Here is a 56,818-nt window from a genome sequence, read left to right as displayed (position 1 = left end):
CAGTCCGGGCCACAGGCCCGCGCGGGCGCCGTCCTCCCCGTAGGCGTAGAAGCCGGCGCCGCCGCTGCGGCCGGTGCGGCCGAACTCGTCGACCATCCGGTCGATGACCGCCTCGGCGGGGTGCGCGTCCCAGGTGCCGCCGGCCTCCTGCACAGCCCGCTTCGACTCGTTGCGGATCTTGCGGGGCAGGGTGAGCGTCAGCTCGTCCATCAGGGACAGCACCTTGGCCGGGTAGCCGGCCTGGGCTGCCGCCTGCTCGATGGACGCGGGCTCGATGCCCTCGCCGACCATCGCCACGCCCTCGTTGATGAAGTGGCCGATCACCCGCGAGGTGAAGAACCCGCGCGAGTCGTTGACGACGATCGGCGTCTTCTTGATCTGCCGGACCAGGTCGAAGGCGCGGGCGAGTGCCTCCTCGCCGGTGCGCTCGCCCTTGATGATCTCGACGAGCGGCATCTTGTCGACGGGCGAGAAGAAGTGCAGCCCGATGAAGTCACCCTGACGCTCGACGCCTTCCGCGAGGGCGGTGATGGGCAGGGTGGAGGTGTTGGAGCAGAGCAGGGCGTCGGGCTCGACGATGTGCTCGATCTCCTGGAACACCTTGTGCTTGAGCGACGTGTCCTCGAAGACGGCCTCGATGACCGCGTCACAGCCCGCGAGATCCTGCGGGTCGGCGGTGGCGGTGATGCGGGCGAGCAGCTCGTCCGCCTTCTCCTGGGTGCTTCGGCCCCGGGCGACCGCCTTGGCGCACAGCTTCTCGGAGTAGGCCTTGCCCTTGGCGGCGGCCTCCGGCGAGACGTCCTTGAGGACGACGTCGATGCCCGCGCGGGCGCACGAGTAGGCGATGCCCGCGCCCATCATTCCGGCGCCGAGGACGGCCACCTTGCGGACCTTGCGGGACTCGACGCCCTTGGGGCGGTTGGCGCCGGAGTTGACGGCCTGGAGGTCGAAGAAGAAGGCCTGGATCATGTTCTTCGAGGTCTGGCCGGCGGCCAGCTCCACGAAGTAGCGGGCCTCGATGACCTGGGCGGTCTCGAAGTCGACCTGGGCACCCTCGACGGCGGCCGCGAGGATGTTGCGCGGGGCCGGGTAGGGGGCGCCGTTGGTCTGCTTGCGCAGGCTGGCCGGGAAGGCGGGCAGGTTCGCCGCGAACTTCGGGTTGGCCGGGGTGCCGCCGGGGATCCGGTAGCCGGGCTTGTCCCAGGGCTGCTGCGACTCGGGGTTGGCCTCGATGAAGGCGTGGGCCTTGGCCAGCAGATCCTCGGGGGTGGCGGCCACCTCGTGCACGAGGCCGTTGTCCAGGGCGCGCTGCGGGTTGTACTGGGTGCCCTGGAGCAGCACCTTCAGCAGGGCGTCGGCGATGCCGAGCAGGCGCACGGTGCGGACGACGCCGCCGCCTCCGGGGAGCAGGCCGAGGGTGACCTCGGGGCAGCCGATCTTGGAGCCGGGGGCGTCGAGGGCGACGCGGTGGTGGCAGGCGAGCGCGAGTTCGTAGCCGCCGCCGAGGGCCGCGCCGTTGATCGCCGCGACGACCGGCTTGCCGAGGGTCTCGATGCGGCGCAGGTTCCGCTTGATCTCGAGGCCGCCGTCGAGGAGCTCCTGGGCGGTGTCGGGCGTGACCCGGATCAGGTCGCGCAGGTCGCCGCCCGCGAAGAAGGTCTTCTTGGCGGAGGTGATGATGACGCCCCGGATGGAGTCCTTCTCGGCCTCCAGCCGGTCGGCGGTCACGGCGAGCGACTCGCGGAACGCCTGGTTCATGGTGTTGGCGGACTGGTTCGGGTCGTCGAGGACGAGGGTGACGACGCCGGTGCGGTCCTGTTCCCAGCGGATGGTGGTGCTCTCGGTCATGACTGGTGTCTCCGTAGAAGTCTGGGGTTCCGCCGGGAAGTTAGAGGCGCTCGATGACGGTGGCGATGCCCATGCCGCCGCCCACGCAGAGTGTGGCGAGGCCGTACCGCTTGTCCTGGCGCTCCAGTTCGTCGACGAGGGTGCCCAGGATCATCGCGCCGGTGGCGCCGAGCGGGTGGCCGAGCGCGATCGCGCCGCCGTTGACGTTGACCTTGTCCAGGGACAGGCCCATGTCCTTCACGAAGCGCAGGACGACCGCCGCGAAGGCCTCGTTGATCTCGACGAGGTCGATGTCGTCGATGGTCAGGCCGGCCTTGGCGAGGGCCTTGCGGGTGGCGGGCGCGGGCCCGGTGAGCATGATGGTCGGCTCGGAGCCGGAGACGGCCGCCGAGATGATCCGCGCGCGCGGGGTGAGTCCGTACCGCTCGCCGACCTCCTTCGAGCCGATCGCGACGAGCGAGGCGCCGTCCACGATGCCGGAGGAGTTGCCCGCGTGGTGGACATGGTCGATCTTCTCGACCCAGTGGTACTTCTGCAGGGCCACCGCGTCGAAGCCGCCCAGCTCGCCGATGTCGGCGAACGACGGCTTCAGCTTGGCGAGCGAGTCGGCGGTGGTGCCGGGGCGCGGGAACTCGTCGCGGTCGAGGACGACGAGTCCGCTGCGGTCCTTGACGGGCACGACGGAGCGCTCGAAGCGGCCGTCCTTCATGGCGTTGGCCGCCCGCTCCTGCGAGAGGGCGGCGTACTCGTCGACATCGCGCCGCGAGAAGCCCTCGACGGTCGCGATCAGGTCGGCGCCGATGCCCTGCGGCACGAAGTTGGTGGCGAGGTTGGTCATCGGGTCGTTGAACCAGGCGCCGCCGTCGGAGGCCATCGGCACCCGGGACATCGACTCGACGCCACCGGCGAGGACGAGGTCCTCCCAGCCCGACCGCACCTTGGCGGCGGCCATGTTGACGGCCTCCAGGCCCGAGGCACAGAAGCGGTTCTCCTGGACGCCTGCGACCGAGTCCGGCAGTCCGGCGGCGACGGCGGCGATCCGGGCGATGTCGGAACCCTGGTCGCCGACGGGGCCGACGACACCGAGGACGATGTCGTCGATCGCGGCCGGGTCGAGACCCGGGAAGCGGTCGCGGATCTCGTGGATGAGTCCGACGACCAGGTCGATGGGCTTCGTGCCGTGCAGGGCCCCACTGGCCTTGCCGCGCCCACGCGGGGTGCGGATCGCGTCGTACACGTACGCTTCGGTGCTCACTGACAAGCCTTTCAACGAGGGTTTCTGCCGAGGGGTATCGGGGGGCGTTCGGAGCCGTGGTTCATCAGGCGCCGTCCGCCAGGAGTGCGGGTATCTCCCAGTCGCGGGCCACGTCCGCCGTGTCGGCGCCCGGTTGCGCGGGGCCGGTGCGGACGGCCGTGGGCGTCGCGGAGAATCGGGGTGCGGGGGCCGGCTGGGTGATGCCGCCGTGGTCGGTGAAGGTGCCGCGGGCGGCCAGGTGCGGGTGGTGCGGGGCCTCGCGCAGCGACAGGACGGGAGCCACGCACGCGTCGGAGCCTTCGAAGACGGCCGTCCACTCCTCCCGGGTCCGGGTCAGGAAGCGGGCCGCGACGGCCTCGCGCAGCGCGCCCCAGCGGGTCCAGTCCTTGCGGGCCGGGCCGAAGTCCGTCAAGCCCACGAGGTCCAGGAACTCGTCGTAGAACTGCTGCTCCAGGGCGCCGACCGCCATGTGCTTCCCGTCGGCGGTCTCGTACGTGCCGTAGTACGGGCAGCCGCCGTCGAGGAGGTTGACTCCCCGGCGGTCCTGCCAGCCGCCCGCGGCGACCATGCCGTGGATCATCGCGGCCAGGTGGGAGGCTCCGTCGACGATGGCGGCGTCGACGACCTGCCCGGTGCCGCTCACGCGCGCGTGGTGCAGGGCGGCGAGGACGCCGACGACGAGGTAGAGGGAGCCGCCCGCGTAGTCGCCGACCAGGTTGGCGGGCACGGTCGGCGGCTCGTCGGGATCACCGATCATGCCCAGGGTGCCGGTGAGCGCGATGTACGCGATGTCGTGCCCGGCGCGGTGGGCGAGGGGGCCCTGCTGGCCCCAGCCGGTCATCCGGCCGTAGACCAGCCGCGGGTTGCGGTCGTGGCAGTCCTGCGGGCCGACCCCGAGGCGCTCGGCGACACCCGGGCGGTAGCCCTCGATGAGGATGTCCGCGCGGGTGGCGAGGTCCAGGACGCGGGCGGGGCCGTCCGCCGCCTTCAGGTCGACGATCACGGAGCGTTTGTTCCGGTTGGTGATGTCGTAGGCCGGGTCGACGGCGAGTCCGGTGCCGCCGGGGCGGTCCACCCGGACGACGTCGGCGCCCAGGTCGGCCAGGAGCATGGCGGCGAACGGGCCGGGCCCGATTCCCGCGAGCTCGACCACGCGCACCCCGGAGAGCGGGCCGCTCTCCGCCGTCGTTGCCGTTGTCATCCAGCCCCCTGAAGCCGTGACCGTGACACTAGTGATGTAACACCGACGATGCTAAGAACACGTTCTACGCAACACAAGACCTGGACGAGCAAGCGCTTAGTCAAGTATGGACGACACCTCATGGGTCCGCCGCGCGGCGGCACCCCCGGGGGTACCGCGCTCGCCCGTCCGGCTGCTCCGCCGCCGCCGGCCCCCGGGGGCCGGCGGCGGGATCCGCACCGGGTCGAAAGCGGGTAGGCAGCGGCAAGGGCGACTCCACGGAAACCTCCGCCGACAAGGGCGAACCGTGCTTTATCCCACTTCCTCCGGGTGTTCCCGGACACGGCCACCTGCCACCTCCGGGCTCCTCGTCGCGCTCCGCACTCCTCACGCTAGCCTCAGCCACCGACAGCGGCACGGCCGCACGAGGCTAGGGGTGTCATGAGCAGGCTGAACAGGACCGACCGTCCGTACGACATCGTGCTCTTCGGGGCCACCGGCTTCGTCGGCACGCTCACCGCCGAGTATCTCGCCGCCCACGCGCCCGAGGGGCTGCGCTGGGCGATCGCCGGCCGCGACGAGCGCAGGCTCGAGGAGCTGCGCGACCGGCTGCCGGGCGGCAAGGACGTCGGGCTGCTGCGGGCGGACGTCTCCGACCCGGCCTCGCTGCGCGCACTCGCCGAACAGGCGCGCGTGGTGGCCACGACCGTCGGCCCGTACATCAGCTACGGCGAGGAGCTCGTCGCCGCCTGCGCGCAGACCGGCGCGGACTACCTCGACCTCACGGGTGAGCCGGAGTTCGTGGACCTCGTCTACGTCCGCCACGACGCACGCGCGCGTGAGACCGGTGCGCGGCTGGTGCACGCGTGCGGTTTCGACTCGGTCCCGCACGACCTGGGCGCGCTCTTCACGGTGCGCCGGCTGCCCGAGGGCGTGCCGCTGACAGTGGACGGCTTCGTGACGGCGGACGCCACCTTCTCCGGCGGCACGTTCGCCTCGGCGCTGAACCAGTTCGCGCGCGGGCCGCAGATGGTGGCCGCCGCACGGGACCGCGCGCGGCACGAGCCGCGGCTCGTGGGCCGACGGACCTCCGCTCCCCTGGGCGGGCCCCGGTTCGCCGGGGAGATCGGCGCCTGGGCGCTGCCGCTGCCGACCATCGACGCACAGATCGTGCGGCGTTCGGCGAAGGCGCTGGAACGCTACGGCCCCGATTTCCGCTACCGGCACTACGCGGCCGTACGGCACCTGCCCGTCGCGGTGGGCGGTGTCGCCGCCGTGGGCGCGCTGGCCGCGGCCGCCCAGCTCCCGCCCGCACGGCGCTGGCTGTCCGGTCTGCTCAAGCCGGGGGACGGGCCGAGCCCGCAGAAGCGGGCGAAGAGCTGGTTCTCGGTGCGCTTCGTCGGCGAGGGCGGTGGCCGTCGGGTGTTCACCGAAGTCGCGGGCGGAGACCCCGGGTACGACGAGACGGCGAAGATGTTCGCGGAGTCGGCGCTCGCCCTGGCCTTCGACGACCTCCCGCCGACGGCCGGACAGGTCACCACGGCGGTGGCGATGGGCGACGCCCTGACGGAGCGGCTGCGCCGGGCGGGGATCACCTTCCGGGTGGCGGCCACCCGCTGAGAGAGCGCACGTCCCGCAGCGGCGGCTCGCTCACACGGCGCACGTCCCGCAGCGGCCGCCCACTCGCGCGGCGCACGTCCCGCAGCGGCGGGCCGCCCAGGCAGCGCGTGCCCTCCGGTGGGCGCCCGCTCGCGCGGCGCCGGTCCTACAGCGGCCACACCGCCACGGTGTAGATCATCCCGCCGATCCAGGCCAGCCCCGCCAGCACGGCGAGGATCAGAGCGGCCGTCAGGGCGCGCTCGACGGGCCGGTCGGGGTCGGCGAGAGGCTTCGGGGAACGGTGCGTCGTCATGCGGCCCAGCCTGCCGGTCACGCGGGCCGGGCCACATCCGTACAGGTACTCAGAACCGGTACTCAGGGCGGAGGCACGGCCACGACGCTCGTGCCCCGCGCCGCGACCTGCTCGCCCCTCGCCGCGACTCGCCCGCGCCCTGCTCCCTGCACCCTGCACCCGGTTTGAGACTTTCTCGGTACCCACGTGGCATGGCACGCGACTGCCTCCGGGAAAGTCTCAACGGGGAGTTGAATGAAACAATTGAAGCCTGGCCGAAGGAGCCATAGAGGGCACAAAGGGCGCGGAAAGCGAGGACAGACGTGAAGTTCCTGCTCGAAGTCACGGTGGACGACGGAGCGTCGGCGAAGGACTCGGCGGCCGAGCTGGGGCGGATCCTGCGGTACTGGGGCGGAAACCTGCACCACTACGCCTTGGAACCGGGCGACGGATCGGCCGTCTACGACTCCGAGTACCGCGAGGTGGGCGCCTGGCGCGTCGTCGCCTCCTGAAGCGCCCGCCGGCACAGCGCGTCCGCCCGGCGGGTGGTCTCGGGGAGCCGGTAGGCGGGGGTGAGGGCCAGCGTGTGGGCGCAGGCGTTGTCCAGGCTCGCCCGGTGGCCCACGGAGACGAAGACCGGTTTGACGGCGTCCCTGGTGCGCAGGGCGCGGCCGACCTCCTCGGCGCCCGCGACGAGTGGCGCGCTGGATCCGCGCCGGGTGCCGGGATCGTCGTACGTGAAGGTGAACGGGTTCTTCGCGACGCCGATGGTGGGCAGGCCGGTGAGGACGCCGAGGTGGCTGGCGAGACCGAAGCGGCGAGGGTGGGCGAGACCGTAGCCGTCGCAGACGACCAGGCCCGGCGGGCAGGGCAGGGCGTCGAGGGCGGCGCGCACGGTGGGGATCTCACGGAACGCGAGCAGACCGGGCACGTACGGGAAGGAGATCCGTCCGACCGCGGTGGCCTCGGCGACGACATCGAGGCTCGCCGCGTCCAGGACCACGGCGGCCGCCGCGACGACGTCCCGCTCGTCGTCGTAGGCGACGTCGACGCCGGTCACGTGTCCCGTCCCGGGCGGCGGTCCCGGCTCGTCCCGGACCACCCGCCCGCGCAACTCGTCCTGGACGGCGCGGGCCTGCTCCTCGGTCGCGGGCCAGCCCGCGGGGATGCGTACGGTCGTCATGGTGGGGACGAGCGTACGGCTCCCGGCGCGACGGCCGCGCGGGCGGGCGTCACGCCGGGTCCATGAGCACGGTCAGCCGTCGCGGCCGAGGGCGCGCCGCAGATCGGCCTTGTTCATGTCCGAACGGCCGTGGATGTTGCGGCGCTTGGCCTCTTCGTAGAGCTGGTCGTAGGTGGGGCCCTGGGCGCCCTTGCCGGACCGCAGGCCGCCCCTCCGGCCGGACGAGATGTCCTGGACGGAGGTGCGGCTGGCGGTCTTGGCCTCGCCGGACCGGGCGCGTTCCTTGTTGACCGTGCGTGCGGCGATCTCCGCGGCGCGCTCGGGGCTCTCGCCCCGCTCCCGCGCGCTCTCCTTGATGTGCTCGTACTGGCGTTCCCGTTTGGGGCTCGATCCGCGTGGCATGTCGGGTCGCTCCTTCCGTCCCTTCGTGGCTTCGCGCCTTCGCGCCTGTCACGACTGCGGGCCGGGTACCCCGTTCGCGCGCCGGGCAGCGGCCCCGAGCCGGATCAGCTCTCCAGGCGGGCCACGCGCCCCTGCTCGCCCGCGGCCCAGCAGCCGAGATCGGAAGCGCAGTCCACGGTGTCGTACGAGCCCGTGTCGACCGTCCGCCAGGAGCGGCCGCCGTCCGTCGTCAGGTCCGTGCCGGTGGGTCCGACCGCGAGGGCGGCCGTACGGCTGTGCGGGAGCCAGGTGACGCCGGAGCGGTAGGCGGGCGGCGGCGCGGCCGCGGCCCGCCAGCCGCGGCCGGCGTCGGAGGTGCGCGCCGCCGCCTGCGGGGAGAGCTGGTCGGCGCGGTAGTCGCCGCCGACTGCGAGACCGTGCGTCCGGTCGCGGAAGGCGAGCGCGAACACACCGCGGGCCGGGTCGCCGGCGGGGATCGGGGTGTCGGCGGCCGTCCAGGTCAGGCCGCGGTCCGCCGAGTGCAGTACACGCGCGCGTGCACCCCCGCCGGTGGCCAGCCAGACGTCCCGCGGCCCGGACGTGACGAGACACTGGCCGCTCGCGGCGAAGCCCGCCTCGCCGTCCAGGGCGGCCGGCATGCCGTCGCTCGGCAGGACCTTCCAGGTGCGGCCGCCGTCGCCGGTGGACAGGATGCGGAACCTGCCGTCCACCGGGTCGCTCATCGCCAGGCCATGGCGCTGGTCGAAGAAGGTGAGGCAGTCGTAGAAGGCCTTGGCGTCGGTGTTGCGGAATGACTCCGTCCAGGTCGCACCGCCGTCGGCGGTGCGGTACACACGCGACGCCTCGCCCTCGCCGATGGCCAGCACCACGGCGCGCCGCGCGTCGAACGCCTCGACGTCCCGGAACTGGAGGTCGCCGGCGCCCGGCGGCGAGACGTTCCGCCAGCTCGCCCCGCCGTCGGTGGTGCGCAGCACCGTGCCGCCGGTCCCGGCCACCCAGGCGGTGTCACGGCTGACGGCGGAGAGTCCGCGGAAGCGCGCCTCGGGAGCGCCGCTGTCCTTCGGCGCCCAGTGCGGGGGCCGGTGCGGTGTTCGGTGCGGTGTCCGGTGCGCCGGAGCGTGCGCCTCGGCCGGTACGGCGGCGAGCGCGGTCAGCGCGACTCCGCACACCCCCAGGGCCAGCAGCCGCTGCGTCCGGCTCGTACGTCTCGTCTTCCTCAAGTGCCCCGAGCGTCTCATGGCGGGCGAAGCTAGCCCACTCCCCCGGCCGCGTCCAGAGTGCCTGCGGTCGCCACAACTGCCCTTCCCGGCACGGGAGAAGCTCCCCGTCACTCCAGCGAATGAACGCGGTGACCGAGGTCACTCGGAATCCGGGTGCACGGATCAGTCGCTTCAGACGTCTCTACCAGTGTCCGGTCTCGTCCGCCCCGAGTCCGCCCGCCGTCCGTCCGTTGTCCGCCCGGCCGTCACCGTCCGGCCGGCCGTCCTAGGGAGCAAGGCGTTGCCCACCGTCATCGACCAGCCCGTAGAGGCCCGTCTCGTCGCCGCCGCGCCGCGGATGTCGAGCATTCCCGCCACGCTGCACTACGACCGGCTCGACCCGTTCGCGGTCCGCATGGCCTTCCCGGCCCCGGCCACCCTCGAGGGCGTCGACGTCTGCTGGACCTTCTCGCGCGAACTGCTCGCGGCCGGCCTCCACGGCGCCGAGGGACACGGCGACGTGCGCGTCCGGCCGTACGGGTACGACCGCACCGTCCTGGAGTTCCACGCGCCCGAGGGCACCGCCGTCGTGCACGTCCACTCCGCGGAGATACGCCGCTTCCTGCGGGCCACGAGTGAGCTGGTCGCCATCGGCACGGAGCACCTCCACATCGACCTGGACCACGACCTGGCCGAGTTGATGCGCGACGCCCGCTGAGCCCTGCGTCCCGACGGACCACGGCGTGCGCGGTGCGGACGGTGCGTGATGCGGGCAGCGCGCGGTACGGACGGCGCGCGCGGTAATTCGGTTGACGCCCCCCGAGGGCGTTCGTACGGTGTAGAGCGTTCCTGTTGCCGTCGATTGGAGAAGGACGTTGCTCGTCTGAGGTCCTGAGACACCGCTGCACACACCCGAGAGGTGTGTCTGCTGTGCGACCTCGGCGTCCGAGCCGTCCTCCGGAACTCCAGAACTCCGGCGCAGGCTTTCGACCGGTTGCCCCGCGGTGTCTCGACACGCGCTTGCCCAGACCGCATCAAGCAACCGCGAGGCCTGTATGTCCGCATCCCTCACCTGTACCTCCCTCTCCTACGCCTGGCCCGACGGCACCCCCGTCTTCGACGGCCTGGACGCCGCCTTCGGCCCCGGCAGAACCGGCCTCGTCGGTGTCAACGGGTCGGGCAAGTCGACCCTGCTGAAGCTGATCGCCGGGGAGCTCGTCCCAGCCGGGGGCACCGTCCGGGTCTCGGGCGAGGTCGGCTATCTCCCGCAGACCGTCACGCTCGACACCACCCTGCGCGTCGACGAGGCGCTCGGCATCGCCGCCCGGCGGGCCGCCCTGCACGCCATCGAGGCGGGCGACGCGTCCGACGAGCACTTCGACGTCGTCGGCGACGACTGGGACGTGGAAGAACGCGCGCTCGCCACCCTCGGTGAACTCGGCCTCGGTGACATTGGTCTGGACCGCACGATCGGCGAGGTCTCCGGGGGCGAGTCCGTGCTCCTGCGGCTGGCCGCGCTCCTGCTGCGCCGGCCCGACGTCCTCCTTCTGGACGAGCCCACCAACAACCTCGACCTGTACGCGCGCCGACGGCTGTACACCGCCGTCTCCGCCTGGTCGGGGGTGATGGTCGTGGTCAGCCACGACCGCGAACTCCTCGAAGTGGTCGACCAGATCGCGGATCTGCGCTCCGGGGAGATCGTCTGGTACGGCGGCAACTTCTCGGCGTACGAGGAGGTGCTCACCACCGAACAGGACGCGGCCGAGCGCATGGTGCGGGTCGCCGAGGCCGACCTGCGCAAGCAGAAGCGCGAACTGGCCGACGCGCAGGTCAAGCTGGCGCGTCGCAAGCGGTACGGCCAGAAGATGTTCGAGCAGAAGCGCGAGCCGAAGATCGTCATGGGGGCGCGCAGACGCGCGGCCCAGGAGTCCGCGGGCAAGCACCGCATCATGCACGAGGAGAGGCTCGCCGAGGCGCGCGAACGACTCGACGACGCGGTGGAGGCCGTACGGGACGACGACGAGATCCGCGTCGACCTGCCGTACACGGCCGTACCGCCGGGCCGGACCGTCCTCACCCTCCAGGACCTGGAGCTCGCGTACGGCGCGCGCGTGGCGGGCGGCCTGGACCTGCGCGGTCCGGAGCGGGTCGCGCTGATCGGGCGCAACGGCGCGGGCAAGACGACGCTGCTGCGGACGATCGCCGGGGAGCTGGCACCGGTCGCGGGTGAGGCGACGGCGCACGTTCCGCTGCGCTTCCTGCCGCAGCGGCTCGACGTCCTCGACGGCGAGCTGACGGTCGCCGAGAACGTGGCCCGGTTCGCGCCGGGCGCCACGAACAACCGGATCCGGGCCCGCCTGGCCCGCTTCCTGTTCCGCGGCGCCCGCGCCGACCAGAAGGCGGCGACGCTCTCCGGCGGCGAACGCTTCCGGGCGGCCCTGGCCGCTCTGATGCTGGCCGAACCCGCACCGCAGCTGCTGCTGCTCGACGAGCCGACGAACAACCTCGACATGGCGAGCGTCAGACAGCTCACGACCGCTCTGGAGTCCTACGAGGGCGCGCTGGTCGTGGCCGGTCACGACCTGCCCTTCCTGGAGTCCCTGGGCATCACGCGCTGGCTGCTGCTGGACGGCGAGCTGCGGGAGACCACGCCGGAGGAGATCGGATAGATCGGACAGGCCGAAGGGAACCGGACAGCCGCTGTGGCCCTCCCACCGTGTTTCAGGAGGGCCACAGCCTGCCCTAGGGGGGTTCTGTCCGCGGCGACCGGCACTGCATGATGGCGGACCGGCGCCGCATCATCAGTGCCGCGTACACACAGCCGACCACGGAGTTCCCTCGTGCCCAGCAAGAAGGCCCTCGTCCGCCGCCCCAGCCCGCGCCTCGCCGAAGGCCTGGTGACACACATCGAGCGGGAGAAGGTCGACGTCGACCTCGCGGTCGAGCAGTGGGAGGGGTACGTGGCCGCCCTGCGTACGCACGGCTGGGAGACGATCGAGGTGGACCCGGCCGACGACTGCCCCGACTCCGTGTTCGTGGAGGACACGGTGGTCATGTACAAGAACGTGGCCGTGATCACCCGGCCCGGTGCCGAGTCCCGGCGCGAGGAGACGATCGGCGTCGAGGAGGCCGTGGCCCGGCTGGGCTGTTCGGTGAACTGGATCTGGGAACCGGGCACCCTGGACGGCGGCGACGTCCTGAAGGTCGGCGACACGGTCTACGTGGGCCGGGGCGGGCGCACCAACGCCGCCGGTGTGCAGCAGCTGCGGGCCGCCTTCGAGCCGCTCGGGGCGCGGGTCGTGGCGGTGCCCGTGAGCAAGGTGCTGCACCTGAAGTCGGCGGTCGCCGCGCTGCCCGACGGGACGGTCGTCGGGCACATCCCGAAGGTGGACCGGCCGTCGCTGTTCCCACGTTTCCTCTCCGTACCAGAGGAGTCCGGCTCGCACGTGGTGCTGCTCGGCGGTGACAAGCTGCTGATGGCCGCGAGCGCGCCGAAGACGACGGAGCTGCTCACCGACCTCGGCCACGAGGTGGTCGTGGTCGACATCAGCGAGTTCGAGAAGCTGGAAGGCTGTGTGACGTGCCTTTCGGTACGTTTGCGGGACCTGTACGCCTGAACGGGTGACTCCACCCCTCGTTCGGCCCTGGGACCTGCGGGTTGCGGAGCTGCCTCGCGGGCCGGGCGCGACGGCTCCGACGACCCGGGCAGGCGGGCTGATCAGCAGGCTTTACGCGGTACTTAACCTACGGCAACGTAACCTACGGTTTCGTAGCCTACGATTCCGTAAGTTCCGGTACCGCTCGCCGGACGGTTCCACCATGTATCGCGTCCCCCTGGAGTTCTCGTGACGATCACTTCCTCTCACCTCGGCAGCCCGGCCGTGTGGACCGACGCCAAGCTGTTGTACGCGCTCGAGGAAGTGGTCGAGACGGAGCTCAACCGTCACCTGAAGGTCGCCAAGGACTGGATGCCGCACGAGTACGTGCCGTTCGGCGACGGCCGTAACTTCCCCGGTATTTTCGAGGACGGCGAGGCCTGGGGCAAGGAGCAGTCCAAGGTCACGGAGATCGGCCGGATCGCCCTGGTGGTGAACCTCCTCACCGAGGACAACCTGCCCAGTTACCACCACGAGATCGCCTCCCTGTTCGGCCGGGACGGCGCCTGGGGCACCTGGGTGCACCGCTGGACGGCCGAGGAGGGCCGGCACGGCATCGTGATGCGGGACTACCTGCTGACCTCGCGCGCGGTCGACCCGGACAAGCTCGAACAGTTCCGGATGGCGCACATGAGCGAGGGCTTCGAGTCGGACAACCGCCACTCGATGCTGCACTCGGTGGCCTACGTCGCCTTCCAGGAGCTGGCGACCCGTATCTCGCACCGCAACACCGGCCACCAGTCGGGCGACCCGGTCTGCGACCGGATGCTGGCGCGCATCGCGACCGACGAGAACCTGCACATGGTCTTCTACCGGAACCTGCTGAAGGCCGCCTTCGAACTGGCCCCCGACCTGACCATGCAGGCGGTGCGGGACGTCGTGGTCGACTTCCGCATGCCCGGCCACGGCATGCCCGGCTTCGAGCGGGCCGCCGCGCAGATGGCGATCGGCGAGGTCTACAACCTGCGCATCCACCACGACGACGTCATCCAGCCCGTCCTGCGGCACCTGAAGGTCCTGGACATCGACGGGCTCGGCCCCGAGGGTCTCCAGGCCCAGGAGGAGCTCGGCCTGTTCATGGGCGGCCTCGACGCGGAGGCCTCGAAGTTCGACGAGAAGCTCGCCGCCCGCAAAGCGCGGATGGCGGCGCGGGCCGCGGTCTGACCGCACACCCGCGCGCGGTGGGCCGATTTCCCGGTGCGGCCCGCCGCGGGCCTGCGGCATCATGCCGCCATGCGTGACAACAGCGGCTCGGAGCAGGCGGTCGGCTTTCTACTGGAGCTGGTCGGGGAAGAGACGGCCGAGCGGGTCCGCCGGCGGATCGGCCTGGCCCCACCCGAGCGGTCCCCGGTGGTGCAGCGCCGCCTGATGTCCTCGTGGGCGCGGCAGCACGTGCCGTCGTCCCTGCTGCTGTGGATCCTGGAAGAGGACGACCCGGGACTGAACGCCGTGGTGTGGCGGCACCCCGGCACGGACGAGGCCATCCGCCGGGCCATCGTGCGCGGTGTGCCGTTCGGACCGGGGCGTACCGGGCGGGTGCCCGTGGATCCCACGCTGGCCGACCAGGCACCACCGGTGCCCGAGAGCTTCACCCGCCACGGCCTCGTCGGCGCGCTGCGCACGGCCGGCTCCATGGGCGAGGGACGCGCGGCCGCCTCCATGGTCGTGGAGCGCGCCGAATGGCGGGTGGTCGCCGAGGCGGACCGCGAACGCCCGCTGCCCGGCTACGCCCGCTGGGCCCTGTCCATACGCGCGGACTGTCCGCCCGCGCTGCGCGCGCAGTTCGGCTCGCACCGCAAGTTCAGCCACCGGGTACGGCAGGCCGGAGTACTGGAGGGCGGCCCGGCCGAGTACGCGACGGCCCACGGCCCCGCCGCGCAGGTGCTGAAGGTGCTGTCCCTGGGCCACCTGATGTTCCCGGCGCGCGTGCGTGCGGCCGAGAACGCCCTGCGTCCGCTGGTGCGCGACCACTTGGGCGACCGCGAGGAGGCCTGGGCGGTGCTGGCGCAGCTGATCGACACGTTCCACGGGAACGCCCCGGAGCTGGTGGTGACCGCGGGCGCCGTCGCCTGAACCTCCGCCGTCGACGTGCCGCTCTCCGGGGCAGGGGCTCCATCGGGGCAGCGGGCGGGCTCCCCGCGCCGTTCGATGTCCGCTACGTCACAATTGCGCTATCACCCGGTTCGCGCGTGACCCGCAGCCGGCGGTCGGGGGTCCGCCGGCGACGCCCTGTCCGGAGTCACGACCGAACGGGGCATCCGTCACGGGAGGTCACCCATGAGCACCCCGCAGCCACAGCAGGACGACGCCACGGGCGCGGCCGACGCGCCCACCATGGACATGAAGCTGGAGGTGGTCGTCCTGCCGGTGGCCGACGTCGACCGGGCCCTGCGCTTCTACCGGGGCCTGGGCTGGCGGCTCGACGCGGACATCGAGGCCGGACCGGACTTTCGGGTCGTACAGCTGACGCCACCGGGGTCGCAGTGCTCCGTCCACGTCGGCCGGGGGCTGACCCCGGCGTCGCCGGGCACCGTCCAGAACACCTATCTCGTGGTCACGGACATCGAACAGGCCCGCGCCGACCTGGTCGGCAGGGGCGTCGAGGTCAGCGAGGTCTTCCACGCCGTCTTCGAGGACGAGGCCAGAAACCAGGTCGACGGCCCCGATCCCGACCGCAACAGCTACGCCTCGTACGCCACGTTCAGCGACCCGGACGGCAACGGGTGGCTGCTGCAGGAGATCCGGGAGCGACTGCCCGGACGGTGAACAACCCACCGGGACCGAGGAGATACCGCCATGGACACCGCCACGCTGGCAGACCTTCTGCGCGAGACCGAGGCACGCCACGGCACGTACGAGGCGTCGGCCCCCGCGCACCACTGGGCGGACTGGTACGCCGCGTACATCGTCGCGCGTGAGAACGGCCGCTCTCCCGACGAGGCGGCCGACGACGCCGCGTTCCACCTGGAGAGGCTCCAGCGCTGACACACGCTCGCGCGGGCGCCGCGAGGGGGGCGGGGCGGCTGGATTCGAACCAGCGTGTTCTGGTTTTGGAGACCGGTGCGCCTGCCTCTGCGCTACGGCCCCGCCCTTGAGGGCAGAGCGTAATGCCTTGGCCCGTTGTCGGTGGGGCCTGGTACCAATGTGTCACGGGGGCGAGTGCGGCACGGGGGGCACGGGGATGGCGTACGAAGAGCGGGGGCGTCGGCGTCCCCCGGTGGTGGACCTGGCCGACCGCAGGGCGCTGGAGCGGTACCGTCCGGCGGATCCGGCGGTGGTGGCACAGGCCCGGCGACTCAAGGAGGCCGCGCTGCTGGACTTCGGGCTGACCGAGTCGGCGGTGGCGTCCTGGCTGTACGCGAAGTGCCGTCACCAGCTCCCGACGACCGCCGTGGACACGGCCGCGGTGGTCGCCTCCGGCGACGGCACCTGCCTGCTGCTGTTCAACCCGGACTTCTTCGTACGACTGGGCCTGGACGGCGTGAAGTTCGTGCTGTTCCACGAGGCGCGCCACCTGGTGCACCGGCATCTGTTCGCCGAGCCCGAGCTGCGCGAGGACCCGGTGTTCGAGGTGGCCGCCGAGGTGTCCATCAACCATGTGGCGCTGGTCCGCCTCGGCCGGACGGAGCTGCCGCCGCTGGACGGCCGGCCCACCGGTGTCGACCCGCGCGAGGTGTACGCGTCCTACCGCGCGGATCTCACGGCACACGGCCTGGAGCCGGTGGCGTACGAGGTGTTCATCGAGACGGACATGCGGGTGTACGGCGAGTTGAAGCGGATGCGGCACCCTCCGGTGCCGGCGCGACACGTGTGCCTGCACCTGACGCAGGGCGGCGTGCCCGCCGACCCGGAGACCGTCGACGCGGTCGCCTCCTCCGTGCTGCTCAACTCCCTGCTGGCGGCCCGGCGCGGGCACGCCGGCGCGGAGCGGGAGCTGCTCGACCTGATGGGCCGCACCGAGGGCGGCTCGGCGCGGGCCGCGCGGATCTGGGGGAACCTCGGCGCGGGCATGCTGCGCGGCGAGACCGCCCGCACCCGCACGGTCCACTGGTGGCAGCGCTGGCTGGTCGACGTCCTCGGTTCGAAGCTGCGCGACGGCGAGCGGCTGGTGTACCCGAAGAAGCGGGGCGCCCTGCTCGCGGCCCTCGGCCAGGACCCGGTGCTCGCGCGGCGCGGCCCGGTGCGCGAGAAGGTCCTCGTCGTCGCCTACGACACCTCGGGCTCCATGCCCCAGCACGTGATCACCTGGCTGACCGAACTCGTCGGCCGGATCGACGGGGTCGAGGCGCACTGGCTCTCCTTCGACGCCGTGGTGATGCCGTTCGAGCCGGGCGAGCGGGTGTACGGCGGTGGCGGCACCAGCTTCCAGGCGGTCGCGGACTACGTGGAGGGACGCACGGAGGTGAACGGGCGCCGTCTCGACGTCTCCCCGGACGCCGTAGTCGTCCTCACCGACGGATACGCCCCCGCGATCACGCCCGCCGACCCGCAGAAGTGGATCTGGCTGATCACAGCGGGCGGCAGCGAGTGGCCCGAGACACACACACCTGCGATGGCCTGCCATCGCGTGACCATGGGAACGCGGTAGATGACCACGCGGACACGGCAGTCGACCCTCACCAACGACGGGCAGGGGCCCGGTGACGTCTCACGGCTCGAGGCGTTCATCGACGCGATGATCGAGCTGGGGCAGACCGGACAGATCTTCGGCGAGCACGGCATCGGCAAGACGGCGACGTTCTTCTCCCACGTCGCCCGCGCCCACCCGGACGCCACGCTGGTGTACGTCCCGGCGGCGAACCTGACGCCGGACGACCTGCTCGTCAACGCGCCGGTGCGCGACCCGCACACCGGTGAACTCGTGCTGCGCCAGCTGGTGATGAACCAGCTGAAGCCGGGGCGGCCGTTCGTGCTGCTCATCGACGACTCGCTCCAGGCGGGCGACACCATCCAGTCGCAGCTGATGCAGATCGCCTGCAACTGGACGCTCGGGGAGCACGATCTGCGCGCCCTCGGCTGCATCGGCGTGTTCCTCACCGACAACGAGTCACTGGCGGAGACCTCGGCCCGGCGCAGCGACCTGGCGCTGCTCGACCGCATGGTCACCATGCGGATCACGGCGAACGACACCTCCTGGCGCCGCCACCTCGCGGCCAGGTACCGGCCGTGGGACCTGCGCCCGGTGTTCTCCCTGTGGGCGTCGCTCTCCCCCACGCTGCGCGAACTGCTCTCCCCGCGCACGCTCGATCACGTCCTGGCCAACGCCCGGGAGGGCTTCCCGCTGCGCTGGGGGCTGCCCCTGGTCGACGGCGAGCGGCTGCGGCTGGCCGAGCCGGGGCCCGACGGCAAGACGGGCCACAACCGCACGGCGGAGATCCTCGACCGCGTCGCCGAGGCGCTGGGGGTGCAGAACCCGGCGAGGATCCCCGACCCGGTACGGCAGGTGCTGCGGGCCGCGCTGCGCAACCGCTGGACGGTGCTGCTCCAGGGCCCGCCCGGCTGCGGCAAGACGGAACTGGTGCGGGAGACGGTGCGCGCGGGGCTCGGGCGGGAGGCGCTGTACTTCTCGCTGCCGGTGACCAACGTCGAGGACCTGTGCGCGCCGGTGCCGGCGGCGGACGGCACACTGGACAACCTGCTGGCCGCCAAGTTCACCGGTCCACAGGCCAAGGCGATCGTCTGGGACGAGTACAACCGGCCCAAGGACAAGGCCGCGTTCGCCAAGCTGATGGAGATCACCCAGGAGTGGTCGCTGGCCGGACGGCGCATCGAGAACCTGCGGGCGCAGATCGCCGTGCAGAACCCGCCGTACCACCTGGGCCGCAAGCTGCTGGTGTCCCGGAACAACATCGCCCAGGCGACCCGGTTCACGGCGTCCCTGGAGGTGGAGCCCGACGACATCCCGGCCAACGAGTGGCTGCTGGCCCGCTACGGCGCGGACGCGGAGACCGTCCTGGAGTGGTGGAAGCACGACATCGACGACGACGGCCGGGCCTGGATCACCAAGCGCACCCTGGAGCGGCTGATCAAGCTGCACCGGCGCGGGCTGCCGCTGGAGATGGCCACGGTCTATCTCGGCGACGGCGAGTACGCGCCCGTGCCGCTCACCGCGCTGATCGACCGCTTCCGGGGCCGTCCGGTCACCGGACTGCGCGAGCTGGCTCGTGACGTGGACGCCTGGGAGGCCCGGCTGCGGCGGGCGGCCGGGCGCTCCGACGAGGGCGGCGACGACAGCGACGTGGTGCACCAGATCCTCGCCAACGCGGAGCTGTCCCAGCTGAAGAAGCACCGCGCCGCGGTGACCCGGCTGGTGTCGCTGCTGCCGGCGAAGCTGTGCGCGACCTATCTGGTGGGGGCCTCGCAGCAGCAACAGCGGTTCTGGACCGAGGTGTTCATGACGATACGACGCTGACCGGCACGGAAGTCCTAGGGCGTGTTTCGGAAGTAGCGTCGTCCGCCCGGAGGGCGGGGCCCGCGACGTCCGGTGCGGTGCGTGGCAAGGCGGAGGGTCGTCCGCGTACCGGGCGTACGCGGGCGATCCCGGCAACGCGGCGAGGCGCCGTGCCAGGCGTCACCAACCTGTCGGGACAGCACACCTAGTGCGGGGGCGGTGCCGTGCGGTGGACGCTGCGCACGGCCGCGACGTCGGCGGGGACCGTCGGGGCCGGGAGGTGGGCGCTCAGCGCGTCCAGGCGGCGTTTGACGCTGGCGGCTATGCCCTGGCCGAGCACGAAGCGGGTGGCCGTGGTGGCGCGGGGTGCGGCGTCGAGGAGGCGGTGGGCCTCTCGACTGCGCATGCCGGTGTGGGTGAGCACCAGGTGGGTGAGGCGGTGCTCGGCGGCCGTGAGAGCGTGGGCGATGGTCTCGGCGGCCGTCAGGTCGACATGGTTGTCCACCGCGCCGAGCACGGCCGCCGCCCGTACCCGGCCGAGGTCCAGCAGGGCGACCCCGGCCGTGGCCGCGGCGGTGACCAGCCGGGCCGCCGCCCGCGGGCCGATGCCGTTGCTGGCGACGGCCAGCCGGGCGAGCCGCCCGTAGGGGGCCCGCTCCAGGGCTTCGGCGAGCAGCAGCGCGCCCGCGTCGCCCAACCGCGCTGCGGACACGTACAGTTCGTCGACCGCGCCCGCTGCGATCACGGCGGCGAGGGCCCGCGCTCCCGGCTCGCCCAGGGGGTTGCCGCCGACGAAGAGCCGTTCGACGCGCCGCCCGTTGTCGGCGGCGGCGAGCAGCGCGTCCGCGAGGACGGCGACGCCCGCCGGGTCGAGCCCGGTCTGGACGAGGTCGAGTGTGCGCAGCGACCGCGCGGACTCGATGAGTTCCGCGGCCGCCCGGCCTCCTCCGCTGCCGAGCGGGTTGCGCTTGAGCCACACACCGGTGACGACCTGTGGTGAGGCGCGCAGGTTGTCGGCGATGCGGCAGGCTCCGCCCGCGGTGATTCCGTTGCAGCCCAGGTAGAGGGTCTGGACGTCCCCGCTCGTCCCCGCGACGGCGGCGGCACCGTCGTCGCCGAGCGCGTCGGTGCCGAGCAGCAGATGCCGTACGGGCGAGGGGCCTTGACCGAGAGCCTCGGCCACCAGGGCGGCGCCCGCCGCGCCCAGCGCCTGCTTGCACAGGTCGAGCCGGCCGTCGGGAAGCGCCGTACCGGCCGTGAAGTCCAGCCGTTCCCCGGCGGGGCGGCCGTCCCGCAACCAGTCCAGGAGCGGGGCGAGTTCGGCCAGGGGCCGGGGTACGACGGCCGGCACTCCGGCGAAGCCGTCCGCCGGCTTGTCGGGTCGCTCGCTCACCACTCCGCCTCCCGGTAGTCCTTGAGGAACACCCCGGACAGCGGCTGCCCGGCCTCGCCTCGCACGATCGGGTCGTACACCCGGGCCGCCCCGTCCACGATGTCCAGGGGGGTGCGGAACCCGGCGCGGGCCATGCGCTCCTTCTTCGGCGCCGGGTTCTCGTCGGTGATCCAGCCGGTGTCGACGGCGCACATGTACACCCCCTGCTCGGCGAGTTCGGCGGCGCTGGTACGGGTGAGCATGTTGAGAGCGGCCTTGGCCATGTTGGTGTGCGGATGGCCGGCGGTCTTGCTGCGCACGGCGAAGCGGCCCTCGACTGCGGTGACGTTGACGACGTAGCGACGCGGATGCGGTGCGGCCAGCAGCAGTGGCAGCAGCCGGTCGCACAGCAGGGCCGGGGCGAGGGCGTTGACCAGCTGGGTCTCCAGCACCTCGGCCGGGTCGAGCGCGCCGAGCCGGGCCGTCCAGGAGTTCTCCGGTGCCGGGTCGGGCAGCAGCCCGGCCTCGTCGGCCTCCCGCAGCGCGGCGGGCAGGGCGGCCGCCGAACCCTCCAGCATCCGCATCGGCCGGAAGCCGGGCGCCTGCCGGGCCCCTTCGGGCAGGGCGTCGTGCTCGGCGGCGGCCAGCAGCGCGTAGGACCGCGGCGGGCGGCGCACGGTCTGCGCCGCGTTGTTGACCAGGATGTCCAGCGGCTCACCCGCCGCGCGCAGTTCCTCGCACAGCCCCAGCACCTGGCGCGGGTCGCGCAGGTCCACGGCGACGACGGTCAGCCGGTCCAGCCACTTCACGCTGCCGGGCGCGGACCGGAAGCGGCGCATCGTGTCGTGCGGGAAGCGGGAGGTGACGAGCACCTCCGCACCGTCGCGCAGCATCATCAGCGCCAACTGGAAGCCGATCTTCACCCGGCCGCCGGTGAGCAGCACCCGACGGCCGCTCAGATCGGTGCTCAGGGCCCGGCGGGCCGTGTTGTCGGCGGCGCACTCCGGGCACAGCCGGTGGTAGAAGGAGTCGACCTGTCGATAGGGCGACTTGCAGACGTAGCAGGTGCGCGGGCGGCGCAGGGTGCCACCGGCGCCGGGTACGGCCAGGGGCGCGTCCTCGCGCCGGTCGGCCGCGCCGGTCGCGGTGGCCGCCATCGTCCTGGCGTCGGCGGCCGAGATGTCGGCGCCGCGCGTCTTGCGGCGCCGCAGCCGTCCGTCGCGGGCGAAGGACGCGGCGACCTGTTCCGCCCGCAGGCGTACCGGGTCGTCGACGGGCAGGTCCCGCAGTCTGCCGACGGTCCGGTGGAAGGTCGCCAGCTCCGCCTCGGTGATCGCCTCGCCCATCCGCCCCGCCGCCCCCGTGTCCGCCGTGCCGTGGTCCCGACCGGATTCGAACCGGCGTATCCACCCTGACAAGGTGGCGAGTCTGCCTCTGCTCTACGGAACCCCGCACGCATCCGGACGACCGGATTCGAATGTGTTCGCCTGAGCAAGGCGTGCGCCTGCCTCTGCGCTACATCCGGACGCGCCCCCGGATCCTAGCCGCAGTTGCGTCGGCCGCGCGCCCGGAATTCAACGCGACGTGCGCCTGAGCTGCAGGCGTTCCTTCTCGGACAGGCCGCCCCAGACGCCGAAGCGCTCGTCGTGGGTGAGGGCGTAGTCGAGGCAGGCGGAGCGCATCTCGCACATGCCGCAGATCAGCTTCGCCTCACGGACCGAGCTGCCGGGCTCGGGAAAGAAGAAGTCGGCCCCGGTCTCCGCGCAGAGGGCCTCGGCCTGCCAGGCGAGATCGGGCGTGGCGGTGGTGTCGGTGTGCATGGCCAGGATCGTGCCCGGCGACGAAAAACGTTCGATCAACGCGGGATCAACGCGGCCGTTCAGCGCCCCCGGCTGCCCGATGATGCCCGCTCGGCCCGCCGTGGCGCACGGCGGCGCGCGGGGCGGGGCGGAACAATCGGTGCGAGCACGGTCACGCTCCGCCAGCGCCTGTCAGTGGGCGGTGCAACACTCGGCAGTACACGCAACGGGACCCCGTCAAGGAGGGCGCAGATGCTCACCACCCGGTTCGTCACCGGCTCCCCCAACTGGATCGACCTCGGCACGTCCGACATCGAGGCAGCCACCGCCTTCTACCAGGCTCTCTTCGGCTGGCGGTTCCAGTCGGCGGGACCCGACGCCGGCGGCTACGGCTTCTTCCAGCTGGACGGGAAGACCGCGGCCGGCGGCATGCAGACCACGGCGGAACAGGGCCCGCCGTCCTGGAACGTGTACTTCCAGAGCCCCGACGCGGAGGCCACCACGAAGGCCGCCGAACAGGCGCACGGCAGTGTGTTCGTCCAGCCGATGGACGTCATGGGCAAGGGCCACATGGCGATCCTCGCCGACCAGGCGGGGGCGGCCTTCGGCATCTGGCAGCCGGGCTCGACCAAGGGCGTGGACGTGGCGAACGAACCCGGCTCGCTGTGCTGGGTCGAGCTGTACACGCCGGACATCGCGGCGGCGGCCGCTTTCTACCACAAGGTGCTCGGCCACGAGACCTCTGCCGCGTCCTTCCCCGGCGGCACCTACACGTGCATCAACCCCGCCGGCGCGGAGGAGGACATGTTCGGCGGACTGATCCCGCTGGCCGACGACCCGACGGAGGCGGCCGGCGACCCGTACTGGCTGCCGTACTTCGAGGTCACCGACACGGACGCGGCCGTCGCCGAGGCGCGGGAGCTGGGCGGCACGGTCCGTATGCCCGCCACGGACGTACCGGACGTGGGCCGCATCGCCAGGCTGGCCGACCCGTCCGGAGCCCGCTTCGCGGTGCTCAGGAGCGCGCCCCGGCAGACGTGAGACGGCGGGTCCCGGGGACAGACGCCAGGCGGAGGCGGCCGGGCCCCCAGGGCCGGGACAGACGCCAGGCGGACCCGGCCTGTTCCCCAGGGCCGGGACAGACGCCAGGCGGACCCGGCCTGTTCCCCAGGGCCGGGACAGGCGCTAGGCGGAGGCGCGGCGCACCAGGGTCGTCGGCAGCACGACGGCGTCCGGCGCGCCCTCCTCGGCCTGGCGGGCGCTGCCGCGGTCGAGGCGGCGCAGCAGGAGACGGGCCATCAACCGGCCCATCTCCTCGATGTCCTGACGGATCGTGGTGAGCGGCGGCTCGGTCTGTTCGGCGACGGGCAGCATGTCGTCGAACCCGATGACGGCGACGTCCTCGGGCACGCGCCGGCCGCGTTCGCGCAGCACCCGCAGGGCGCCGGACGCGGTGAGGTCGTTGGCGGCGAACACGGCGTCCAGATCGGGGCAGCGGTCGAGGAGTTCACGCATCGCGCGCTCGCCGCCGGCCGGGGTGAAGTCGCTCTCGACGACGAGCTCGGGGTCGGCGTCCCCCATGACGTCCCGGAACCCGTCGAGCCGGTCCACCGCGGACGTCTGGTCGAGGGCCCCGGCGATGTGCGCGATCCGGGTGCGGCCGAGACCGACGAGGTGGCGTACGGCCTCGCGGGCGCCGCCGCGGTTGTCGCTGTCGACGTACACGGGACCGGGCGTCCCGTCGCTCCAGTCGGGGCGGCCGCCGAACACGGTCGGCACCCCGGCGCCCTGGATCAGTCCGGGCAGCGGGTCGTCGAGGTGCAGCGAGAACACCAGGGCACCGTCGACATGGCCCCCGGCGAGATAGCGGCCGACGCGGACGTGGTCGTCGCGGCCCTCCGTGAGGAGCAGGACGAGCTGACTGTCGTGGGCCGTCAACTCCTTGCTGATGCCGCGTAGTTGCAGCGCGAAGAAGGGGTCGGCGAAGACCCGGGTCTCCGGTTCGGCGATGACGACGGCGATCGCGTCGTGCCGTCTGGTCACCAGGCTGCGCGCGGCCTGGTTGGGGACGTACCCGAGTTCCTCCACCGCGCGCCGCACCCGCTCGACGAGGGGTTCCCGCACCCCGTCGCCGCCGTTGACCACCCGGGAGACGGTGGCCCGGGACACACCGGCCCGCGCGGCCACGGCCTCCAGCGTGGGACGGGCGGCAGTCTCGGTCACTTCGGGGCTCCTCACCGGCGGTTGCGGCTCAGGATAGCCCCGGCTCACGGACGCCTGTGAGAGCGCTCCCGCCCCCGACCTGCGCCTCCCGCGTCCCGACCTGCCGGTCACCACGGGACCGGCCCCCTACGCGTCCGGCGGAGAGGACGGCGAACCGTCCTCCCGTCTCGCGCGGCTCGGCTGCACCCGCTTGGGCTCGCCGGGCATCTTCGGGTACTCCGGCGGATACGGCAGATCGCCGAGCCCGTGGTCGCGTTCGTCCTTCGCCGCGAGGTCGAGCAGCGCTTCGAGGGAGAAGGCGTGGTCGTCCATGTCGGCGTGGACGTCGCCGAGTTCGGCGAAGCGGGCGGGCATAGTCGCGAGGTCGAAGTCCTGGGGGTGCGCTTCGCCGACCTCCTCCCAGCGCAGCGGGGCGGACACGGGGGCGTGCGGGTGGGGCCGTACGGAGTAGGCGGAGGCGATCGTGCGGTCGCGTGCCGTCTGGTTGTAGTCCACGAAGATCCGTTCGCCCCGCTCCTCCTTCCACCACTTGGTCGTCACCCGGTCGGGCATCCGGCGCTCCAGCTCCCGCCCGACCGCGATCGCGGCTCGCCGGACCTGGGTGAAGGTCCAGCGGGGTTCGATGGGGACGAAGACGTGCAGGCCACGGCCGCCGGAGGTCTTGGGCCAGCCGCGCAGGCCGCCGAACTCGTCCAGGACCGCGCGCAGTTCGTGTGCGGCGTGGACGGCGTCGTCGTAGTCGGTGCCGGGCTGCGGATCGAGGTCGATGCGCAGTTCGTCGGGGCTGTCGACGTCGTCGGCGCGCACCGGCCAGGGGTGGAAGGTGAGAGTGCCGTACTGCGCGGCCCACAGGACGGCGGCCTCCTCGGTGGGACACATCTCGTCGGCACTGCGCCCGCTGGGAAAGGTGATGTGTGCCCTCGGGATCCAGTCGGGCATGTTCTTGGGCGCGCGCTTCTGGAAGAAGGACTCGCCGCTCACCCCGTCGGGGTAGCGCTCCAGGGTGGTGGGGCGGTTGCGCAGGGCACGCAGGATGCCGGGGGCGACGGCCCGGTAGTACTCGGCGAGGTCCAGCTTCGTGAAGCCGCGCTCCGGGAAGAAGATCTTGCCAGGGCTGGACAGCCGTACGGTCCGGCCGCCCGCTTCCAGTTCCACCGCGTCACCCATGCGGCCACGGTAGGCCCGCCGCACCCACCTCGCACACCGGGCGTGAGCGGCCGTATGCGAGGAGAATCGGAGCATGGATCTGCCTGTCATGCCGCCCGTGAAGCCGATGCTCGCCAAGTCGGTGGCGAGGATCCCGCCGGACATGCAGTACGAGGCGAAGTGGGACGGCTTCCGGGCGGTGGTGTTCCGCGACGGGCCCGAGGTCGAGCTCGGCAGCCGTACCGGCAAGCCATTGACCAGGTACTTTCCCGAGCTGGTCGAGGCGTTGTCGCAGCGGCTGCCCGAGCGGTGCGTGCTGGACGGTGAGATCGTGATCGCGCGCGAGGGGCGGCTCGACTTCGACGCGCTCACCGAACGCATCCACCCGGCCGCCTCCCGGGTGCGGACGCTCGCCGAGCGCACCCCCGCGTCCTTCGTCGTCTTCGACCTGCTGGCGCTCGCCGACGAGTCGCTGCTCGACGTGCCGCTCAGCGACCGGCGAGCGCTGCTGACCAGGGCGTTGTCCGGAGTGACGGCACCCGTGCACCTGGCTCCGGCGACCACGGACATCGACGTGGCACAGCAGTGGTTCGAGCAGTACGAGGGAGCGGGCCTGGACGGCGTCATCGCCAAGCCGCTCACGCTGCGCTACCTCCAGAACGAGCGGGCGATGTACAAGATCAAGCACGAGCGGACGGCGGACGTGGTCGTCGCCGGCTACCGCTTCCACAAGAGCGGTCCCGTCGTGGGCTCGCTGCTGCTGGGCCTGTACGACGACCAGGGAGCCCTCCAGCACGTCGGGGTGTCCGCCGCCTTCGCCATGTCACGGCGCGCCGAGTTGGTCACCGAGCTGGAGCCGCTGCGCATGACGGACGCCGAGGGCCATCCGTGGGCCGCCTGGTCGGACGAGGCGGCCCACGAGAGCGCCCGGCTGCCGGGCGCGCCCAGCCGCTGGTCGGGCAAGAAGGACCTGTCCTGGGTGCCGCTGCGGCCGGAGCGGGTGGCCGAGGTGGCGTACGACCACATGGAGAACGGGGCCCGCTTCCGGCACACGGCGCGCTTCCGCCGCTGGCGCCCGGACCGGTCGCCGGAGAGCTGCACGTACGCCCAGTTGGAAGAGCCGGTGCGCTACGACCTCACGGAGATCCTCGGTTCGGGCACCTGAGCGCTCACCGTCACGTCCGCGCGAGCACGCGCGGCGTGACGACCGATCCTCGAACACTCACAGCCGTACGGCCTGTCACGGATGCCTGACCGATCACGGCCGCATGACCGTCACAACCGTATGAAGGCGGTCACGCGCGCTCGACCGGTCACGGCCGCACGCCTGTCGCAGCCGTACGGCCGATCACGCACGCGACCGGTCACGGCCGCATGAGGATCTTGACGGCGCCGTCCTGCTTGCGCTGGAACATCTCGTACGCGTGTGGTGCCTCGCTCAGCGGCAGCCGGTGGGTGGCGAAGTCGTCGACGCCCAGCGGGTCCTCGTCCGTGAGGTACGGCAAGATCTCGTCGACCCAGCGGCGTACGTTGGCCTGGCCCATCCGGATCTGGATCTGCTTGTCGAACAAGGTGGCCATCGGGATCGGGTCGGCCGTGCCGTCGTACACACCCACGATCGAGATCGTGCCGCCGCGGCGCACCAGTTCGATCGCGGTGTGGAAGGCCGCGAGCCGGTCCACGCTGAAGTGGTCCGCGAGCGGGCCGCCCACCTTCCGCGGCAGCAGCGTCGTGACCTTCTGGGCGAGCCGGGCGGCCGCGCTGCCGTGAGCCTCCGTGCCGACCGCGTCGATGACGGCGTCGGGTCCGCGGCCGTCGGTCTCGTCCCGGATCGCGGCGAGCAGTTCCTTCTCGCTGTCGAACTCCCTGAGGTCGAACGTCTCCACGCCCCGCTCCCGGGACCGGCGCAGCCGCTCCGTGACCAGGTCCACGCCGAACACCCGCCCGGCGCCGCGCACCTGGGCGACCCGGCACGCCATCTCACCGACGGGCCCGAGCCCGAGCACGGCGACGTCGGCACCGGGCTTGAGGTCGGCGTAGACGACCGCCTGCCAGGCGGTGGGCAGGACGTCGGACAGGTAGACGAACCGGTCGTCGGGCGGCCCCTCCGGGATCTTGACGGGGCCGAACTGCGCCTGCGGTACGCGCAGGTACTCGGCCTGGGCGCCCGGCACCGCGCCGTAGAGGCGGGTGTAGCCGAACAGGGCGGCGCCCATGCCCTCGCCGGTGACCTGAGTGGTCTCGCACTGGGTGGGCAGTCCTTCGAGGCACATCCAGCAGTTGCCGCAGGCGATCTGGAACGGCACCACGACCCGGTCGCCTGCCATCAGGTCCGGCACTCCCGCGCCGACCTCCTCGACGATGCCGATGGGCTCGTGGCCGAGGATGTCGCCCGGCGTCATGAACGGCGTGAGGACCTCGTAGAGGTGCAGGTCGGAGCCGCACAGTCCGGTGGAGGTGATGCGGATGACGGCATCCGTCGGTTCCTGGATCGTCGGGTCGGGCACGTCCTCCACGCGCACGTCCCGCTTGCCCTGCCACGTCACTGCCTTCATCGTGCCGCGCTCCCTCCGGCACACCGCGGGGTCTCCGCCCGGTGTGTGGCGCCCGGGTACCCGTGGGGCCCGCACCGAACCGCGGCCGGGTCGGAGGCGGCCGTCGTCAGGAGCGGACGGTCGCGCCCGAGAGCTTCGAGTGAGGATGAACGCCGGGCTGTCCGTGAGCGGCCGAGTGCCACTGAGCGCCCTCTTCGAACGGCGGGAGGAGCACCAGCTGATCCGTGATCCAAAGGTCGGTCGGTATCAGTTGACCAGCGACCCAGGGGGCGGAGCGGATGTCCGCGGCCTCCTGCCCGCCTGCGTACCCGTGAGTGTCGTACGAGCTTCCGTATCCCTGGTGGGTCCGGCTGTCGAGACGGTTTCCGTGATGACCGCGCCGCGCCGGCCGTCCTGCCCGTGGTGGGCGCCGACGGGCCGCGTCTCCTCCACCACTGCCTGGCGTCGACGGGTGCACGGAGACCGACCCGGCAGATCGACTGGGCCGATCGGTCCGGATGGCGCGCGCAAACACGATCGAGCGGGTAAGCGCATCGATGAACCTATAAGCGCACAATCAACGGCACGGGACTTGGTGGCAACGGTGGGCATGGGACGAAGAGGGCGCGCGGGGCGTACCGCGTCGACGGCGGCACTGCTGGCCGCCGCGGTGGCGGCCGCCCTGGTGGCGGGCTGCACGACATCGCACGCCCCGTCCGACGACGGGCGAGGCCCTCGGCAGGAACCGACAGGGAGCACACCGAACGCGTCGAACACACCGAGCGGGTCCGGTAGCCCGTCGCGGCCGAGCGGCAGCGGTCCGGTGCTCGCCGTGAAGATCGACAATGTGCGCGCGGCCCGGCCGCAGAAGGGTCTGAGCGCCGCTGACGTCGTGTACGTCGAGCAGGTCGAGGGCGGGCTGAGCCGGCTGATGGCGCTGTACGCCACCCGACTGCCGGACGTCGTCGGTCCGGTGCGCAGCGCCCGCGAGTCCGACCTTGAACTGCTGGGCCAGTTCGACCGGCCGACGCTCGCGTTCTCCGGTGCGCAGGGCAAGCTGCTGCCGCTGATCGACCGCGCGCCGCTGCGCGCGGAGCCGCCCGGCAACGTGTCCGGCGCCTACTTCCGCGGCGCCGACCATCTCGCGCCGCACAACCTGTATCTCCGGCCGGACCGGCTGATCCGGTCCGCGCCGGGTCCGGACGCGCTGACCACGGGCTTCCACTACGGTGCCGCCCCCGAGGGCGGCCGGCCGAGCGCTACGCGTACCGTCCGCTTCCCCTCCGCCCGCTTCACGTTCACCTGGTCCGCCGACCGGCACCGGTGGCTGGTCTCCCAGGACGGGACGCCGACGGTGACCGACGGCGGCAGGCGGGTGGTGCCCGCGACGGTGGTCGTGCAGTACGTGAAGATCCACAAGTCCGCCTACCACGACGTCCTCGGCAACTACACGCCGTACACCGAGACGGTGGGCTCCGGGAAGGCGCAGGTGCTGCGCGACGGGCGAGCCTACGACGTCCGCTGGGAGCGCGCGACGGCCGCCGACGGCACCGCGTTCACGACCGAGGACGGCTCGCCGGTGAACTTCGCGAAGGGCCAGGTGTGGGTGGTGCTCGCAAAGGCGTGAGGGCGGGACGGCGGGACGGCGCAGGACCTGACCAGGCGCGGCCTGACCGAGCACGGCCTGACCAGGCACGGCCTGACGAGGCGATGGCGCGGTGACGCGGTCAGCTCCGGGCGGACAGGGGTTCCGCCGGATTGCGCAGCCCCTCGGCCGCTTCCGAGACCCGGCGGATCAGTTCGAAGAACTGCGTCCGCTCCTCGGCGGAGAGCGGGGCCAGGAAGACCTGGTTCATCCGGGCCGTACGGACGGCCAGCCTGCGGTGGGTGCGCAGGCCGTCCTCCGTCAGCCGCAGCAGGAAGCGACGGCCGTCCTGGGGGTCGCGGACCTTGTCCAGCAGTCCGCGCCGGCCGAGCCGGCTGATCACCTCGGCGATGGTGGACCGGTCGAGCCCGACCCGCTCCCCCACCGTGCGCTGGTCGAGGCCCGGTTCGGCGACGAGCGCGTTGAGGACCGCGAACTGCGGCGAGGTGGTCTCCTCCGAGACCATCGTGTTCCACAGCAGGTAGTGCGCCTGCTGGAGCCGCCGGGCCAGGTGCCCGGGGTGGGTGGTCAGGTCCACCGCGGCCATGTGCGCTCACGCTCCCGTGGTCGTCGTCATAGGTTCGGATTGGTTGGTGCACTGAACAATACCGGGCCACGGCTTCCCTGTCTGCGGGCGGACGTACCGACCTACACGGCCCTGATCCGCTCTAACCACGGCCTTTCCACGGGTCTTGACGCCCGGCCGCACCGGTGGCAGCGTGAGGAACACCTCGCTCAAATGCTCAGTGCCCTGACTAATTCGCGGTCGGGACACTCGGAAGAGACAGGGCTTCCCGAATGGACAAGGCGGTCGACACGGCCCTTCAGTCGGCCCCCTCGGCGCCTCCGGTGCCCGGTTCGCCGGGGCGGTCGCCCACCAGCTCGCCCGTCGCAGCGGGCGACACCGGCGCCGCCCGCTGCGTCGGCGTCGGCCAGGGCCTCGCCCGCGACCGTGACCGCGGCCGCGGCCGCGGCCGCTGAGGCACCACTCGGAACCGCCAGACCCGCCAGACCCGCCGGACCCGCCGGACCCGCCGGACCCGCCGGACCCGCCAGACCCGCCAGACCCGCCAGGAACCAACAGGAACCACCCGGAACCGCTAGGACCCCCATGGCTCTCACCCAGCAGGACATCGACCAGGAGATCGCGGCCGAGCACGCCGCCTACGAGAAGCGGCTCGCCGGCGGCGCGCCCGTCGAGCACCACCCGCGGCGCGGCTACGCCCCCTACCGCTCCTCGGTGCTGCGCCACCCGAAAAACCCGCCGGTCGCCATCGACGTCTCCCAGGACCCGGAGCTGGTGGAGCTCTCCTCCCCCGCGTTCGGCGAGCGCGACATCACCGAGATCGACAACGACCTCACCCGGCACCACCGGGGCGAACCGATCGGCGAGCGGATCACCGTCTCCGGCCGGCTGCTGGATCGCACCGGGCGCCCGGTGCGCGGCCAGCTGGTGGAGATCTGGCAGGCGAACTCGGCCGGCCGCTACGCCCACCGGCGTGAGCAGCACGACGCCCCGCTGGACCCCCACTTCACCGGCGTGGGCCGCACCCTCACCGACGACTGCGGCCACTACCGCTTCACCACGATCCAGCCGGGCCCCTACCCGTGGCGCAACCACGTCAACGCCTGGCGCCCGGCCCACATCCACTTCTCGGTGTTCGGCGCGGCGTTCACCCAGCGGCTGGTGACGCAGATGTACTTCCCGAACGACCCGCTCTTCGCGTACGACCCGATCCTGCAGTCGGTGACGGACGACGACGCCCGGCGGCGCCTGATCGCCACCTACGACCACAGCCTGTCCGTGCCGGAGTTCTCGCTCGGCTACCACTGGGACATCGTGCTCGACGGACCGAACGCCACCTGGATCGAAGAGGGACGCTGACCGCCATGACGAAGACCGAGACGAGCGGCCCGCGGAACGTGCCGCCCACCCCGTCGCACACGGTCGGCCCGTTCTACGGGTACGCGCTGCCGTTCCCCGGCGGCGGCGACATCGCACCGGTGGGCCACCCGGACACGGTCACCCTTCAGGGGTACGTGTACGACGGGGAGGGCCGGCCGCTGCCCGACGCCCTCGTGGAGCTGTGGGGCCCCGCTCCGGACGGCACCGTGCCGCAGGTGGACGGCTCGATCCGGCGCGACCCCTCGACGGGCGGCTATCTGGGCCGCAACGGCGTGGAGTTCACCGGCTGGGGCCGCATCCAGACCGACGCCGACGGACACTGGTACGCCCGCACCCTGCGCCCCGGCGCACGCGGGCACAGCGCGGCGTATCTCAGCGTGTGTCTCTTCGCCCGCGGGCTGCTCGTCCACCTGTTCACCCGGATCTACCTGCCGGGCGACGAGGCGGCGCTCGCGGCCGACCCGCTGCTCGCGCGGCTGGCGGCGGAGCGCCGCGACACGCTGATCGCCCGGGACGGCGGGGACGGCACGTACCGTTTCGACATCCGTCTTCAGGGCGAAGGCGAGACGGTCTTCCTGGAGTTCCAGTGACACCCGCCGAATCCGACACCAGCCTGCTCGCCCCCGGCTGGGCGGGCTCCCCCGCCGCCGCCGCGACCGCCGACGGCGCCTTTCTGCGTGCGCTGTTGGACGCGGAGGCCGCGCTGACCCGTGCGCAGGCCGCGCTGGGACTGGCTCCGGCCGCGGCCGCGCCGGCGGTGACCGAGGCCGCCGACGGCGCCGGATTCGACGTACGGGACCTGGCGCTGCGCGCCCGGGCCGGCGGGAACCCGGTCATCCCGCTGGTCGCCGAGCTGACGAAGGCGGTCGGCGCGGAGTACGGCCCCTACGTCCACCGGGGTGCTACCAGCCAGGACATCATGGACACGGCGACGATGCTGGTCGCCGTACGGACGCTCGGTCCGGTCCTCGCCGACCTCGACCGCACGCAGCGGGCGCTGGCCGGGCTGGCCGCCGCGCACCGCGACACCGTGATGCCGGGCCGGACGCTCACCCAGCACGCCGTACCCACGACGTTCGGGCTGAAGGCGGCCGGCTGGCGGTCGCTGGTGCTCGACGCACGGGACCGGCTGACGGCCGTACGGGACGGCCTGCCCGCCCAACTCGGCGGCGCGGCCGGGACGCTGGCGGCCTTCACGGTGTACGGCGCCGCCGACGCCCTGGCCCTGCCCGCCGCCTACGCCCGCGAACTCGGCCTCAGGGAGCCGGCGTTGCCCTGGCACACACTCCGCACCCCGATCGCCGACCTCGCGTCGGGCCTGGCCTTCACGGCCGGGGCGCTCGGCAAGACGGCCGTGGATGTGCTCACCCTGGCCCGCACCGAGATCGGTGAGGTCACGGAGGGCAGCGGCGGGGGTTCCTCGGCCATGCCGCACAAGGCCAACCCCGTACGGTCCACCCTGATCGCCGCGGCGGCCCGGCGGGCGCCGCAGCTCGCGGCCACGCTCCACGGGTCGATGGTCGCGCAGGACGAGCGGGCCGCCGGTGCCTGGCACGCCGAGTGGGAGCCGCTGCGCGAGCTGCTGCGGCTGGTCGGGGGCGCCGCCCGCGACGCCGCCGAACTGGCCGAAGGGCTGCGGGTGCACCCCGATGTCATGCGCGAACACCTCGACCTGACAAACGGGTTGATCGTTTCCGAGCGGCTGTCGGCCGAACTGTCCGACGTGCTCGGCCGGTCACGTGCCAGAGAACTGCTCACCGATCTGGCCCGGCGGACGTCCACCGAGGGCCGCACGCTGGCCGAACTACTGTCCGAGCAGTCCGAGTTGAAGGGGGTCGACCTGACCGGGGCGACCGATCCCGCCCGTTACACCGGTTCCGCCGGAGCCCTCACCGACCGTGCCCTGGAGCGACGTTGACCGCCACCCTCCTCAACCACTACGCCGAGGGGCCCGCTTCCGCTCCCCCGCTGCTGCTCGGGCCGTCGCTCGGCACGTCGTACGCGCTGTGGGACCAGGTGGCCCCCGAGCTGTCGACCACCCATCGGGTGGTCCGCTGGGACCTGCCCGGACACGGCGGCTCCGCACCGGATCTCATCGGTCCCGGCGCCACCGTCGGCGACCTGGCGGATCTGGTGCTCGCGCTCGCCGACTCGCTCGGCGTCGACCGGTTCGCGTACGCGGGCGTGTCGCTCGGCGGCGCGGTGGGACTGCATCTCGCCCTGCACCACCCCGAACGGGTCTCGTCCCTCGCCGTCATCTGCGCGTCGGCGCACTTCAACGGCGCGAAGCCATGGCTGGAGCGGGCCGCGCTGGTCCGGCACGAGGGGCTGGCCGGGCTGGCCGAGAGCGCGGACGCCCGGTGGTTCACGCCCGGGTTCACCGTGCCGCGGCTGGTCCGGGACCACCGGGAGGCCGACCCGGCGGCGTACGCCGCCTGCTGTGACGCCCTGGCCGCGTTCGACCTGCGGGAGCGGCTCGGCGAGATCTCCCCGCGCACTCTGCTGGTCGCCGGCCGTCAGGACCCGGCGACGCCGCCCGCGCATCTGCGGGAGATCGCCGACGCGGTGCCGGACGCCACCCTCGTCGAACTGCCCGGCGCCTCGCACCTGGCGCCCGCGCAGTGCCCGAGGGCCGTGCTGACGGCGCTGCGTGCCCACCTCGACGGCGGTGCCCGGTGCGGGACGGCGGTACGGCGCGAGGTCCTCGGCGACGCGCACGTGGACCGCGCGCAGGCCCGGCAGACCCCGTTCACCGCGCGCTTCCAGGACTTCATCTCGCGCTACGCGTGGGGCGAGATCTGGACCGACCCGACGCTCAGCCGCCGCGAACGCAGCATGATCACCCTGACGGCGCTGGTGGCACACGGCCACTACGACGAACTGGCCATGCACGTACGAGCGGCCCGGCGCAACGGGCTCACCCCCGAGGAGATCGGCGCGGTACTGATGCAGACAGCCGTGTACTGCGGTGTACCGGCGGCGAACTCGGCCTTCGCGACGGCCCAGCGGGTACTGGCCGAGGAGGACGAGAGCCGGGAGTGACCCCGCCCCGCCGGCGCCCCCGCCGTACCGCGCCCCCGGCGGGGGGCCTGCCTGCGGAGACCTGCCTGCGGGAGCCTGCCGTCGAGGGCCCCGCCCACTGGGTCCCCCTGCCCGGTCCGTCCCGCCGGTCCACCGGCCCGTCCGTCGGATGCGCCCTACACGTCAGCGCAGTCCGCGGCCGGTTTCCAGTACCTCCCGCGCCTGTGTGACCAGCCCGTCCGCGCCGCACGAACGGGCCAGTGCCAGGCCCCGGTTGAGGTCGGCCACGGAGCGGGCGGCGATGCCGTACTCGACGCGGGCCGCCGCGTGTTCGTACTGGCAGGGCGAGGACTCCAGATAGGCGACCGCCTGGCCGGCCAGCCGGACCGCGCGCTGACCGGTCTCCAGGGCGGCGGCACAGCGCAGGGCCTCGCCGATGGCCGTGTCCGTGCCGAAGCGTTCGGCCTGCCGGCGGGCGTCGGCGGCGAGCCGGGCGGCCCGGGCCGGATCCTCGACCGCCAGGGCCCGGGCGAGATCGACGGTCCACGGGGCCAGCACCGGGTTGTGGCCGCCGCGCGCCTCGGCCGCCTTCTCGGCGGCCTCCAGTTCGTTGATGCCGTCCTTGGTGCGGCCGGTGGCGAGCAACAGGCGGCCACGCACGGAGCGGGTGTCGGGCAGCACGATGGTCGACGGGTAGGGCGGTGCGAAGCCGTACCGCTCGGCGACCGACCAGGCCTCCTCGACATGACCGCGAGCCAGCAGCGTGTCGACCAGCCCGCAGGTCGCCGACCAGTAAAGGGGCAGGCCGCGGCCGACCCGCTCGGCCAGCCGCAGCGACTCGCGCAGGATGGTCTCGGCGTCCCGCAGACGGCCCTGCCTTCGGTAGGCGAGGCCGAGGAACGCGTTGGCCAGGGCGAGGTGGCCGCCGCTCCAGCCCGCGACGGTGTAGGCCCGCAGCGCCTCGGCGAACAGGCTCTCGGCGCGGTCGAGCCGGTCGGCGCAGGCGTACGAACTGCCCAGCATCATCAGCAGTTCGATGCCCCACTCGCTGTCGGTCCAGCCGAGGCCCGGGGCGAGGCGGCCGTTGACCAGGGCGCGGTCGCCGAACTCGACGACCTCCTCGGCGTTCTCACCATGGGCCATCGCGTCGAAGGCACGCAGGATGAGCAGGGCGCGCTCGGAGTTGTCCCGGCCGGTGCAGGAGCGGGCGAGTTCCGCGAGGCGCTCCGTGCGGCCCGGCGAGGTCGTCTCGCCGTGGATGCCCTCCCACATGTACTGCACGGCCTGCAACCGCATCCGGGAGGGTCCGGCCCGGTGCCGGGCGGCCTCCGCCTCGACGGTGCGTACGGCCTCCTCCAGCTGGTCGTTGTGGAGCAGGGCCTGGGAGAGACGGAAGACGGCGTCGACGCGTTCGGCGCCGCCGAGGCCGGGCATGCCGAGCGCGGTGCGCAGATGGCCGATGGTCCGGGCGGGCGCGGTCAGCAGGGTCGCGCAGCCGAGTTCGTAGAGCACGCGCGCGTGGACCTCGGGCCGGGGCGGTTCCAGCAGGGCGCGTTCCAGACAGCGCCGGGCCGCGTCCGGGGCGCCGACCGCGAGGTGTTCACGGGCGGCCTCGCGCAGCTGCTCGACGAGTTCCTCGTCGTCGTCCGGGTGGACCTGGAGGAGATGGCGCGCGGCGGCGGCCGCGCCCAGCCCGGAGTCGGTGACGACCTGGGCGGCGATGCCGTGCATGGCGGTGCGCAGGGCGTCCGGGATGGAGTTGTAGACGGCGGAGCCGATCAGCGGGTGGAGGAACTGGAGGTCGCCCTCCTCCGTCGGGCCCGCCGCGCGGTCGGGTTCGGTCAGGATGCGGGCGCTGCGCAGCAGTTCGGCGCAGCGCACGGCGTCGTCCCGGCGCATCGTGGCGAGCCGGGCCACCAGGTCGACGGAGATGCCGGTGCCGAGGATGGCGGCGGCCCAGGCGAACCGGGTGGCGTCGATGCCCAGCTGTTCCAGCCGGGCGACGAGGCCGCCGCCGCGGGCCGAGCGGTTCAGGGCGCGCAGCTCGCCGGCCGAGGACTCGGCGGGCTCCAGCTCGCTGTCCTGCACCTTGACCAGCAGTTCGTTCGTCTCGTAGGGGTTGCCGCCGGTGACGGCCCACACCTCGCGGCAGAACGGGGCGTCGGCGTGCGGGCCGAGCGAGGCACGGGTGAGACCGGCGACGGCGTCCGGGGTCAGCGCGCTGAGGTTGGTGACGGGCCCGCCCACCGCCTCGGCGACCGTGTCCAGCAGGCGGGCGCTCTCACCGCTGACCTCGCCGGGCCTGCGGGCCACCACGACGAGGACGGACAGGTCGTCGAGGCGTTCGGCGAACGCGCTGAGCCAGCGCAGGGTCTCCTGGTCCGCCCAGTGGGCGTCGTCGACGAGCAGGACGAGCGGCCAGTCCCGCTCGGCGAGCCTGCGTACGGCGGCGACGAGACCGTCGCACACGCCCTGGGGGTCGGCGCGGCGCTCGCCCGGGTCCGTTATGCCCAGGGCGGGGCCCGCGATGTCGTACCAGTCGCCGAGGTACTCCCGGGCCTCCTCCGGCAGCAGCGACACCAGGGCGGGCTGGAGCAACTGCCGTACGACGTTGAAGGGGACGGACCTCAGGGTCTCGCCGCCGCGGGCGGACCACACGGTGCAGCCACGGGCTTCGGCGATGCGACGGGTCTCGGCCAACAGCGCGGTCTTGCCGAGTCCCGCCTCGCCCCGTAACACCAGCAGGCTGCCCGGGGACGAGCGGTCGGCGCACAGGATGTCCACCGCTCGCACGATGGCGGCGACTTCCATGTCGCGCTCCCACAGGGAAGCCGAGGCGACCGCCGTGGGCCTGACCTCCGTCATCCCGCTACCTCCCCAAGTCGCCCGAACGACGTACAGATCTCGAGCGTAGCCGTCCGGCCCGCGAAACGGAGGCCGGTCCCCGTACCTGTTGCCGCGAAGGGTGACGGCTCACGCGCCCGGACGACACGAAAGGCCTGCGGGGGCGGTCCGGAGCGTCAACGACCGTCGGCGGGCGGTACCTTGACGTCGGGTTCACGCCAGTGAGGGCCGGGGCCACCGGGGGCGGAGCGAGCGGCGCGCGGGCTCGGCCGGAAAACGGAGGGGGGTCCTCTCATCCCTCTTTCACCGATGCCTCATACGGTGGTGTCATGACGCAGGTGACTCCTCCCGGCTGGTATCCCGACCCCGGGCAGAAAAGTGACGGTCCCGCCACCGAGCGCTGGTGGGACGGCAGGACGTGGACGGACCAGACCCGCCCCGCGGGCGAGGCCGCCGGATGGGGTCCCCCGACGCAGTTGTCGGGCGACGGGCCCTACCCGGGCGCTCCGCCCTACCCGATGTATCCGGCCCAGCCGCCGGGGGGCGGGCAGCGGCGCGGGCTGCGGACCGGGATAGCCGTCGCGGTCGCGGTCGCGGTGCTCGCCAGCATCGGTGTCGGCGTGTACGCGCTGACCAAGGACGACGGCGGCGGCTCCGGCGCGCGGCAGGACCAGGGCGCCGACGGCGGACCCTTCGGCGAGTCGGGTGGCCAGGGCGGCCCCGGTGGCTCCGGAGGGTCGGGCGGCTCCGGCGGCTCGGACGGCCGGTCCCCGGCGCCCGACCAGTCGGAGGCCCCGAGGATCGAGAGCGGCTCGGTCACCGACGCGGTGAGCGGGATCAGCATCCCCATCCCGGACGGCTGGTACGGCCAGGAGAGCACCGTGGGCGCGCAGGTCACGTCCAACGACTCCTACGACTGCCCCGGCGACACCTCCAAGCGGTGCACCAAGGGCGGCGCCTACTCGGCGCCCGCCGCGGCGCTGGGCGTCGCCGGCACCACGGCCGAGGCGGTCGCCAAGGCGGACATCTCCGCGAGTGCCGAGGAGTCCTACGGCGGCGAGGCCTACGGGAAGATCACCTCGCACCAGGTGCTGGCCTCCAAGGCGGTCACGGTGGCCGGGCAGAAGGGCTACCTGGTCCGCTGGAAGGCGGTCACGAGCAAGGGGGCCGACGGCTACGTCGAGTCGCTGGCGTTCCCCTCGCCGGCGAACCCCGCGCGGATCGCGGTGGTCCGCTTCGGCCTCGACACCGACCAGAAGCTGTCGGTGCTCGACGAGATCACCAAGGGCATCAAGGTGTCGACCGGCAGCGGCGACGGCCAGGACGTCTGACCGACCCCGGTACACCGGCCGGCCGGGGACACCGGTCGGCCGGGTGGGGCGCCTCTCCGCTCAAGAGGAACCCCACCCGGCCGGGGGGTGCGCGCCGCCCCCGTCCCCACGGTGCGGCGCGAGCAGGCCACCGTCCAGTCATCCCGTGGACGGCGGCCTGGGTCTTCAGGTGAGGCCGAGCGCCGGCAGCACGGCGGCCTCCACGAACCGGAGAAGGTACTCCCCGCAGGCGTACTCGCCGACCAGCACGGGGCGTACCCGCAGGACGCCGAACATCATGGCCGGCACGTACTCCAGCGCCGGAAGGTCGGCCGCGATCTCGCCGCGTTCCACGCCCCGGCGCAGGATCTTCTCCAGCGCGGCGATCTCGGGCTCCACCAGTGCCTCGCGCAGCGCCTGCTGAAGCTCTCTGTCCTGCGTGACCGCGTGCCCCAGCGCCTGCAGGAGCCTGGTGTCCTTGCCGGACCAGTCGCCCGCGGCCCACGCCACCTCGCGCAGGTCGTCGGCGAGCGAGCCGGTGTCGATGCCGGTGAAGCGCCCCTGGCGGGTGGAGCGCAGTGCCGCCGCCACGAACTGGGGCTTCGTCTTCCACTGCCGGTAGAGCGTGGACTTGCTGCACCGGGTGCTGACGGCGACGCCCTCCATGGTGACGGAGTCGTAGCCGCACTGTCGGATCTGTTCCAGGACGGCGTCGAAGAACTCCTGCTCGCGCTCCCGCGTGAGTTTGGAGCGGCGCGAGGCGACGACCGTCTCCGGTCCGTCCGCGGCCTGCGACGTCATCGGCTCTCGTCTCCTCGCTGGTGTCCGTCGGACCCGCCGGGGCCCTTCTCCAGTGTGGCGCATGTCAATCGATACGCCAGTGTACCGGTACTCCAACGTATCGGTACACTGGCGTATCGGTACGACGACGTATCGATTTCACATTTCCTGTACATCCACGCGTACGCAGCCCACCACGAGCCCCGCGGCTCGCAGCACCAGCACACGCACCACCGTCAGCAAAGGGGCCGGGGGATGAATGCCCGCACCGAGCCTGCAGAGGCGGAGCCAGACGCGACAGCGCGGCCACCGCTCATCCGCGAGTTCCTGCTCGTCGCAGGACTCTTCCTCGTCTACAAGTTCGGCCGGCAACTGGCGACAGGCCATACCGGCGAGGCCTTCCACAACGCACACCGCGTGTGGGACCTGGAACGAGCGGTCCATCTGCCCGGCGAGGGCTCCGTACAGGGCCTCCTGCTGCACGGAGACACACCGGTACACCTCGCGAACACCTACTACGCGACGGTCCACTTCCCCGTCACCGTGGGCTTCCTGATCTGGCTCCACCTGCGCCGCCCCGCGCACTACGTCTGGGCCCGCCGGGTCCTGGCCGTGCTCACCGCGGCCGCCTTGGTGGTACACGTCAACTTCCCGCTGGCCCCGCCCCGGATGCTCGCGGCGACGGGCCTCGTCGACACCGCGCAGGTGTACGGCCCTTCGGTGTACGGCCCGCCCGCCGACGACCATCTGTCGAACCAGTTCGCCGCGATGCCGTCGCTGCACTTCGGGTGGGCGCTCATGGTGGCGATCGGCCTGATCGCCGCCACCCGCTCCCGTTGGCGCTGGCTGTGGCTGCTGCATCCGCTGGCGACCCTGCTGGTGATCGTCGGCACCGCGAACCACTACTGGCTGGACGCGATCGCGGCCGGCGCCCTGCTCGGCCTCGCGCTCGCGGTGATCCACCTGCCGCACCGCACGGCGACCACCGCGGGACGCGTCCGCGACGAGTTCGCACCGGCCGAGAAGCTCCTCCCGGCCAAGGACCTCCTCCCGGCCGAGGACCTCGTGTCGTCCGAGAAGCACGCACTGGCGGGGGCCGGCCGGTGAACGCCACCCTGCTCTCCGTCGTCCTGTCGCTGTTCTCCGCCGTCGCCTACGCGGCCGCGGCCGTCGCCCAGGAACGCCTCGCCGCCCGCACCTCGGGTTCCGGCACACTCCGGCTGCTGAGCACCGGCGCGTGGTGGAGTTCGGTCGCGCTCAACGCGGGCGCCGCCCTGCTGCACGTCGTGGCCCTCAAGTACGGCCCGCTCACCGTGGTGCAGCCGCTCGGTGCGCTCACCCTGGTCGCGGCGGTGCCGCTGGGCGCCCGCATGGCGGGACGCCGGGTCAGCAGGAACGAGTGGCGGGGCACCGCCTACACTCTGGCCGGACTGAGCGCGATCCTGGTCACGGCGTCCGGCGCGGCGCCCGACGAGGTACTGAGCATGCCCGAGGCGCTCACGGTCGCCGCGGGGACGGCGGCGCTCATCGGTCTGCTGTCACGGCCGGGCGCCCGGCCCGGTCTGCGGCACGCGACCGCGTCCGGCTTCGCCTCCGGAGTCGCCTCGGCGCTCACCCAGACCGTGACGGTGGCCGCGACCGACCGCTCGGGCCCGGTGCTCAGCGTGCAGGTGATCGGGGTGGCCCTGCTCGTCGCGGCGTTCGCCACGGGTGGACTGCTGCTGTCGCAGACCGCCTACCGGGGCGGGCTGGGCGCGCCGCTGGCGGTGGTGACGCTGGCGAATCCGCTGGCCGCCGCCGTGATCGGCCTCGCGCTCCTGGGCGAACGCCTCCAGGGCGGGGTGGCGGGCGTGGTGCTCGCGCTGGCGGGGGCGGGACTGGCCTCCTGGGGTGTCGTCCTGCTGTCGCGCACGGCACCGGACCGGCCCGGCCTCTCCGCGCCGGCCGACGAGGAACATCCCGTGGCCGCGGTGCTGGCCCTGGAGGCGGAAGCGGCGTCGGCCAAGGCGGCGCTGCTGCCCCGGCAACCGGACCCGGGACACCTCACACCGCTGTGAGTCGTCCGCGGGTGCGCGGGAGTGCCGGAGGCGTGGCGGGAGTGCCGGTGTACGGCACGCGGTGTCCCGCAGGCGTTCCGCACACCCCGCATTCGGTATGCGACGTACGAGATCCTGCACACCGTACGTGTACGGCACACAGGATCCCCCCGCACCTCTTGCCTAAGCCCCCCGCCGTCACCGGCGTCAGCCCAGACCCCGCGAGTCCTGCTTCAGGGCCGTGTCGACCGTCAGCGCCGTGGCCACCACGAGGCTCAGCAGCGGCTCGGGCAGCTGGTAGTGGATCTGGAGGACGTAGTTGTCCGCGGTCGTGAAGAGGGTCTTGGCGAGGCCCTCCCAGGTCTTGGTGATCCGGGCGACCTCGTTGTCCGCGTGGTCGACGATCGCGAAGTTCCAGGCCCGCCAGTTCTCCGCCTTGACCGCGCCGACCTTCTGGCCGTTGGCGTTGATGGCGAAGTTGATCTTGCCGAACATGTTCTGCTGGACGATCTCGCCGACCGGCTGACCGTCCGGACGCTGCACGACCACCCGCGACTTGAATATCTTGCGCGGGCGCGTGAGCAGCAGCACGGGCTGGCCGTAGGCGTCCCGGATCTCCAGCTTGTGCGTGAGGAACTGGTCGATGCTGGAGACGAAGCGCAGGATCTTCTTCAGCACGCCCTGGCCGACCTGGACGACCGAGCCGAGCGAGTTGCCGTTCTGATCCATGACCTTGTACTCGTTGGTCAGCTCGATCAGCTTGGCCTTCTGGTTCACCACCAGGACGGGCTCGGTGAACAGCGTGCCGCCGCCGGCGCCGCTCGCGGCGACGCCGGCTTCCTGCTGCACCTGCTGCTGCACGCGCGGGTCGGGGCCGGCCTGCTGCTGCGGTATCTGCGGCGCCGCGGGGGTCTTGCCGCCCGGCTGGTCCGCGTTGGTGTGCTGGGTCCACTGCGCGCCGTCCCAGTAACGGAGCGTCTGGGGCGCCCCCTGCGGATCGGGGTACCAGCCTGGAGGAGTGTTCGATTGCGTGGTCACCGGGGCACACTACCCTGCGCGTCCGGGGACCTGACCAGTCCCCAGGACGCGCTGTTCATCGCCCTTTTGCAGCTTGTCATCGGGTGACGATGGCGGGGTCGCTGACGCCGGGGCAGCCGTTCTCGACATGTCCGGCGAAACGTCGCAGATAGGCCGCGTCGGCGCTGGACGTGACGGTCAGGTCGTACCAGCGCTTGCTCGCCGTGAGGTCGACGGTGTGCCGGACGGTGGCGCCGGGCCGCACCTTGAGGCTTCGTGCCCGGCCACCGTAGCCGCTGGCCACCTTCAGCTCCACCGTGGCGGAGCCCTTGTTGGTGAGGACCAGTTCGATGTCGTCGCCCTGGTGCCGTGCGGTGACCTCGGGGCCGGCCGCACCCTTGCCGGGACCCCTGAAGGTGCGCAGGAAGCCGTTCGGGCCGTGCACCGTCAGGTCGTACGCGCCGGCGGAGTACGCGCTGTTCCAGGTGTCGGAGACGGACTTGCCGGCCTCGGTGGTGTAGCTCCAGGGCCCGTCCGTGCGGTTGCCGGAGGTGACGAGGAAGGCCGCACCGGCCTGGGCGCCGGAGGCGAAGGTGAGCGTGAACTTCCCGGCGGCCGGGTCCGCGGCGCCGTCCACGGTCGGGACGTACTTGAGCGGTCGGGTGGGCCGCGGGCCGGGCTCCTGTCCGGGCAGGGCGGGGTGGGCGGGCGGGGTGGGCACGTAGTCGGGGTGCCGGTCGCCGTCCGGGGGCCGGTAGCCGTCGGTGTCCGGCAGGACGACCGGCCTCGTGTCCTTGCGGGAGAAGTCGAACGCCGAGGTGAGGTCGCCGCAGACGGCGCGGCGCCAGGGCGAGATGTTCGGCTCGTGCACACCGAAGCGGCGCTCCACGAACCGGATGATCGAGGTGTGGTCGAAGGTCTCGGAGCAGGCGTAACCGCCCTTGCTCCAGGGGGAGACGACGAGCATCGGCACACGCTGGCCGAGGCCGTACGGGCCGGCGACGTGGCCACTGTCACCCTTGAACACGTCGGGGCCGACGTCGACGGTCGACTTGCCCTGCGCGGCGGAGGCCGGCGGGAACGGCGGTACCAGGTGGTCGAAGAAGCCGTCGTTCTCGTCGTAGGTGATGAACAGGGCCGTCTTCGCCCAGACGGCCGGGTCGGCGGTGAGCGCCTCCAGGACCTGCGCGATGTACCAGGCGCCGTAGTTGGCGGGCCAGTTGGGGTGCTCGGTGAACGCCTCGGGGGCGACGATCCAGGAGACCTGCGGCAGCTTTCCGCCCGTGACGTCGGCCTTGAGCCGGTCGAAGAAGCCCTCGCCCTTGCGGGCGTCGGTGCCGGTGCGGGCCTTGTCGTAGAGGGGGTCGCCGGGCTTGGCGTCACGGTACTGGTCGAAGTAGAGGAGCGAGTTGTCGCCGTAGTTGCCGCGGTAGGCGTCGGGGATCCAGCCCCAGCTGCCGGCGGCGTCGAGGCCGTCGCCGACGTCCTGGTAGATCTTCCAGGAGACGCCCGCCTTCTCCAGGCGTTCGGGGTAGGTCGTCCAGCCGTAGCCGGCCTCGTCGTTGCCGAGGACCGGGCCGCCGCCCTGGCCGTCGTTGCCGGTGTAACCGGTCCACATGTAGTAGCGGTTGGGGTCGGTGGAGCCGATGAAGGAGCAGTGGTAGGCGTCGCAGATGGTGAAGGCGTCGGCGAGCGCGTAGTGGAACGGGATGTCGTCGCGGGTCAGGTAGGCCATCGTGGTCGCCGACTTGGACGGCACCCACTTGTCGTACCTGCCCCCGTCGAAGGCGGCGTGTCCGTCGTTCCAGCCGTGCGGGAGGTCCTGGAGGAACGCCATGCCCAGGTCGTCGGCGTCGGGGTGGAAGGGCAGGACGTCCTTCGTGCCGTCGGACTGGCGCCAGACCGGCCGGCCGGGCGTGGGCGAGGCCGGGTGCGGGTCGCCGAAGCCCCGGACGCCGCGCAGCGAACCGAAGTAGTGGTCGAAGGAGCGGTTCTCCTGCATCAGCACGACGATGTGCTCGACGTCCTGGATGGACCCCGTGCGGTGGTTGGCCGGGAGTGCGGCGGCTCGCTCGATGCTGCTCGACAGAGCCGCGAACGCCGTCGTGGCGCCAGCGAGTTGGAGGAAGCGGCGCCGGTTGACCTCGGACATGGGTGAGCGACCTCTCTCGTCGTGGTGCGCCTCTGGCCGGTAGGGACGGAATGTGCGCGCAAGGAGTGTTCCAAGAGCGTCGAACGGCAGGGAAGGGTCCGGTGGCGTCGACGTGAAAGTCACCCGTACGTGAGAAGCGCGAGGCACCAGAGCCCTGCCGAGGCGCTCACCCGGCACGAACAGGGCCGGAAACCACCGGATGGCCGAGAACGCGCCCGCCGCTCGTCCGGTGGCGAACATTCCGCGCGGTCGTGCACATCGGGTACACGCCAATACCGCCCGTCCGGGGCGCGACACCGACGGGGCGGGGCGGGCGGCCGCCTCGTTCGATCACGCCCGGGATGTCGTGCGCGTATGCGGTCAACCACGGTGCGTCACACCGCCGTTGCACGCCCTTCACAGAACGCGCACTTTCGGCCGACCGGCGTTTTCGGGGTTCCGGCCGGGGCAGACGGTGCGCTCGTCGGATGCCTAGCCTCCCGGGCCATGCGATCAACACTGATGAGACGCCTCGGCCTCACCGCCGCCCTCGCCATCGTGCTCGCCGTGTTCGGCCTGGCCCCCAGCGCGAGCGCCGACCCCGCACCGGCCGAGCTGGCGTTCACCACCGACAGCGCGACCACCACGCCCGGCGGCACGGTGAACCTGTCGATGACGATCACCAACAACAGGACCTACGACATCTGGTTCGTGTACCAGACGATCGACCCGACCTGGCTGACCACCCAGCGGCCCGACCTGAAGTACGGCTTCACCGGCTGCACCCTGGCCACGGCCGCCGGCAACACCCCCTGTTCCGGCACCGGTCCGGCCAACCTCGGCACGAACTACGGCACCACCGTCCCGCCCGGCCAGAGCCGGACCGTCACGCTGACCCTCCAGGTCGCGGCCGACTCCGGCTGCAACGGCAACATCGGCTTCTACTCGTACTACTACGCCGAGTTCAGCGACAGCGCGAACACCAGCGGCGGGCCGGTCTACACGCCCGAGACGCGCGTCCTCTGCGCCTGACGGACGGGCCGGTGGTGAGGTTGTCCTAAATCCGCTCGGCGATCACAGCGCCCCCTGGTCCACACCACCGGCACTTCGCTCGACCGGCCCGACCGACTCCCGGTCGGGCCGTTGCGGGCCCGGGACCAGCATCGAGGCCCCTCGCGTCCACCTGGGCTCCTACGCCCCGATGACCGTCAAGTGCCGGTTTCGGTACCGGTAACGACTTGTTGGACACCTGCACTTTTCCGTCATGTTTCGCAGCATGACCACGAAAGCTACACAGAGACATCACTATGTGACGCGACGGATGCGTCGGCGACTGGCTTCTGAGGGGGATGGCAGCGTCACGCAAGGGGGTGCGTCCGCTCCATGGGAGCAGTGCTCACCCCTGCCTGGGGAGGGGACTTCACCGCATGAAGCGGACCATACGCACGACCGCGCTCACGGTGGGCGCGCTGATCGCGGCGCTCGGCATACCCGCGGGCTCGGCCCACGCCGACAGCACCACGCCCCGCATCGACCTGCGGGTGCTGATCGTGAGCGACGGAGGCCCGTCCACCGACGCCATCGCGGCCGAACTGACCGCGGCCGGAACGCCGTACACGAAAATCGACCTCCAGCAGTCCGGCAGACAGGTGATCGACGCCGGTTTCCTGGCGGACACGGTCGACGGCCGGCCGCGCGCCAAGTTCCAGGCCGTGGTCCTGCCCAATGACAATCCCTTCGCCGCGGGCTCCCCCGAGATGGCCGCCCTGGCCGCCTACGAGCAGACGTACGCCGTTCCCCAGGTCGACGCCTACACCTACGCGCGTCCCGAAGCCGGTCTGCAGTACCCGGTCTACGGCGGCTACTCCGGCAGCGTCGACGGCGTCCAGGCCACGGTGACCGCGGCGGGCGAGGCGGGGCCGTTCGGCTACCTGGACGGCACCGTGCCGTTCGAGGACAACTCTCCCACCGTCGGTGAGAGTTACGCCTATCTTTCGACGGCCGCCGCCGGCGCGGACTTCACGCCGTACGTCGACGCGCCGATCCCGGGCCACTCGACCCGCGGCTCGCTGGTGGGCGAGTACCGGCACGACGGGCGGCGCGAACTCGTCGTCACCTTCGTCTACAACCAGTACCAGCAGCAGTTCCGGCTGCTGGCCCGCGGCATCGTGGAGTGGATGACCGGCGGCGTGCACCTCGGCGCCTCCCGCAACTACTTCGCCGTGCACGTCGACGACGTGTTCGCCGCCGACGACCGCTGGAACACCGAGCTCAACTGCACGCCCGGCGACGTCGACTGCACGGACCCCGACGCCACGCCCGACACGATCCGGATGACACCGGCCGACGTCGACCACGCCACCGGCTGGGAGAGCAGCCACGGCTTCACCCTCGACCTGGCCTACAACGGCGCGGGCAGCGTCGACCAGCGCGAGGACAACAACGGCGTCGACGCGCTCGCCGACAAGCTGATCGCCGACCGCAACCAGTTCCGCTGGATCAACCACACCTACACGCACGCCTTCCTCGGCTGTGTGCAGAACACCACCGTGGTGCCGTGGAAGTGCGCCACCCGCCCGGACGGCAGCACCCAGTGGGTCAGCAGGACGGAGATCTCCGACGAGATCGCCAACAACCTCGCCTGGGGCCACACCGCCGGACTTCCCTTGCAGAGCGACGAGTTGGTGACCGGTGAGCACTCGGGCCTGAAGGTGCTGCCGCAGCAGACCGTCGACAACCCCAACCTGGCGCCCGCCCTCGGCGACAACCACATCGCCTGGCTCGGCTCGGACAACTCCCGTGATCCCGCGCAGCGTCAGGTCGGTCCGGCGGCGACCGTCTCCCGCTACCCGATGAACGTCTTCTACAACGCCGGACACGCGGCCGAGCAGGTCGACGAGTACAACTGGATCTACACCAGCCGCGCCCAGGGCGGCAGCGGCATCTGCGAGGACAATCCCGCCACCTCCACCTGCCTGCCGGCCCCGCTGGACACGGCCACCGGCTACACCGACCACATCGTGCCGCTGGAGACACAGATCGCCCTCGGCCACGTCCTGGCCAACGACCCCAAGCCGCACTTCATCCACCAGTCGAACCTGGCCGAGGACCGCATCGCCTACCCGGTCCTCAGCGGCGTACTGAACGGCTACGCCGCCCTGTTCGCGGACAACACCCCCGTGGTGAACCTGCGGATGAAGGACATCGGCACCGAACTCCAGCGGCGTACCGCGTGGACGGCCGCGCTCCAGGCCGGACAGGTCAGCGCCTACCGGATCGGCGACACCGTGACCGTCGACGCGCCGAGCGGCGTGGCGGCGAGCGCGACCATGCCCGCCGGCACCACCCTGGCCGGCTCCGCGTTCGGACAGGCCTACGCGGGCGGAGTGTCCGGCTGGAGCGTCTCGGCCGACGCACCGCTCACCTTCACCCTGCCGACGTCCGCCGCGGCTCCGTCCGCGACCGTCGACGCCGGCCCGCGGGCGGAGGCCACGGCCACCGCGCCGGACGCCCCCCTGCCCGCGGGCGTGCTGGAGCAGGTCCCGTACGCCCCGCAGAGCTGAACGGCGCACCGACCGAAGGTCCCGGCCGCACCCTTCGCGGCCTGGACCGGCACGACCAACCACACCCCGGCCGTGGAGCCCATCGATGCACGTTCACCACGGCGCGCGCCGCCCTCGCGCGACGCGCGTCCACCTGCTGACCGAAGGAACGTACCCGCACAGTCACGGAGGCGTGAGTGTCTGGTGCGACCAACTGGTGCGCGGGATGCCCGACATCGACTTCGAGGTCATCGCCGTCACCGGCACCGGACGCGAACCGATCGTCTGGGACCTCCCCGACCACGTCTCCCGCGTCGCCTCCGTCCCGATGTGGGGCGACCCACCGGCGGGCCGGCCGCCCCGCGGTCGCGCACGTAACCAACTCGTCGCCGCCTACGAGCAGTTCCTGACCGCGCTGCTCGATCCGTGCGCCGAGGACGGCTTCCCCGCCGCCCTCTACACGATGGCGCGGGCCGCCGCGCACGGCACGCTCGGTCCGTTCCTGCGCGGCGACCGGGCGATCTCCGTCCTGACCGGCGTGTGGAACCGTCCGGGACTGGCCGTGCGCGAGGCCCGGCCGACCCTGCACGACGCGCTGACCGCCACCGCCCTGCTGGAGCACGCGCTGCGCCCCCTGGCGACACCGCTGCCGGAGCACGGCATCACGCACGCGGTCAGCGGCGGTGTCGCCGCGCTGCCGGGGCTGGCCGCCCTGGAACGGCACGGCGTACCGCTGCTGCTCACCGAGCACGGCGTCTATCTGCGCGAGCGCTACCTCGGCTACCGCACCGCCCCCTACCGCTGGCCGGTGAAGGCGGTCGTCCTGGGCTTCTTCCGGCTGCTGGCGGAGGAGACCTACCGCCGGGCCGCCCTGATCACCCCGGGCAACCGCTACAACCGGCTGTGGGAGGAACAGGGCGGTGCCGACCCCGCCGCGATCCGCACCGTCTACAACGGCGTGGACCCGGAGGCTTTCCCGCCGGCCGGGCCCGAGCCGGAGGTGCTCACGCTCAGCTGGGCGGGCCGCGTCGACCCGATCAAGGACCTGGAGACGCTCATCCGTGCCTTCTCCCTCGTACGGGCGCAACTTCCCGCGGCCCGGCTGCGGTTGTTCGGCGGTACCCCGCGCGGCGGGGAGGCGTACCGGGAGCGGTGCGAGGCCCTGGCGGCCGAGCTCGGGCACGCGGACGCCGTCCGGTTCGAGGGCCGGGTCGACGACATCAAGGACGCCTACGCGGCCGGCAACGTGGTGATGCTCTCCAGCATCAGCGAGGGCTTCCCGTTCACCCTGATCGAGGCCATGTCGTGCGGGCGGGCGACCGTCTCCACCGACGTGGGCGGGGTACGGGAGGCCGTCGGCGACACCGGTCTCGTGGTTCCGCCGCGCGATCCGGCCGCCATGGCCGCCGCCGCGCTGGAGCTGCTGGGCGATCCGGGGCGGCGACGGGCGATGGGCGAGGCGGCCCGGCTGCGGGTGATCGAGCAGTTCACCCTGCGCCAGACCGTCGACACCTTCCGCTCGATCTATCTGGAGCTGCCCTCGCTCGACCGGCGGCCGGCCGAGGTGCTGCCACCCGTCCTGGTGGACGCGCCCGCCCCGGCGGTCACCGGCACGGGGAGCCTCGCCGGATGAGCGGGCCGATGTCACTCGAACCCGGCGGGACCGAGCAGGACACGCTGGCGCTGCGGCTCGCCGACCCGCGCCCGCAGCGCCGGCGCCCGCGCTGGGCCCTGGACGACACCACGCTCACCATCCGGCTGCCGCGGACCGGCCCGGACGAGGAGGCGGTCAGCGCGCTGGCCGCCGAGCTCGCCGACCGGATCGGCCCCGCCGTCCATCCCTACGAGGTGGCCGCGCTGCTGGAGGCGGAGGGGCTGTCCGCGGAGGTGATCCGCGGCCGGTACGGCCACCCGAACCTGTTCTCGCTCGCCGCCGCGCTGTACGAGCGGGTGCCGCGCACGTTCCCCGAACCGGCGCCGGCCGCCGATCCCTGGCGCCCGGACACCGTGCGCTGTCTCCTGCGGGGCGTGCTGTTCGCGCTGCCGGGGCTCGCCTACCTGCTCACCGCGCCGCTGTGGCACGCCGAACACCACACCCACGCCCTGATCGTGGCGGGGCTCGTCTCCTGGGCCTGGGGGCAGGCGCTCGGCCACCGGGCCCATCTGCGGATGACGACGGGCCGGCGGGAGGCGGGCCGCACCCTCCTGGCGGGCGCTCCCGTGGGTGCCGTGGTGGCCACGGCTCTCTCGGCGCTGCCCGCCGGGTCCGGCGCCGTCACCCTGGTGGCCTTCGCGCAGTCGCTGTACCTGGCGGCGGCCGGGGTGCTGCTGGTGCTCGCCCGGGAGCGGCTGCTGCTGGCCGCGCTCACCCCGCTGGTCGTCGGCACCGCGGTGCTGCCGTGGTGGGAGCCGGGCACCGTGCTGCGGGCCGGGCTGCCGCTGCTGGCACTGCTGGGCACCCTCGCCGCGGCCGGCTGGGCGCTGCGGGACACCTTCGCGGCGGCTCCCGTCGCCGGCGCCGCCCGGCCGCGCCTGCTGTGGTCACTGCCGTACGGCCTGTTCGGGCTGGCGGCGGGCCTGCTGGTACTGCTGGAGGGCCGGCTGCATCCGTACGCGGTGATCGTGCTGACCGTGAGCATGGGACCGGCCGAGTGGCTGCTGTACCGCTACCGCGGGATGTCGGTCGCGGCACTGCGCTCGACGGCGACGCCCGCCGCGTTCCTGCTGCGCTCGGTCGGTGTCCTCGGCGGCTGTCTGCTCGTCTATCTGCTCCCGCTGCTGCCCGCGGCCCTGCTCACGGGGGCCGACCCGGCCGCGCTGCTGCCGCTCGCGGCGACCCTCTGGACGGCGCTGCTGCTCCAGGCGTTCGGGGCGGCCTGGTCCTCGGCCGGTATCTGTCTCGCGGCCGCGGCCGGGGCCGGCGCGGTCACGCTCCTGGATCTCCCGCCGGGCCCGGCCGTGCTGCCGCTGTGCTGCGGCGCCGCGGCGCTGTGTCTGGCGGTGTGCGCACTGCGGCTGCTCGGCCGCCCCGCCCCGCACGCCTGACCGGCCCGTTCCCCCTGCTCCGTATCCCGCACCCCGCACCACACCCCGCAGTCCCGTACGAACACCGGCCCCTCGCGGGCCGGATCCGCCCCCCACATCTGCGCAACCGACCGGAAGGACCATTGAGTTGACCTCCGCACCGCTCGCCGCCGTCACCGGGGCCGAAGGATTCATCGGCTCGCACCTCACCGAGGCGCTGGTCGCCTCGGGACACCGGGTGCGGGCCATGGCCCAGTACAACTCCTTCTCCTCCTACGGCTGGCTGGAGACCCTGTCCGCGGACGTCCTGGACCACGTGGAGATCGTCCTCGGCGACGTCCGGGACCCGGGCTCGGTACGCGGCCTGCTCGAAGGCGCCGACTGCGCCTACCATCTGGCCGCCCTCATCGCGATCCCGTACTCCTACCAGGCGCCGCACAGTTACGTGGACACCAACGTGACCGGCACGCTCAACGTGCTGGAGGCGGTGCGCGCCCTGGGCACGCCCCGGCTGGTGCACACCTCGACCAGCGAGACGTACGGCACCGCGCAGACCGTGCCCATCACGGAGGACCACCCCATCAACACCCAGTCCCCGTACGCCGCTTCGAAGGCGGGCGGGGACCGGCTCGCCGACAGCTACCACGCGAGCTTCGACACCCCGGTGGTGACGCTGCGCCCGTTCAACACCTTCGGGCCGCGCCAGTCGATGCGGGCGGTGATCCCCACCGTCATCGGCCAGGTGGCGGCCGGGCAGCGCACCATCACCCTCGGCGACCTGCGTCCGACCCGGGACTTCACCTATGTGAAGGACACCGCGCAGGCGTTCCTCGCGGTGGGCACCGCGCCCGCCGAGCAGGTCGTGGGCCGCACCTTCAACGCCGGGACCGGCGGGGAGATCTCGGTCGGCGACCTGGTCGCCCTGATCGGGAAGGTGATGGACACCCCGCTCGACGTGCGCGAGGACACCGAGCGCATCCGGCCGGCCAACTCCGAGGTGATGCGGCTGGTCGCCGACGCGACCCGGCTCGGCGCGGCCACCGGCTGGCAGCCCGCCCACACCCTGGAGCAGGGGCTCGCGCGGACCGTGGAGTTCTTCCGCGACCCGGCCAACCTGTCCCGCTACAAGACCGGCATCTACAACATCTGACCCCGTCCGGCACGTTCGCGTACATCCACCAAGGAGGAGTCTCATGCACGCAGTGATCCTGGCGGGAGGCAAGGGTGTCCGGCTGCGGCCCTACACGACGGCGCTGCCCAAGCCGCTCGTACCCATCGGTGACCGGCACGCGATCCTGGAGATCGTGCTCCGCCAGCTCGCCACGGCCGGCTTCACCCACTGCACGATCGCCATCGGCCACCTGGGAGAGATCATCCGCGCCTATGTCGGCGACGGCTCCCAGTGGGGCATGACGGTCGACTACGCCACCGAGGAGAACCCGCTCGGCACCATGGGCCCGCTGCTCACCCTGCGCGAGCGGCTGCCCGAGACGTTCCTCGTGATGAACGGAGACGTCCTCACCGACCTCGACTACGCCGACGTACTGCGCCGGCACGAGGAGTCGGGCGCCCCGCTGACCATCGCCACCTATCAGCGCAAGGTGCACATCGACTTCGGGGTGCTGACGACCGCCGCGAGCAAGGTCGTCGCGTTCACCGAGAAGCCGAGCGTGGACTACCGGGTCTCCATGGGGGTCTACGGCCTGTCCCGATCGACGCTCGACGGCTACACGCCGGGGCTGCCGCTGGGCTTCGACGAGCTGGTGCTCGACCTCCTCGCGGCCCAGTCGCCGCCGCACGCCTACGACTTCGACGGATACTGGCTCGACATCGGACGTCCGGACGACTACGACCGGGCCAACGCCGAGTTCAGCACCCGCAAGTCGATGTTGCTCAAGGGAGCCTGACCACCGCATGCGCATTCTCGTCCTGGGCTCCTCCGGCTATCTGGGCGGCCACGTCGTCGAGCGACTGCGCGCCCTGCCGGGCGCGTCGGTCCTCGTCGGCGGCCGCTCGCCGGCCGCCGAGTTCGGCATCGACCTCGCCACGGTCCCTCCGGACCGGCTGGCGAAGACCCTGGTGTCGGCGGCGCCCGACACCGTGATCAACTGCGCGGGCGCGACCGGCGGTGACCCGGTGACGCTCGCCGAGGTCAACTCCCGTGGCCCCGCGGTGCTGTGTGCCGCGCTGCGCGAGGCGGCTCCCGCGGCCCGGCTGGTCCATCTGGGCTCGGCCGCCGAGTACGGCCCCGGCGTCCCGGACACCCGGGTGCCGGAGTCGGCGGCCACCTGTCCGGTCGCGCCGTACGGCGCGACCAAGCTGGCGGGCACGGTCACGGTGACCGCGTCGGGCCTGGACGCGGTGGTGCTGCGGGTGGGCAACCCGGTGGGGCCCGGGGCGCCGGCCACCGGGCTGCCCGGCCGGATCGCCGCGCTGCTGCGGGCGGCGGGACCGGACCCGGACGCGGTGCTGCGGCTCGGTGACCTGTCGGCGTACCGGGACTTCGTGGACGTACGCGATGTCGCGGGGGCGGTGGTGCTGGCCGCCACCGCCCCCGGGCCGCTGCCGCCGGTCCTCAACATCGGCGGCGGGCAGGCCGTACCGGTGCGCGATCTGGTGCGGGCCCTGGCGCGGCTGGCCGGTTTCCCGGGTCGGATCGAGGAGAACGGGGGCGATGCGGTCGGATCCGCGCGTTCGGCCCAGGTGTCGTGGCAGTGCTCCGACATCACGGCCGCCGGTGCGGCTCTGGGCTGGCGGCCGTCCCACGGCCTGGACGACTCGCTGGCCGCGCTGTGGGCGGCCGCCGGTACCTCGCCGGGCCGTCCGGAAGGCGACCGGGCGCCGTGAGTCTGCTGATTCCGCTGTACGTCCACCCGGCCGAGGACCCGGGAGCCTGGCACCGGCTCATCACGGCGGCCGCCCGTACCTACGGAGTCGTCCTGAACCCCGCGAACGGTCCGGGTCCGGGCCCCGACCCGGCGTTCACCGCGGCGGCGGGGGCGCTGCGGGCGGCCGGGGCCCGGCTCCTCGGTTACGTCGACACCGACTACGGGGCGCGCGACCCGGCCGAGGTCACCGCCGACATGGTCCGGCACCGGGAGTGGTACGCGGCCGACGGCTGTTTCCTCGACCGCGTGACCTCGGCACCGGCCGGTCTGCCGGCCTGCCGCAAGCTGGTCCGCTCGGTGCGCCGGGCCGGCGCCGGGACGGTCGTGCTGAACCCGGGCGTCCATCCGGCTCCCGGGTACGCCCGGCTCGCCGACCTGACGGTCACGTTCGAGGGCCACTGGTCCACGTACGTCTCCGCGTTCAGCAGACCGCCGTGGACCGCGCGGCACCCGCCGGAGCAGTTCTGCCACCTCGTCTACGGCGTGCCCGAGGCGCTCGTGCCGCTCGCCGTGCGCACCGCGCGCGAACGCGGCGCGGCGGTCTGCGGACCCGTGACGGGAGAACCGCCCAACCCCTGGGCCGAGTTGACCCCCGCACTGACCGGGACGGAGCAATGAGGAACTGCACGGCACTGACCTGCGCGACCCTGCTGGCCACGCTGGCGGCCGCGGCCCGGGGTGGCCTGGCAGTGGCAGCTCGACGGGAAGGTCGACCCGTCGGCCGCCGACGTGCCCGTCTACGACATCGACGGCTTCGAGAACTCCGCGGCGGACGTGGCCCGCCTGCACCGCGACGGCCGCAAGGTCATCTGTTACGTCAACGTGGGCGCCTGGGAGGACTTCCGCCCCGACGCGGCCGCCTTCCCCCGCTCGCTGCTCGGCGCCCCCAACGGCTGGGAGGGCGAGCGGTGGCTGGACATCCGCCGGCTGTCCGCACTGCGGCCGATCATGGAACGCCGGTTCGACATGTGCCGCGACAAGGGCTTCGACGCGGTGGAGCCGGACCTGGTGGAGGGTTACGGCAACGACACCGGTTTCCCGCTGACCGCGCGCGACCAGCTCGCGTACAACCGCATGATCGCGGACATCGCCCACGACCGGGGCCTGTCGGTGGGCCTCAAGAACGACCTTCCGCAGATCCCCGAGCTCCTGCGCGACTTCGACTTCGCCGTCAACGAGGAGTGCGCGCAGTACGACGAGTGCGCGCGGCTCACCCCGTTCATCAAGGCCGGAAAGGCGGTCTTCCACGTCGAGTACGAGGAGCCGACCGGCAGCTTCTGCCCGCAGTCCCGCAAGCTGAGGCTGTCGTCGATGCTGAAGAAACTGGAGCTCGGGGTGTGGCGCCGGGCCTGCTAGTGCCGGTCCGGCCCCTTCCAAACGGGCTCAGCCGGTGACGATCCCGACGAAGAGGTTGATGGCGCTGGCGAGGATGCTGGTGCCGAAGACGTAGGACAGCAGGCAGTGCCGCAGCGCCATGGCGCGGATCGTCGTACTGGAGACGTCGGTGTCCGAGACCTGGTAGGTCATGCCCAGGTTGTAGCTGAAGTACAGGAAGTCGCGGTACGCCGGTGGCTGCGGGGAGTTGAAGTCGATCCCGCCCGCGGACTTCGGGTAGTAGAGGTAGGCGTAGCGGGTGGCGTACATCAGGTGCAGTGCCGCCCAGGCCGCGAACACGCCGGTGAGCGCCGTCACGGCGTGAGCGGTGTCGGAGTTGCCGAGCAGCAGCACGACGATGCCGACCAGTCCGCACACCGCGACCGCGATCACCACGAGTTCCTCGGCCACGGGCCGCAGGTCCTCCCGCCGGGCATGAGCGTGGGTGGCCGAGGCGTCCATGGGCCACAGCACGATCCAGCCCGCCACGACGAAGAAGGCCTCCGTCGCGGCGATGCCGGCCAGGACGCCCAGCGGTGCGTCGACGGGCACACCGACGGCGGCGCCGACCACGGCGCCGACGACCACCGCGCAGGCGAGCCGTGGGATGGCGGAGACCGGCAGCCAGGTACTCATGCGTCGGGACACTAACGGTATCGGCGGCCCTGGCCACGGCATCGCCCCACGCGTCTCGGGAAGGTGAGCCGGACGCCGCCCGCGCCTAGCCCGCATGGGCCAACAGACGCGCGCTCCCCGGTCGCGGACGGCAGGGTGTTGGTGCGGGCTCGTGCGCGCCCACCAGGGATGACCAGCACTTACGGCCGGGAGGATCCATGCGGGAGAAACCGCTGCACAAGATCGGCGACGAGTTGTCGCGCCTGCGCCAGGAGTTGACACGCGGCGCGGAGCACCTGTCGCAGCCCGTCGGCTTCGGCATCGACGGCGAGTTGGTCAGCGGCCTGATCGCCGACGAGCTCTCCCCGCGGCAGGAGGCGGAACTCGCCGGGCAGGTGGCGCGGCTGCTGCCCTTCCACTATGTGCAGACCAACACCTACGCCTCGATCATGTCGCAGGTCACGGACCATCTCGGCGGTCAGCAGAAGCTGGTGGACTGGCTGGACCGCTTTCCGGGGCTGCCCCGGCTGACGGCTCGTCTGTACGTCCTCATGGGGCTCCTCGACGGGTTCAGCGAGAAGCACGCCGTCGTCACCGCGCTGCGCG

General features: G+C 72.5%; 49 protein-coding genes, 2 tRNA genes and 2 pseudogenes (2 of these 53 only partly in view). 32 read left to right on the top strand and 21 right to left on the bottom strand.

Annotated features, from left to right (window positions below):
* The 3 genes from ACFV0T_RS17210 to ACFV0T_RS17200 all read right to left on the bottom strand — a co-directional run.
* Positions 1–1,848 carry the 5' portion of a 3-hydroxyacyl-CoA dehydrogenase NAD-binding domain-containing protein gene (locus ACFV0T_RS17210; protein WP_385779280.1) on the bottom strand. It extends 330 nt beyond the left edge of the window, so 1,848 of the gene's 2,178 nt are visible here — the first part of the coding sequence; it begins with the start codon at positions 1,846–1,848; its stop codon lies beyond the left edge, outside the window.
* 40 nt (positions 1,849–1,888) lie between these two features.
* A complete protein-coding gene (locus tag ACFV0T_RS17205; protein WP_385779278.1) occupies positions 1,889–3,103 on the bottom strand; it encodes an acetyl-CoA C-acetyltransferase in 1,215 nt (404 codons plus the stop codon).
* A 64-nt stretch (positions 3,104–3,167) separates the two neighbouring features.
* Positions 3,168–4,304: a CaiB/BaiF CoA transferase family protein gene (locus tag ACFV0T_RS17200; RefSeq protein WP_385779276.1), complete on the bottom strand. Its 1,137-nt coding sequence runs from the start codon at positions 4,302–4,304 to the stop codon at positions 3,168–3,170.
* Positions 4,305–4,724: 420 nt separating this feature from the next.
* Between ACFV0T_RS17200 and ACFV0T_RS17195 the strand changes: the two genes are divergently transcribed.
* Positions 4,725–5,903, top strand: a complete 1,179-nt coding sequence (locus tag ACFV0T_RS17195) for a saccharopine dehydrogenase family protein (RefSeq protein ID WP_385779274.1) — start codon at positions 4,725–4,727, stop codon at positions 5,901–5,903.
* Between the two features lie 145 nt (positions 5,904–6,048).
* Here ACFV0T_RS17195 and mmpA read toward each other — a convergent pair whose 3' ends face one another.
* Positions 6,049–6,195: a morphogenic membrane protein MmpA gene (gene mmpA / locus ACFV0T_RS17190; RefSeq protein ID WP_385779272.1), complete on the bottom strand. Its 147-nt coding sequence runs from the start codon at positions 6,193–6,195 to the stop codon at positions 6,049–6,051.
* Between the two features lie 302 nt (positions 6,196–6,497).
* On the opposite strand from mmpA, the gene ACFV0T_RS17185 reads away from it, so the two are divergent.
* The gene (locus ACFV0T_RS17185) at positions 6,498–6,686 is read left to right on the top strand and encodes a hypothetical protein (RefSeq protein WP_385779270.1); all 189 of its coding nucleotides are present in this window, start codon (positions 6,498–6,500) and stop codon (positions 6,684–6,686) included.
* Here ACFV0T_RS17185 and ACFV0T_RS17180 read toward each other — a convergent pair.
* The 3 genes from ACFV0T_RS17180 to ACFV0T_RS17170 form a co-directional block, all read right to left on the bottom strand.
* A complete protein-coding gene (locus ACFV0T_RS17180; RefSeq protein WP_385779268.1) occupies positions 6,635–7,357 on the bottom strand; it encodes an endonuclease V in 723 nt (240 codons plus the stop codon). The genes ACFV0T_RS17185 and ACFV0T_RS17180 overlap by 52 nt on opposite strands.
* 72 nt (positions 7,358–7,429) lie before the next feature.
* Complete coding sequence (locus ACFV0T_RS17175) at positions 7,430–7,759, bottom strand: plasmid stabilization protein (RefSeq protein ID WP_385779266.1); 330 nt, start codon at positions 7,757–7,759, stop codon at positions 7,430–7,432.
* A gap of 104 nt (positions 7,760–7,863) precedes the next feature.
* Positions 7,864–8,997, bottom strand: coding sequence for a WD40/YVTN/BNR-like repeat-containing protein (locus ACFV0T_RS17170; protein ID WP_385779264.1), 1,134 nt, complete (start codon positions 8,995–8,997; stop codon positions 7,864–7,866).
* Positions 8,998–9,259: 262 nt separating this feature from the next.
* On the opposite strand from ACFV0T_RS17170, the gene ACFV0T_RS17165 reads away from it, so the two are divergent.
* From ACFV0T_RS17165 to ACFV0T_RS17135, 7 genes are all read left to right on the top strand, one after another.
* Positions 9,260–9,676: an SsgA family sporulation/cell division regulator gene (locus tag ACFV0T_RS17165; protein ID WP_385779262.1), complete on the top strand. Its 417-nt coding sequence runs from the start codon at positions 9,260–9,262 to the stop codon at positions 9,674–9,676.
* Positions 9,677–10,013: 337 nt separating this feature from the next.
* Positions 10,014–11,627 (top strand): ABC-F family ATP-binding cassette domain-containing protein, encoded by a 1,614-nt coding sequence (locus ACFV0T_RS17160; protein ID WP_385779260.1) that lies wholly within the window; start codon positions 10,014–10,016, stop codon positions 11,625–11,627.
* Positions 11,628–11,798: 171 nt separating this feature from the next.
* On the top strand, positions 11,799–12,575 hold the full coding sequence (gene ddaH, locus ACFV0T_RS17155) for a dimethylargininase (RefSeq protein ID WP_385779258.1): 777 nt from the start codon (positions 11,799–11,801) through the stop codon (positions 12,573–12,575).
* Between the two features lie 228 nt (positions 12,576–12,803).
* A complete protein-coding gene (locus ACFV0T_RS17150) occupies positions 12,804–13,778 on the top strand; it encodes an acyl-ACP desaturase (RefSeq protein WP_385779256.1) in 975 nt (324 codons plus the stop codon).
* 69 nt (positions 13,779–13,847) lie between these two features.
* Positions 13,848–14,687 carry a hypothetical protein gene (locus ACFV0T_RS17145; RefSeq protein ID WP_385779254.1) on the top strand — a complete coding sequence of 280 codons (840 nt, stop codon included), beginning with the start codon at positions 13,848–13,850 and terminating at the stop codon, positions 14,685–14,687.
* 261 nt (positions 14,688–14,948) lie between these two features.
* Complete coding sequence (locus ACFV0T_RS17140) at positions 14,949–15,380, top strand: VOC family protein (RefSeq protein WP_385779343.1); 432 nt, start codon at positions 14,949–14,951, stop codon at positions 15,378–15,380.
* Positions 15,381–15,410: 30 nt separating this feature from the next.
* On the top strand, positions 15,411–15,599 hold the full coding sequence (locus tag ACFV0T_RS17135; RefSeq protein ID WP_385779252.1) for a bleomycin resistance protein: 189 nt from the start codon (positions 15,411–15,413) through the stop codon (positions 15,597–15,599).
* Positions 15,600–15,627: 28 nt separating this feature from the next.
* Here the strand turns inward: ACFV0T_RS17135 and ACFV0T_RS17130 are convergent.
* A tRNA-Trp gene (locus ACFV0T_RS17130) sits at positions 15,628–15,703 on the bottom strand.
* A gap of 92 nt (positions 15,704–15,795) precedes the next feature.
* Here ACFV0T_RS17130 and ACFV0T_RS17125 point away from each other — a divergent pair.
* The gene (locus ACFV0T_RS17125) at positions 15,796–17,202 is read left to right on the top strand and encodes a hypothetical protein (RefSeq protein WP_385779250.1); all 1,407 of its coding nucleotides are present in this window, start codon (positions 15,796–15,798) and stop codon (positions 17,200–17,202) included.
* The gene (locus tag ACFV0T_RS17120) at positions 17,203–19,026 is read left to right on the top strand and encodes an AAA family ATPase (protein WP_385779248.1); all 1,824 of its coding nucleotides are present in this window, start codon (positions 17,203–17,205) and stop codon (positions 19,024–19,026) included. It abuts the gene before it with no gap.
* Positions 19,027–19,210: 184 nt separating this feature from the next.
* Here ACFV0T_RS17120 and ACFV0T_RS17115 read toward each other — a convergent pair whose 3' ends face one another.
* From ACFV0T_RS17115 to ACFV0T_RS17100, 4 genes are all read right to left on the bottom strand, one after another.
* Positions 19,211–20,398, bottom strand: a complete 1,188-nt coding sequence (locus tag ACFV0T_RS17115) for a ribonuclease inhibitor (RefSeq protein WP_385779246.1) — start codon at positions 20,396–20,398, stop codon at positions 19,211–19,213.
* Positions 20,395–21,723: an SDR family NAD(P)-dependent oxidoreductase gene (locus ACFV0T_RS17110; RefSeq protein ID WP_385779244.1), complete on the bottom strand. Its 1,329-nt coding sequence runs from the start codon at positions 21,721–21,723 to the stop codon at positions 20,395–20,397. Before ACFV0T_RS17110 ends, ACFV0T_RS17115 begins: the two co-directional genes overlap by 4 nt.
* Before the next feature lie 31 nt (positions 21,724–21,754).
* Positions 21,755–21,826: transfer RNA gene (locus ACFV0T_RS17105), tRNA-Asp, on the bottom strand.
* A 125-nt stretch (positions 21,827–21,951) separates the two neighbouring features.
* Positions 21,952–22,197 carry a WhiB family transcriptional regulator gene (locus tag ACFV0T_RS17100; RefSeq protein WP_385779242.1) on the bottom strand — a complete coding sequence of 82 codons (246 nt, stop codon included), beginning with the start codon at positions 22,195–22,197 and terminating at the stop codon, positions 21,952–21,954.
* A 231-nt stretch (positions 22,198–22,428) separates the two neighbouring features.
* Between ACFV0T_RS17100 and ACFV0T_RS17095 the strand changes: the two genes are divergently transcribed.
* Positions 22,429–23,217 carry a VOC family protein gene (locus tag ACFV0T_RS17095; RefSeq protein WP_385779240.1) on the top strand — a complete coding sequence of 263 codons (789 nt, stop codon included), beginning with the start codon at positions 22,429–22,431 and terminating at the stop codon, positions 23,215–23,217.
* Positions 23,218–23,361: 144 nt separating this feature from the next.
* Here the strand turns inward: ACFV0T_RS17095 and ACFV0T_RS17090 are convergent, their stop codons facing one another.
* Both ACFV0T_RS17090 and ligD read right to left on the bottom strand, forming a co-directional pair.
* Positions 23,362–24,399 carry a LacI family DNA-binding transcriptional regulator gene (locus ACFV0T_RS17090; protein WP_385779238.1) on the bottom strand — a complete coding sequence of 346 codons (1,038 nt, stop codon included), beginning with the start codon at positions 24,397–24,399 and terminating at the stop codon, positions 23,362–23,364.
* Positions 24,400–24,525: 126 nt separating this feature from the next.
* Positions 24,526–25,566, bottom strand: coding sequence for a non-homologous end-joining DNA ligase (gene ligD, locus ACFV0T_RS17085; protein WP_385779236.1), 1,041 nt, complete (start codon positions 25,564–25,566; stop codon positions 24,526–24,528).
* Between the two features lie 73 nt (positions 25,567–25,639).
* Between ligD and ACFV0T_RS17080 the strand changes: the two genes are divergently transcribed.
* Positions 25,640–26,710 (top strand): ATP-dependent DNA ligase, encoded by a 1,071-nt coding sequence (locus tag ACFV0T_RS17080; RefSeq protein WP_385779234.1) that lies wholly within the window; start codon positions 25,640–25,642, stop codon positions 26,708–26,710.
* A gap of 199 nt (positions 26,711–26,909) precedes the next feature.
* Here the strand turns inward: ACFV0T_RS17080 and ACFV0T_RS17075 are convergent, their stop codons facing one another.
* Positions 26,910–28,100: a zinc-dependent alcohol dehydrogenase gene (locus ACFV0T_RS17075; protein ID WP_385779232.1), complete on the bottom strand. Its 1,191-nt coding sequence runs from the start codon at positions 28,098–28,100 to the stop codon at positions 26,910–26,912.
* Positions 28,101–28,689: 589 nt separating this feature from the next.
* Here ACFV0T_RS17075 and ACFV0T_RS17070 point away from each other — a divergent pair.
* The gene (locus tag ACFV0T_RS17070) at positions 28,690–29,706 is read left to right on the top strand and encodes a DUF3048 domain-containing protein (protein ID WP_385779230.1); all 1,017 of its coding nucleotides are present in this window, start codon (positions 28,690–28,692) and stop codon (positions 29,704–29,706) included.
* Between the two features lie 100 nt (positions 29,707–29,806).
* Here the strand turns inward: ACFV0T_RS17070 and ACFV0T_RS17065 are convergent, their stop codons facing one another.
* Positions 29,807–30,271 carry a MarR family winged helix-turn-helix transcriptional regulator gene (locus ACFV0T_RS17065; RefSeq protein ID WP_385779229.1) on the bottom strand — a complete coding sequence of 155 codons (465 nt, stop codon included), beginning with the start codon at positions 30,269–30,271 and terminating at the stop codon, positions 29,807–29,809.
* A 250-nt stretch (positions 30,272–30,521) separates the two neighbouring features.
* On the opposite strand from ACFV0T_RS17065, the pseudogene ACFV0T_RS17060 reads away from it, so the two are divergent.
* The 5 genes and pseudogenes from ACFV0T_RS17060 to pcaD form a co-directional block, all read left to right on the top strand.
* Positions 30,522–30,705 (top strand): annotated as a pseudogene (locus ACFV0T_RS17060) (hypothetical protein); the annotation flags it as partial.
* 130 nt (positions 30,706–30,835) lie between these two features.
* On the top strand, positions 30,836–31,609 hold the full coding sequence (gene pcaH / locus ACFV0T_RS17055) for a protocatechuate 3,4-dioxygenase subunit beta (protein ID WP_385779227.1): 774 nt from the start codon (positions 30,836–30,838) through the stop codon (positions 31,607–31,609).
* A 5-nt stretch (positions 31,610–31,614) separates the two neighbouring features.
* Positions 31,615–32,220, top strand: a complete 606-nt coding sequence (gene pcaG, locus ACFV0T_RS17050; protein WP_385779225.1) for a protocatechuate 3,4-dioxygenase subunit alpha — start codon at positions 31,615–31,617, stop codon at positions 32,218–32,220.
* Complete coding sequence (gene pcaB, locus ACFV0T_RS17045) at positions 32,217–33,548, top strand: 3-carboxy-cis,cis-muconate cycloisomerase (protein ID WP_385779223.1); 1,332 nt, start codon at positions 32,217–32,219, stop codon at positions 33,546–33,548. Before pcaG ends, pcaB begins: the two co-directional genes overlap by 4 nt.
* Entirely contained in the window at positions 33,545–34,672 is a 1,128-nt protein-coding gene (gene pcaD / locus ACFV0T_RS17040; RefSeq protein ID WP_385779221.1) for a 3-oxoadipate enol-lactonase, read from the top strand. Before pcaB ends, pcaD begins: the two co-directional genes overlap by 4 nt.
* Before the next feature lie 162 nt (positions 34,673–34,834).
* On the opposite strand, the gene ACFV0T_RS17035 is transcribed toward pcaD, so the two are convergent.
* Positions 34,835–37,516, bottom strand: a complete 2,682-nt coding sequence (locus ACFV0T_RS17035) for an ATP-binding protein (protein WP_385779219.1) — start codon at positions 37,514–37,516, stop codon at positions 34,835–34,837.
* A 308-nt stretch (positions 37,517–37,824) separates the two neighbouring features.
* Between ACFV0T_RS17035 and ACFV0T_RS17030 the strand changes: the two genes are divergently transcribed.
* A complete protein-coding gene (locus tag ACFV0T_RS17030) occupies positions 37,825–38,826 on the top strand; it encodes a DUF2510 domain-containing protein (RefSeq protein ID WP_385779217.1) in 1,002 nt (333 codons plus the stop codon).
* A 165-nt stretch (positions 38,827–38,991) separates the two neighbouring features.
* Here the strand turns inward: ACFV0T_RS17030 and ACFV0T_RS17025 are convergent, their stop codons facing one another.
* Positions 38,992–39,606, bottom strand: a complete 615-nt coding sequence (locus tag ACFV0T_RS17025; RefSeq protein ID WP_385779215.1) for a TetR/AcrR family transcriptional regulator C-terminal ligand-binding domain-containing protein — start codon at positions 39,604–39,606, stop codon at positions 38,992–38,994.
* Between the two features lie 234 nt (positions 39,607–39,840).
* Between ACFV0T_RS17025 and ACFV0T_RS17020 the strand changes: the two genes are divergently transcribed.
* Positions 39,841–40,692, top strand: coding sequence for a phosphatase PAP2 family protein (locus ACFV0T_RS17020; protein WP_385779213.1), 852 nt, complete (start codon positions 39,841–39,843; stop codon positions 40,690–40,692).
* A complete protein-coding gene (locus tag ACFV0T_RS17015; protein WP_385779211.1) occupies positions 40,689–41,642 on the top strand; it encodes a hypothetical protein in 954 nt (317 codons plus the stop codon). The genes ACFV0T_RS17020 and ACFV0T_RS17015 overlap by 4 nt, the downstream gene beginning before the upstream one ends.
* A 186-nt stretch (positions 41,643–41,828) precedes the next feature.
* Here ACFV0T_RS17015 and ACFV0T_RS17010 read toward each other — a convergent pair whose 3' ends face one another.
* Positions 41,829–42,659, bottom strand: a complete 831-nt coding sequence (locus ACFV0T_RS17010; protein ID WP_385779209.1) for a phospholipid scramblase-related protein — start codon at positions 42,657–42,659, stop codon at positions 41,829–41,831.
* Positions 42,660–42,735: 76 nt separating this feature from the next.
* Positions 42,736–44,790, bottom strand: coding sequence for a phosphocholine-specific phospholipase C (locus tag ACFV0T_RS17005; RefSeq protein WP_385779207.1), 2,055 nt, complete (start codon positions 44,788–44,790; stop codon positions 42,736–42,738).
* Positions 44,791–45,276: 486 nt separating this feature from the next.
* On the opposite strand from ACFV0T_RS17005, the gene ACFV0T_RS17000 reads away from it, so the two are divergent.
* From ACFV0T_RS17000 to ACFV0T_RS16960, 9 genes and pseudogenes are all read left to right on the top strand, one after another.
* Positions 45,277–45,801, top strand: a complete 525-nt coding sequence (locus ACFV0T_RS17000) for a hypothetical protein (protein ID WP_385779205.1) — start codon at positions 45,277–45,279, stop codon at positions 45,799–45,801.
* Between the two features lie 395 nt (positions 45,802–46,196).
* Positions 46,197–48,332 carry a hypothetical protein gene (locus tag ACFV0T_RS16995; protein WP_385779203.1) on the top strand — a complete coding sequence of 712 codons (2,136 nt, stop codon included), beginning with the start codon at positions 46,197–46,199 and terminating at the stop codon, positions 48,330–48,332.
* Positions 48,333–48,417: 85 nt separating this feature from the next.
* Positions 48,418–49,944, top strand: a complete 1,527-nt coding sequence (gene pelF / locus ACFV0T_RS16990) for a GT4 family glycosyltransferase PelF (RefSeq protein ID WP_385779201.1) — start codon at positions 48,418–48,420, stop codon at positions 49,942–49,944.
* Positions 49,941–51,356, top strand: coding sequence for a hypothetical protein (locus ACFV0T_RS16985; protein WP_385779200.1), 1,416 nt, complete (start codon positions 49,941–49,943; stop codon positions 51,354–51,356). The genes pelF and ACFV0T_RS16985 overlap by 4 nt, the downstream gene beginning before the upstream one ends.
* Positions 51,357–51,483: 127 nt before the next feature.
* Entirely contained in the window at positions 51,484–52,485 is a 1,002-nt protein-coding gene (locus ACFV0T_RS16980; protein WP_385779198.1) for a GDP-mannose 4,6-dehydratase, read from the top strand.
* 43 nt (positions 52,486–52,528) lie between these two features.
* Complete coding sequence (locus tag ACFV0T_RS16975) at positions 52,529–53,242, top strand: NDP-sugar synthase (RefSeq protein ID WP_385779196.1); 714 nt, start codon at positions 52,529–52,531, stop codon at positions 53,240–53,242.
* A 7-nt stretch (positions 53,243–53,249) separates the two neighbouring features.
* Positions 53,250–54,182, top strand: a complete 933-nt coding sequence (locus ACFV0T_RS16970; RefSeq protein ID WP_385779194.1) for an NAD-dependent epimerase/dehydratase family protein — start codon at positions 53,250–53,252, stop codon at positions 54,180–54,182.
* Positions 54,179–54,841: a spherulation-specific family 4 protein gene (locus tag ACFV0T_RS16965; protein ID WP_385779192.1), complete on the top strand. Its 663-nt coding sequence runs from the start codon at positions 54,179–54,181 to the stop codon at positions 54,839–54,841. The genes ACFV0T_RS16970 and ACFV0T_RS16965 overlap by 4 nt, the downstream gene beginning before the upstream one ends.
* Positions 54,842–54,877: 36 nt before the next feature.
* Positions 54,878–55,579: pseudogene (locus tag ACFV0T_RS16960) on the top strand (endo alpha-1,4 polygalactosaminidase); the annotation flags it as partial.
* A gap of 27 nt (positions 55,580–55,606) precedes the next feature.
* Here ACFV0T_RS16960 and ACFV0T_RS16955 read toward each other — a convergent pair.
* Complete coding sequence (locus ACFV0T_RS16955; RefSeq protein WP_385779190.1) at positions 55,607–56,233, bottom strand: DUF1345 domain-containing protein; 627 nt, start codon at positions 56,231–56,233, stop codon at positions 55,607–55,609.
* A 197-nt stretch (positions 56,234–56,430) separates the two neighbouring features.
* Between ACFV0T_RS16955 and ACFV0T_RS16950 the strand changes: the two genes are divergently transcribed.
* Positions 56,431–56,818 carry the 5' portion of a hypothetical protein gene (locus ACFV0T_RS16950; RefSeq protein WP_385779188.1) on the top strand. 287 nt of this gene lie beyond the right edge of the window, so the window shows 388 of its 675 coding nt (coding positions 1–388); the start codon lies at positions 56,431–56,433; its stop codon lies off the right edge, out of view.

The sequence above is a fragment of the Streptomyces sp. NPDC059582 genome (assembly GCF_042735715.1).
GTDB lineage: Bacteria > Actinomycetota > Actinomycetes > Streptomycetales > Streptomycetaceae > Streptomyces.
This window is presented reverse-complemented; position numbering and strand designations above follow the sequence as displayed.

Bases quoted from the DNA above. Each gene is read 5' to 3' on its own strand.
- ACFV0T_RS17200 (WP_385779276.1), bottom strand. From the start codon at position 4,304: ATGACAACGGCAACGACGGCGGAGAGCGGCCCGCTCTCCGGGGTGCGC.
- ACFV0T_RS17195 (WP_385779274.1), top strand. From the start codon at position 4,725: ATGAGCAGGCTGAACAGGACCGACCGTCCGTACGACATCGTGCTCTTC.
- mmpA (WP_385779272.1), bottom strand. From the start codon at position 6,195: ATGACGACGCACCGTTCCCCGAAGCCTCTCGCCGACCCCGACCGGCCC.
- ACFV0T_RS17180 (WP_385779268.1), bottom strand. From the start codon at position 7,357: ATGACGACCGTACGCATCCCCGCGGGCTGGCCCGCGACCGAGGAGCAG.
- ACFV0T_RS17175 (WP_385779266.1), bottom strand. From the start codon at position 7,759: ATGCCACGCGGATCGAGCCCCAAACGGGAACGCCAGTACGAGCACATC.
- ACFV0T_RS17170 (WP_385779264.1), bottom strand. From the start codon at position 8,997: ATGAGACGCTCGGGGCACTTGAGGAAGACGAGACGTACGAGCCGGACG.
- ACFV0T_RS17160 (WP_385779260.1), top strand. From the start codon at position 10,014: ATGTCCGCATCCCTCACCTGTACCTCCCTCTCCTACGCCTGGCCCGAC.
- ACFV0T_RS17145 (WP_385779254.1), top strand. From the start codon at position 13,848: ATGCGTGACAACAGCGGCTCGGAGCAGGCGGTCGGCTTTCTACTGGAG.
- ACFV0T_RS17140 (WP_385779343.1), top strand. From the start codon at position 14,949: ATGGACATGAAGCTGGAGGTGGTCGTCCTGCCGGTGGCCGACGTCGAC.
- ACFV0T_RS17135 (WP_385779252.1), top strand. From the start codon at position 15,411: ATGGACACCGCCACGCTGGCAGACCTTCTGCGCGAGACCGAGGCACGC.
- ACFV0T_RS17125 (WP_385779250.1), top strand. From the start codon at position 15,796: ATGGCGTACGAAGAGCGGGGGCGTCGGCGTCCCCCGGTGGTGGACCTG.
- ACFV0T_RS17120 (WP_385779248.1), top strand. From the start codon at position 17,203: ATGACCACGCGGACACGGCAGTCGACCCTCACCAACGACGGGCAGGGG.
- ACFV0T_RS17110 (WP_385779244.1), bottom strand. From the start codon at position 21,723: ATGGGCGAGGCGATCACCGAGGCGGAGCTGGCGACCTTCCACCGGACC.
- ACFV0T_RS17100 (WP_385779242.1), bottom strand. From the start codon at position 22,197: ATGCACACCGACACCACCGCCACGCCCGATCTCGCCTGGCAGGCCGAG.
- ACFV0T_RS17095 (WP_385779240.1), top strand. From the start codon at position 22,429: ATGCTCACCACCCGGTTCGTCACCGGCTCCCCCAACTGGATCGACCTC.
- ligD (WP_385779236.1), bottom strand. From the start codon at position 25,566: ATGGGTGACGCGGTGGAACTGGAAGCGGGCGGCCGGACCGTACGGCTG.
- ACFV0T_RS17080 (WP_385779234.1), top strand. From the start codon at position 25,640: ATGGATCTGCCTGTCATGCCGCCCGTGAAGCCGATGCTCGCCAAGTCG.
- ACFV0T_RS17075 (WP_385779232.1), bottom strand. From the start codon at position 28,100: ATGAAGGCAGTGACGTGGCAGGGCAAGCGGGACGTGCGCGTGGAGGAC.
- ACFV0T_RS17070 (WP_385779230.1), top strand. From the start codon at position 28,690: ATGGGACGAAGAGGGCGCGCGGGGCGTACCGCGTCGACGGCGGCACTG.
- ACFV0T_RS17065 (WP_385779229.1), bottom strand. From the start codon at position 30,271: ATGGCCGCGGTGGACCTGACCACCCACCCCGGGCACCTGGCCCGGCGG.
- pcaH (WP_385779227.1), top strand. From the start codon at position 30,836: ATGGCTCTCACCCAGCAGGACATCGACCAGGAGATCGCGGCCGAGCAC.
- pcaG (WP_385779225.1), top strand. From the start codon at position 31,615: ATGACGAAGACCGAGACGAGCGGCCCGCGGAACGTGCCGCCCACCCCG.
- ACFV0T_RS17035 (WP_385779219.1), bottom strand. From the start codon at position 37,516: ATGACGGAGGTCAGGCCCACGGCGGTCGCCTCGGCTTCCCTGTGGGAG.
- ACFV0T_RS17030 (WP_385779217.1), top strand. From the start codon at position 37,825: ATGACGCAGGTGACTCCTCCCGGCTGGTATCCCGACCCCGGGCAGAAA.
- ACFV0T_RS17025 (WP_385779215.1), bottom strand. From the start codon at position 39,606: ATGACGTCGCAGGCCGCGGACGGACCGGAGACGGTCGTCGCCTCGCGC.
- ACFV0T_RS17020 (WP_385779213.1), top strand. From the start codon at position 39,841: ATGAATGCCCGCACCGAGCCTGCAGAGGCGGAGCCAGACGCGACAGCG.
- ACFV0T_RS17005 (WP_385779207.1), bottom strand. From the start codon at position 44,790: ATGTCCGAGGTCAACCGGCGCCGCTTCCTCCAACTCGCTGGCGCCACG.
- ACFV0T_RS17000 (WP_385779205.1), top strand. From the start codon at position 45,277: ATGCGATCAACACTGATGAGACGCCTCGGCCTCACCGCCGCCCTCGCC.
- ACFV0T_RS16995 (WP_385779203.1), top strand. From the start codon at position 46,197: ATGAAGCGGACCATACGCACGACCGCGCTCACGGTGGGCGCGCTGATC.
- pelF (WP_385779201.1), top strand. From the start codon at position 48,418: ATGCACGTTCACCACGGCGCGCGCCGCCCTCGCGCGACGCGCGTCCAC.
- ACFV0T_RS16985 (WP_385779200.1), top strand. From the start codon at position 49,941: ATGAGCGGGCCGATGTCACTCGAACCCGGCGGGACCGAGCAGGACACG.
- ACFV0T_RS16975 (WP_385779196.1), top strand. From the start codon at position 52,529: ATGCACGCAGTGATCCTGGCGGGAGGCAAGGGTGTCCGGCTGCGGCCC.
- ACFV0T_RS16970 (WP_385779194.1), top strand. From the start codon at position 53,250: ATGCGCATTCTCGTCCTGGGCTCCTCCGGCTATCTGGGCGGCCACGTC.
- ACFV0T_RS16955 (WP_385779190.1), bottom strand. From the start codon at position 56,233: ATGAGTACCTGGCTGCCGGTCTCCGCCATCCCACGGCTCGCCTGCGCG.